The 57,671-nt window shown below is 39.8% G+C and carries 50 protein-coding genes and 1 pseudogene (1 of these 51 running past the window's edge); 18 read left to right on the forward strand and 33 right to left on the reverse strand.

Translation table 11 applies throughout. From position 1 onward, the window contains the following. Positions 1-31: 31 nt before the first annotated feature. The 4 genes from H5201_RS12075 to H5201_RS12090 form a co-directional block, all read right to left on the reverse strand. A complete protein-coding gene (locus tag H5201_RS12075) occupies positions 32-2,926 on the reverse strand; it encodes a ligand-binding sensor domain-containing diguanylate cyclase (RefSeq protein WP_182784646.1) in 2,895 nt (964 codons plus the stop codon). A 174-nt stretch (positions 2,927-3,100) separates the two neighbouring features. Further along, positions 3,101-3,736: a CatA-like O-acetyltransferase gene (locus H5201_RS12080; protein ID WP_182739940.1), complete on the reverse strand. Its 636-nt coding sequence runs from the start codon at positions 3,734-3,736 to the stop codon at positions 3,101-3,103. A 93-nt stretch (positions 3,737-3,829) separates the two neighbouring features. After that, entirely contained in the window at positions 3,830-4,870 is a 1,041-nt protein-coding gene (locus tag H5201_RS12085; protein WP_182718436.1) for a Glu/Leu/Phe/Val dehydrogenase, read from the reverse strand. 401 nt (positions 4,871-5,271) lie between these two features. Further along, positions 5,272-6,798, reverse strand: a complete 1,527-nt coding sequence (locus H5201_RS12090; RefSeq protein WP_145241038.1) for a fumarate hydratase — start codon at positions 6,796-6,798, stop codon at positions 5,272-5,274. Between the two features lie 165 nt (positions 6,799-6,963). On the opposite strand from H5201_RS12090, the gene pabB reads away from it, so the two are divergent. From pabB to H5201_RS12105, 3 genes are all read left to right on the forward strand, one after another. Next, the gene (pabB, locus tag H5201_RS12095; protein WP_182718437.1) at positions 6,964-8,310 is read left to right on the forward strand and encodes an aminodeoxychorismate synthase component I; all 1,347 of its coding nucleotides are present in this window, start codon (positions 6,964-6,966) and stop codon (positions 8,308-8,310) included. 5 nt (positions 8,311-8,315) lie between these two features. Beyond that, positions 8,316-8,909 (forward strand): CoA pyrophosphatase, encoded by a 594-nt coding sequence (locus H5201_RS12100; RefSeq protein ID WP_310736242.1) that lies wholly within the window; start codon positions 8,316-8,318, stop codon positions 8,907-8,909. A gap of 99 nt (positions 8,910-9,008) precedes the next feature. Next, positions 9,009-10,385, forward strand: a complete 1,377-nt coding sequence (locus H5201_RS12105) for an L-serine ammonia-lyase (protein ID WP_182767861.1) — start codon at positions 9,009-9,011, stop codon at positions 10,383-10,385. A gap of 59 nt (positions 10,386-10,444) precedes the next feature. On the opposite strand, the gene cysB is transcribed toward H5201_RS12105, so the two are convergent. Next, complete coding sequence (cysB, locus tag H5201_RS12110) at positions 10,445-11,422, reverse strand: HTH-type transcriptional regulator CysB (protein ID WP_145241047.1); 978 nt, start codon at positions 11,420-11,422, stop codon at positions 10,445-10,447. Positions 11,423-11,739: 317 nt separating this feature from the next. On the opposite strand from cysB, the gene H5201_RS12115 reads away from it, so the two are divergent. Further along, on the forward strand, positions 11,740-12,498 hold the full coding sequence (locus H5201_RS12115; protein ID WP_149982843.1) for a hypothetical protein: 759 nt from the start codon (positions 11,740-11,742) through the stop codon (positions 12,496-12,498). Between the two features lie 22 nt (positions 12,499-12,520). Here the strand turns inward: H5201_RS12115 and H5201_RS12120 are convergent, their stop codons facing one another. After that, positions 12,521-13,813, reverse strand: a complete 1,293-nt coding sequence (locus H5201_RS12120) for an NCS2 family permease (protein ID WP_182718438.1) — start codon at positions 13,811-13,813, stop codon at positions 12,521-12,523. Between the two features lie 127 nt (positions 13,814-13,940). On the opposite strand from H5201_RS12120, the gene H5201_RS12125 reads away from it, so the two are divergent. The 4 genes from H5201_RS12125 (at position 13,941) to H5201_RS12140 (ending at position 18,419) form a co-directional block, all read left to right on the forward strand. Beyond that, positions 13,941-14,396 carry a sel1 repeat family protein gene (locus H5201_RS12125; protein ID WP_149982845.1) on the forward strand — a complete coding sequence of 152 codons (456 nt, stop codon included), beginning with the start codon at positions 13,941-13,943 and terminating at the stop codon, positions 14,394-14,396. 223 nt (positions 14,397-14,619) lie between these two features. Further along, positions 14,620-15,054, forward strand: coding sequence for a SulA-like leucine-rich domain-containing protein (locus H5201_RS12130; protein WP_149982846.1), 435 nt, complete (start codon positions 14,620-14,622; stop codon positions 15,052-15,054). Between the two features lie 39 nt (positions 15,055-15,093). Continuing rightward, positions 15,094-15,573 (forward strand): YchJ family protein, encoded by a 480-nt coding sequence (locus H5201_RS12135; protein WP_182784670.1) that lies wholly within the window; start codon positions 15,094-15,096, stop codon positions 15,571-15,573. Between the two features lie 875 nt (positions 15,574-16,448). Beyond that, on the forward strand, positions 16,449-18,419 hold the full coding sequence (locus tag H5201_RS12140; protein WP_182784648.1) for an RICIN domain-containing protein: 1,971 nt from the start codon (positions 16,449-16,451) through the stop codon (positions 18,417-18,419). A gap of 40 nt (positions 18,420-18,459) precedes the next feature. Here H5201_RS12140 and H5201_RS12145 read toward each other — a convergent pair whose 3' ends face one another. The 6 genes from H5201_RS12145 to H5201_RS12170 form a co-directional block, all read right to left on the reverse strand. Beyond that, the gene (locus H5201_RS12145; RefSeq protein ID WP_182740806.1) at positions 18,460-18,981 is read right to left on the reverse strand and encodes a YgjV family protein; all 522 of its coding nucleotides are present in this window, start codon (positions 18,979-18,981) and stop codon (positions 18,460-18,462) included. Positions 18,982-19,055: 74 nt separating this feature from the next. Beyond that, complete coding sequence (locus H5201_RS12150; RefSeq protein ID WP_182718441.1) at positions 19,056-19,274, reverse strand: DUF6500 family protein; 219 nt, start codon at positions 19,272-19,274, stop codon at positions 19,056-19,058. 7 nt (positions 19,275-19,281) lie between these two features. Continuing rightward, the gene (locus H5201_RS12155) at positions 19,282-19,722 is read right to left on the reverse strand and encodes a GNAT family N-acetyltransferase (protein WP_182740807.1); all 441 of its coding nucleotides are present in this window, start codon (positions 19,720-19,722) and stop codon (positions 19,282-19,284) included. Positions 19,723-19,759: 37 nt separating this feature from the next. Beyond that, the gene (locus H5201_RS12160) at positions 19,760-20,176 is read right to left on the reverse strand and encodes a tetratricopeptide repeat protein (RefSeq protein WP_182734977.1); all 417 of its coding nucleotides are present in this window, start codon (positions 20,174-20,176) and stop codon (positions 19,760-19,762) included. 245 nt (positions 20,177-20,421) lie between these two features. Next, the gene (locus tag H5201_RS12165; RefSeq protein ID WP_145241067.1) at positions 20,422-20,883 is read right to left on the reverse strand and encodes a DMT family transporter; all 462 of its coding nucleotides are present in this window, start codon (positions 20,881-20,883) and stop codon (positions 20,422-20,424) included. Positions 20,884-20,892: 9 nt separating this feature from the next. Beyond that, a complete protein-coding gene (locus H5201_RS12170; RefSeq protein ID WP_145241069.1) occupies positions 20,893-21,327 on the reverse strand; it encodes a DMT family transporter in 435 nt (144 codons plus the stop codon). A gap of 94 nt (positions 21,328-21,421) precedes the next feature. Between H5201_RS12170 and H5201_RS12175 the strand changes: the two genes are divergently transcribed. After that, complete coding sequence (locus tag H5201_RS12175) at positions 21,422-22,357, forward strand: LysR family transcriptional regulator (protein ID WP_182732202.1); 936 nt, start codon at positions 21,422-21,424, stop codon at positions 22,355-22,357. Between the two features lie 198 nt (positions 22,358-22,555). Then, positions 22,556-23,392, forward strand: coding sequence for an AraC family transcriptional regulator (locus H5201_RS12180; RefSeq protein ID WP_182761290.1), 837 nt, complete (start codon positions 22,556-22,558; stop codon positions 23,390-23,392). A gap of 10 nt (positions 23,393-23,402) precedes the next feature. On the opposite strand, the gene H5201_RS12185 is transcribed toward H5201_RS12180, so the two are convergent. Then, positions 23,403-23,993: a LysE family translocator gene (locus H5201_RS12185; protein ID WP_145241075.1), complete on the reverse strand. Its 591-nt coding sequence runs from the start codon at positions 23,991-23,993 to the stop codon at positions 23,403-23,405. 183 nt (positions 23,994-24,176) lie between these two features. Between H5201_RS12185 and H5201_RS12190 the strand changes: the two genes are divergently transcribed. Together H5201_RS12190 and H5201_RS12195 are read left to right on the forward strand one after the other, a co-directional pair. After that, positions 24,177-24,581: a YkgJ family cysteine cluster protein gene (locus H5201_RS12190; protein WP_145241077.1), complete on the forward strand. Its 405-nt coding sequence runs from the start codon at positions 24,177-24,179 to the stop codon at positions 24,579-24,581. 330 nt (positions 24,582-24,911) lie between these two features. Further along, positions 24,912-26,429, forward strand: a complete 1,518-nt coding sequence (locus tag H5201_RS12195) for a DUF3360 family protein (RefSeq protein ID WP_145241079.1) — start codon at positions 24,912-24,914, stop codon at positions 26,427-26,429. A gap of 62 nt (positions 26,430-26,491) precedes the next feature. Here the strand turns inward: H5201_RS12195 and H5201_RS12200 are convergent, their stop codons facing one another. Both H5201_RS12200 and H5201_RS12205 read right to left on the reverse strand, forming a co-directional pair. Then, complete coding sequence (locus H5201_RS12200) at positions 26,492-27,364, reverse strand: MYG1 family protein (protein ID WP_145241081.1); 873 nt, start codon at positions 27,362-27,364, stop codon at positions 26,492-26,494. 334 nt (positions 27,365-27,698) lie between these two features. Then, positions 27,699-28,787 (reverse strand): mechanosensitive ion channel family protein, encoded by a 1,089-nt coding sequence (locus tag H5201_RS12205; RefSeq protein WP_182732206.1) that lies wholly within the window; start codon positions 28,785-28,787, stop codon positions 27,699-27,701. Positions 28,788-28,923: 136 nt separating this feature from the next. Here H5201_RS12205 and H5201_RS12210 point away from each other — a divergent pair, with 136 nt between their 5' ends. The 3 genes from H5201_RS12210 (at position 28,924) to H5201_RS12220 (ending at position 31,811) form a co-directional block, all read left to right on the forward strand. After that, positions 28,924-29,904 carry a YihY/virulence factor BrkB family protein gene (locus H5201_RS12210; RefSeq protein WP_182784650.1) on the forward strand — a complete coding sequence of 327 codons (981 nt, stop codon included), beginning with the start codon at positions 28,924-28,926 and terminating at the stop codon, positions 29,902-29,904. Positions 29,905-29,975: 71 nt separating this feature from the next. Further along, a complete protein-coding gene (locus H5201_RS12215; protein ID WP_182761291.1) occupies positions 29,976-30,818 on the forward strand; it encodes a pirin family protein in 843 nt (280 codons plus the stop codon). 21 nt (positions 30,819-30,839) lie between these two features. Next, positions 30,840-31,811, forward strand: coding sequence for a glutathione S-transferase family protein (locus tag H5201_RS12220; protein WP_182784652.1), 972 nt, complete (start codon positions 30,840-30,842; stop codon positions 31,809-31,811). Positions 31,812-31,901: 90 nt separating this feature from the next. On the opposite strand, the gene H5201_RS12225 is transcribed toward H5201_RS12220, so the two are convergent. The 10 genes from H5201_RS12225 to H5201_RS22975 form a co-directional block, all read right to left on the reverse strand. Continuing rightward, on the reverse strand, positions 31,902-32,477 hold the full coding sequence (locus H5201_RS12225) for a hypothetical protein (RefSeq protein WP_182784654.1): 576 nt from the start codon (positions 32,475-32,477) through the stop codon (positions 31,902-31,904). A 97-nt stretch (positions 32,478-32,574) separates the two neighbouring features. Next, a complete protein-coding gene (locus H5201_RS12230; RefSeq protein WP_182740493.1) occupies positions 32,575-33,366 on the reverse strand; it encodes a LytTR family DNA-binding domain-containing protein in 792 nt (263 codons plus the stop codon). Next, positions 33,363-34,418 (reverse strand): histidine kinase, encoded by a 1,056-nt coding sequence (locus H5201_RS12235; RefSeq protein WP_310736248.1) that lies wholly within the window; start codon positions 34,416-34,418, stop codon positions 33,363-33,365. The genes H5201_RS12230 and H5201_RS12235 overlap by 4 nt, the downstream gene beginning before the upstream one ends. A gap of 61 nt (positions 34,419-34,479) precedes the next feature. Next, a complete protein-coding gene (locus H5201_RS12240) occupies positions 34,480-37,002 on the reverse strand; it encodes a glycoside hydrolase family 3 protein (protein ID WP_182784656.1) in 2,523 nt (840 codons plus the stop codon). A gap of 49 nt (positions 37,003-37,051) precedes the next feature. Then, a complete protein-coding gene (locus H5201_RS12245) occupies positions 37,052-37,828 on the reverse strand; it encodes a family 16 glycosylhydrolase (protein ID WP_182740495.1) in 777 nt (258 codons plus the stop codon). 76 nt (positions 37,829-37,904) lie between these two features. Continuing rightward, positions 37,905-40,607 carry a TonB-dependent receptor gene (locus H5201_RS12250; RefSeq protein ID WP_182784658.1) on the reverse strand — a complete coding sequence of 901 codons (2,703 nt, stop codon included), beginning with the start codon at positions 40,605-40,607 and terminating at the stop codon, positions 37,905-37,907. A 697-nt stretch (positions 40,608-41,304) separates the two neighbouring features. Next, the gene (locus H5201_RS12255; RefSeq protein WP_182718953.1) at positions 41,305-41,592 is read right to left on the reverse strand and encodes a putative quinol monooxygenase; all 288 of its coding nucleotides are present in this window, start codon (positions 41,590-41,592) and stop codon (positions 41,305-41,307) included. Positions 41,593-41,647: 55 nt separating this feature from the next. After that, a complete protein-coding gene (gene dkgB, locus H5201_RS12260) occupies positions 41,648-42,475 on the reverse strand; it encodes a 2,5-didehydrogluconate reductase DkgB (protein ID WP_182718952.1) in 828 nt (275 codons plus the stop codon). A gap of 483 nt (positions 42,476-42,958) precedes the next feature. After that, complete coding sequence (locus tag H5201_RS12265; RefSeq protein ID WP_182784660.1) at positions 42,959-43,384, reverse strand: hypothetical protein; 426 nt, start codon at positions 43,382-43,384, stop codon at positions 42,959-42,961. Continuing rightward, positions 43,381-43,902 (reverse strand): BON domain-containing protein, encoded by a 522-nt coding sequence (locus tag H5201_RS22975; RefSeq protein WP_220497169.1) that lies wholly within the window; start codon positions 43,900-43,902, stop codon positions 43,381-43,383. The genes H5201_RS12265 and H5201_RS22975 overlap by 4 nt, the downstream gene beginning before the upstream one ends. Positions 43,903-44,071: 169 nt before the next feature. Between H5201_RS22975 and H5201_RS12275 the strand changes: the two genes are divergently transcribed. Beyond that, positions 44,072-44,893 (forward strand): PRC-barrel domain-containing protein, encoded by an 822-nt coding sequence (locus H5201_RS12275; protein WP_182784662.1) that lies wholly within the window; start codon positions 44,072-44,074, stop codon positions 44,891-44,893. Positions 44,894-45,002: 109 nt separating this feature from the next. Here the strand turns inward: H5201_RS12275 and ampC are convergent, their stop codons facing one another. Then, a complete protein-coding gene (gene ampC, locus H5201_RS12280; RefSeq protein ID WP_182784664.1) occupies positions 45,003-46,166 on the reverse strand; it encodes a class C beta-lactamase in 1,164 nt (387 codons plus the stop codon). A 662-nt stretch (positions 46,167-46,828) separates the two neighbouring features. Between ampC and H5201_RS12285 the strand changes: the two are divergent. After that, a pseudogene (locus H5201_RS12285) lies at positions 46,829-47,029 on the forward strand (transposase); the annotation flags it as partial. A 189-nt stretch (positions 47,030-47,218) separates the two neighbouring features. On the opposite strand, the gene H5201_RS23190 reads toward H5201_RS12285, so the two are convergent. Both H5201_RS23190 and H5201_RS12290 read right to left on the reverse strand, forming a co-directional pair. Next, a complete protein-coding gene (locus H5201_RS23190; protein WP_257326201.1) occupies positions 47,219-47,353 on the reverse strand; it encodes a hypothetical protein in 135 nt (44 codons plus the stop codon). Between the two features lie 256 nt (positions 47,354-47,609). Then, complete coding sequence (locus H5201_RS12290; RefSeq protein ID WP_182718947.1) at positions 47,610-49,130, reverse strand: EAL domain-containing protein; 1,521 nt, start codon at positions 49,128-49,130, stop codon at positions 47,610-47,612. Between the two features lie 575 nt (positions 49,131-49,705). On the opposite strand from H5201_RS12290, the gene H5201_RS12295 reads away from it, so the two are divergent. Then, positions 49,706-50,701: a LacI family DNA-binding transcriptional regulator gene (locus H5201_RS12295; protein ID WP_149982868.1), complete on the forward strand. Its 996-nt coding sequence runs from the start codon at positions 49,706-49,708 to the stop codon at positions 50,699-50,701. Here the strand turns inward: H5201_RS12295 and H5201_RS12300 are convergent. The 5 genes in view from H5201_RS12300 to H5201_RS12320 are tightly spaced (at most 60 nt apart) and all read right to left on the reverse strand, a layout consistent with a single transcriptional unit that may run on beyond the window. Continuing rightward, positions 50,673-51,887, reverse strand: coding sequence for an oligosaccharide MFS transporter (locus H5201_RS12300; protein ID WP_182784666.1), 1,215 nt, complete (start codon positions 51,885-51,887; stop codon positions 50,673-50,675). The two genes, H5201_RS12295 and H5201_RS12300, sit on opposite strands and share 29 nt — an antisense overlap. 60 nt (positions 51,888-51,947) lie before the next feature. After that, positions 51,948-53,960 carry a glycoside hydrolase family 32 protein gene (locus H5201_RS12305; protein ID WP_182784667.1) on the reverse strand — a complete coding sequence of 671 codons (2,013 nt, stop codon included), beginning with the start codon at positions 53,958-53,960 and terminating at the stop codon, positions 51,948-51,950. Next, positions 53,947-55,284: a sugar porter family MFS transporter gene (locus tag H5201_RS12310; RefSeq protein WP_182784668.1), complete on the reverse strand. Its 1,338-nt coding sequence runs from the start codon at positions 55,282-55,284 to the stop codon at positions 53,947-53,949. The genes H5201_RS12305 and H5201_RS12310 overlap by 14 nt, the downstream gene beginning before the upstream one ends. 50 nt (positions 55,285-55,334) lie before the next feature. Next, positions 55,335-57,044, reverse strand: coding sequence for a RagB/SusD family nutrient uptake outer membrane protein (locus tag H5201_RS12315; RefSeq protein WP_182784669.1), 1,710 nt, complete (start codon positions 57,042-57,044; stop codon positions 55,335-55,337). Positions 57,045-57,077: 33 nt separating this feature from the next. Continuing rightward, positions 57,078-57,671, reverse strand: partial view of a SusC/RagA family TonB-linked outer membrane protein gene (locus H5201_RS12320; RefSeq protein WP_182767972.1) — the final stretch only. The gene runs 2,346 nt beyond the window's last position; only the last 594 of its 2,940 coding nucleotides appear in the window; its start codon lies beyond the right edge, outside the window; its stop codon occupies positions 57,078-57,080.

Raw genomic sequence — 57,671 nt, forward strand, 5'->3', positions numbered from 1 at the left:
TTAATAACCTTTTCACTTCACATTTTAATCTTTATATTTTATTTATTTCGACTCGATTTCGCCCATTACTTTTTGCTTGATAAAGCGCTTGGTCAGCTTGCGCCAGTAACCTGTCATAGTCATTAACTGCCAATGAATCTGCGACTCCAAAACTAACCGTTACCGATAACCCGCTAGCTATGTTTGAAAAATCGTAGTTTGCAATTTGCACACGTAATTCTTCACATAATTGAGCGGCTTGTTGCGCGGTTTTATGAGGGAATAGTAATGTAAATTCTTCACCTCCCCAGCGAGCAACTTGACTATCATCACTCTCATTGAGCTCTCCTAGTATATGAGCAACTACGCAAATTACTCGGTCGCCAACAATATGTGACCACCCGTCATTAATTCGCTTAAAATGATCAATATCCATGATCGCAATAGCGAGAGGTGAATCATGTTGCTTAAAGTCAGCAAAATTATCCGCGAGCCAACAATCAAAGGCACGACGATTTGGCAAATCAGTTAGTTGATCATGGGTTGCTTGATGAGCAAAGGCATCTGTTTGTTGTTGTAGATCATTAGTTTGTTGCTCAACCCGCTTGATCAGCTCGATTTCTATTTTTTTATAATGATAAAGTCGGTATCTATAAAGCCCGTAGACCAATGCTAATAAACCGATAAAAACCATGATTTTAAAAGTATTTTTTTGCCAGAAATAAGACTGGATCACAAACGTTAAGGTTTTATCATTATCTTGCCATTGCCCATTAGGGTAGCCAGAACGTACTTTGAACGTGTACTTGCCCGGTGGTAAGTTAGTATATTCTGTAATACTGAGTTGATTACGGTTAACCCACACATTGTTATAGCCAGCCAATTGGGTCTGATAATTCAATCGATGGGGCATAATAAAACTTAAGCCCGCATAATGAAAAGAGAGCCGCGAAACACCCAGCGGTAAAATGATTTCTTCATCTTGCTGCACTAAGGGGGTCATTTTGCCATCTACATACATGGCCTCAATAATTGTCGGTAATGTCTTCTTAGTAGCTTGCTTTAATCGTTCAGGGACGATAGTACTTGCCCCTTGCGCTGTAGCAATCCAAATACTGCCATCTTTATGCAACACCGCAGCAGGATTAGACCCGCCATTAGCCTGGGCGCTAAGCATGCCGTCTCCTTCATCATATAGCTGATACTGGATTGGCAACGCATTATTTTGTGCTAACTGGGCGAGTCGCTGTTTGACTTGCTGTTGATTAACTTGGATCACACCGCGATTACTAGATAACCAAAACGAATCTCCCTGTGCCACAACTTGAAACAACTTATCAACTGGCAAGCCTTGTTCACGCCCAAGAATACTCATCTCTCCGGTTGGGATATGACACCGGACAAGACCACGGTCTGTCGCCATCCAGATATATTCAGACTCAGCATAAAAACCAAAAGCATATGCAGCATCAAAATGGGCTGGAAATACTTTAGCCGTAAACTTTTCTAAACTTGGGCTAAAAAAAGCCACCCCAACGCCAGTTCCAATCCATACATTGCCATAATTGTCTTCGCTAAGGGCTATAATAAAATCACCAGGTAAACCATCTACACTTGAAAACTGCTTCAGTGATCCATCCACATCTATTCGTGTCAATCCTGCTGCGGTTCCTACCCATAAGCGCCCTGCACTATCAAATAATAACGCCCTGACCTCATTGCTGGCTAAGCCATTTTTACGATCTAGAACAGGATAAGCTTTACCATTGATAATCCTCATCAAACCTGAGGTATAAGTCCCTAGCCAAATATGTCCTTGCGCATCCTCAGCTAAACTTAAAACCGATAACGAATCATTCCCATAAGCAGCAGGGAATGTGTTTACTTTATTATCTTCAATACGGTTTAAACCTAGGCTGCCGCCTACCCATAAGCTACCATCTGAATGGGACAGCACGGTGCGAACATAGTCCCCTGTTAAACCGCGTTTTGTGGTCCAAGTTGAAAAAGCAGCTTCACGCAATCGGTACAAACCGCCATTTGTGCCAACCCAAATACTATTTTCACGATCTTGTAATAGCGATAAAATCCGATTGGCTGGTAAACCAGCGTCAGCATCAAGTTGTTCAAGTCCTAACGGGCTTAATCGAAACACCCCTTTATTGATCGTACCAAACCAAAGATCATCATGATCATCTTGTAAAATACTTGAGATAGCCTCATCTTTAAGCTGAGCATGAATACTGACAAAACGGTTGTTCACCTGCTTCCATGCGCCTTGTTCACTGCCTACAATGAGTTCACCTTGGCGGGTCAAATACAAGGTGTATATTGGACTTTGTGGTAAACCTGAATCGGGAGTAATTAATCGCGCTGTTTTATTATTAATTTGATACAAGCCTTTGCTGGTTGCAGCCCAAATCATACCGGCTTTGTCTTCTATTAGGCGATAAGCACTGAAGTTTTCTAAAATCGCCGTGTCCGGCGCACTATCAAACTCTCGATATACAACACCTTGGCCCTCAAGAGCTAACCAAGTTTCATCGGAAGGTGTTTTTAATACATGATTTACCATCGCAGTGGCATTAGGCTTAGCGTGCCATTGCCCTTGATATAAATGACTGATCCCACCTCGGGCACCCACGATATATAAACCGCCATCAGCTTGTGGGGCTAAACTACGTAAACCAGAATCTGGTAAACCAGTTATTTCCGTGCGTGTAAATAGTTTAAACTCACGGCCATTAAATCGGGCTAATCCTTCCCATGTGGCAATCCATATATAGCCATCATTTGTTTGCACCACACTATTGATACTATTGTGAGGCAAACCAGAACGGGTATTCCAAGTTTCGGCAAAGTAGTCATTAAGAGGTAAACGGGTTTGCTCAGCAGCAAAGCTGCTAAAAACAACAAAAAAGAAAAAGCAAAGACCTAAACGAATCATTATACTAAACGCCTTCGTAATTATGGCGAGCTAACAACTTAGCATTAACGCAAATTAAATAGATAATGATTTACTAGTAGTTAATTATCATTATATTTTTTGTATAGGAATTATACTAACATAGTCTGAGTTTTATTTTCATTAACTAAATAACACAATTCGTTTACGACTACGCTAAGCACACAGAGCGTCTATGCTTTGCTGCAGCTGGTCAATAAACTTCGCTACATGTAAACCATCCATCAATGCATGGTGCACATCTATTGAGATAGGCAATGTCCCCTTTTGCGCATCAAACTGTCCAAACACTAATTTAGGAATGCCGAAATGATTACCTTGTGTATGTGCGTGAGAGAAGCTTGTAAAGTTCAACCACGGTAAAACCGAAATATGGATCAAATCAGTCTGACCTTCGGTTTGCGCAAAAGCAGTTGAGAATAATGGCTGTTGCTTTGCAGCTAAGCTAACTTTATTTGCATGCACTTGAAAGTCGTTAAACGTAGCTTGTTGTGAAAAATAGCTAAACCTAAAGGTATCATCATCAGCAAGCTCTACAACACTGGCACGTTGAGCAGCTAGTTGCCAAGGTACACCGTCAATGATCCTCAGTAACATTGGTTGATAAGCATTGCTTGCCTGCAATGTCGCATAGATATAGGCATGAAAAAAAGAGCATTGCTGTGATTTACAATACTGATACAGCGCCCCCATATCTAATTGTACACATACATTAAAATAAGGTTGCGTAAACTCTTTAAACAGTGAGAAATGTTGTTGGCGTGGCCATGTGGCTAAATCGATGGGCGTCATATCTTTAGAAAACTATACAAGTCAGGATGACCGTATCGTGAGGGATTTACTGAATAATGTAAAGGCGTGCAATTGCACGCCTAAACGCGTTTATTATAAACCGTTTTCGATTATCTCTTGTGCGAGTTCGTCTGCGATCAAATGCGTTGATTTTTGCTCTTTCTCACTTCGCGAAAAAATTTCAGTTAAGGTTTTGAAAATCCCCTCAACATGTTTATTTGATGCCTCAGCACTGTAACCTTCTGGCGCTGTTTCATAATAAACATTAATAATACCACCTGCGTTAATCACATAATCTGGTGCGTATAAAATACCTTTTTCACGAATGATCTCACCGTGGCGAGACTCGGCTAATTGGTTATTTGCACAACCAGCAATAATTGTCGCTTTAATGCGTGGAATAGTCGCATCATTTACTGTTGCACCAAGTGCACACGGTGCATATACATCGACATCAAGGTCGTATATTTCATCAATGCCTACAGCAGTCGCAGTAAAATCATTCACGACTCGATCAATTGCCACTTGGTTGATATCAGTTACAAACAAGGTCGCACCCGCGTCATGCAAATGTTTACATAAGCCATAAGCAACAGCGCCTAAGCCTTGTACTGCCACTTTAATGCCACTCAAGTCTTGGTGACCACGTTGATGTTGTAACGCCGCTTTAATTCCTAAAAATGTGCCATACGCTGTAAATGGTGATGGGTTACCACTTTTACCTTCAAGGCCTAATACATAGTTAGTTTCTTTATTCATAATAGCCACATCATCACAGGTGATGTTTACATCTTCAGCAGAATAGTAACTACCATTTAAGCGCTCTAATTGGCGACCAAATGCACGGAATAACTGTTCAGACTTAATTTCTTTGGCATTACCAATGATCACAGATTTACCACCACCAAATGGTAAACGTGCTACCGCATTTTTGTAGGTCATACCCTTTGATAAACGAAGCGCATCGACAACAGCGTCGTCATCACTTGCGTAATCCCACATTCTGCAACCACCAACAGCAGGACCTAAATTAGTATTATGAACGGCAATAATTGCACGAAGGCCTGATTCTTTATCTGAACAAAAAACCACTTGTTCGTGGTTATCAAAATCAACTCGATTGAACACAGCCACTTTATCTTACTCCGAAATTTGTAACCCGTGAGAGGGTATGCACGCTGAAATTGCCGAGACTCTACCACTTCATATTACAGCTTGCCACTATATGAGATGATAAAACCTATCAATATCAGGCGCTGTAATAAATAAGCTAATTTATCGCAATTTTAAACATTTTAAATTCAAAAAAAGTTACTTTTTAGAATAGCTAATTAACTTAACTAAAAATATAGCATGATAACGTTTACGTGAACGTCAATTTGAATATTATTGTAAAGTTTAAATTACAAGGCAATAAACAGCAACAAGAGAGTAATGATGGGTGTTTGCGGGAGATTAGGTGGTTTACATCCAACTGGTCAGAGCTGATAAGCGGTATCTGAGAAGACTCAAATACCGCATAATAAAGCGAATACTTATTTTAACTTAGCGTCTAACTCTGCAATTTTAGCTTTCCAAATTGCTGGGCCTTGGGTATGCGCATTTGCGCCTTCACTATCCACTGCGACAGTGACTGGCATATCTTCTACTTCAAATTCATAGATAGCTTCCATACCTAAATCTTCAAATGCCACTACACGGGCTTTTTTGATTGCTTTAGATACTAAGTAAGCTGCTCCACCTACGGCCATCAAATACACAGATTTATTGTTTTTGATAGACTCAACTGTTGCAGGGCCACGTTCCGCTTTACCAATCATGCCAATTATGCCAGTTTTTTCTAGCATCATGTCAGTGAATTTATCCATCCGAGTTGCTGTTGTAGGACCTGCAGGGCCCACTGCTTCATCACGTACCGCGTCAACTGGGCCAACGTAGTAAATAAACTTATTGTCAAAATCAACACCTGCTGGTAACCCTTCACCAGAATTGATCATATCTTGCAGACGTTTATGCGCTGCATCACGACCAGTTAATATAGTCCCTGACAGTAATACTGTTTCGCCCATTTTCCATTCATGCGTATCTTCTTTAGTTAGCGTATTTAAGTCAACACGACGCGTACCCTCACCCACTTCAAATGTGACTTCTGGCCAATCTTCAAGTTTTGGCGCTTTTAAGTTTGCAGGACCTGAACCATCTAATGTGAAATGTACATGGCGAGTCGCCGCACAATTTGGGATCATAACCACAGGTTTTGAGGCCGCATGAGTCGGTGCGGTTTTTATTTTCACATCAACCACTGTTGTTAAACCGCCAAGGCCTTGTGCGCCAATACCGAGCTTATTTGCGCGCTCAAATATTTCTAAACGAAGTTTCTCTTCGGTGGTTTCTGCGCCACGTTCCATAAGCTCATGGATATCAACTGGATCCATAAGTGATTCTTTTGCCATTACTGCGGCTTTTTCTGCCGTTCCACCAATACCTATACCTAGCATGCCTGGTGGACACCAACCAGCGCCCATGGTCGGCAAGGTCTTTTCGACCCATTCAGCCACATCATCAGATGGATTTAGCATCACCATTTTACTTTTATTTTCAGAGCCGCCGCCTTTTGCTGCCACCATAACTTCAACATTGCCGCCTGCCACTAAATCAATGTGCACGACCGAAGGCGTATTATCTTTGGTGTTTTTACGGCTACCTGCAGGATCTGCAACAATAGATGCACGCAATGGATTATCTGGATTCAAATAAGCACGACGCGTCCCTTCGTCAACCATTTGCTGTACGGTTAAATCTGTTTTGTCCCACTTAACATCCATACCTACTTTCACAAAACAGGTAATAATACCTGTGTCTTGGCACAAAGGACGTTTGCCTTCTGCCGACATCCGCGAGTTAATTAAAATCTGCGCAATGGCATCTTTTGCCGCTTTACTTTGTTCTTTGTTATAGGCTTTTTCGAGCGCTTGAACAAAATCAAGTGGATGATAAAACGAAATATACTGCAATGCATCTTCAATGCTATCAATAAAGTCTTGCTGACGAATTGTACTCATAGGGGTTCCTTAAATTACCTTTACGTGAGAACACGTAAACTAGGCCAAACCAGTGACGGTGGTTTGTACAGCGCTTAGGCAACGTCACTAAACGCTGCCAAAAAATTATAACTTATGATACCCTCCTAGCCCGTTTCGAGCCAGTTCTTCAGGGTAAAAAAATAGATGATAAAGCAACAAAAAACCTGTATTCAATTAGACATTTCGCTCAACTGCCTAGAGGTTTTCGCCTATTTTGCCCATTTACCTTATGCCGTGCTGCTGGATTCAGCCAACAGCGACCATATAAATAGTCGTTACGATCTGATTGCTATTGCACCAAAAATGCGCCTCGAAGTTAAAAATAACCACACGTTTATTGATGACAAGGCAACTGAACAAGATTGTTTTAGCATTATTAAAGCACAGCTAAATACTCTAGATAGCAGTAAAACTCAGCCTAACCTACCTTTTAGTGGCGGCTGGCTCGGGTATTTTGGTTACGACCTTGGCCGAGTCATTGAAAAACTTCCCAGCCAAGCTATCGATGATATCGATATGCCACAACTAGCTATTGGTCTCTATCTGGATGCACTTATCTATGATAAAAAGCTGCACAGTTGGTTTTATGTCGCACAGCCTGATGTTGATAGATCAGCAATGTATCTACAGGAGTTAGCTCACGCCTCTCCAATTACCTCGCCATTTGAAATCACCCGAGGCTGGTCATCAAATATGAGCCGCGCACAATACAGCGCTAAGTTTGCAAGAATTCAGGGGTATTTAAAAAGTGGCGATTGTTATCAAATTAACTTAGCACAGCGTTTTACAGCACAGTATCAAGGCTCACCGTGGCATGCTTATTGTACTTTGCGCGAAGCTAACAAAGCACCATTTTCAAGTTTTATTAATCATCCTGATGGCGCTATTTTATCTATTTCTCCTGAGCGCTTTATTGCCATTAATGATAATCAGGTTGAAACCAAGCCAATCAAAGGAACGCTGCCACGGTGTCTTGATAAAAAAGAAGATGCGTTACAAGCAACTCGATTACAAAATTCAGCGAAAGATCGCGCTGAGAATGTGATGATTGTTGATTTACTGCGCAACGACTTAGGTAAAGTTGCCAAACCTGGTACCGTGCAAGTCCCGTCACTCTTTGCGATTGAAAGTTTTCCTGCAGTACACCACTTAGTCAGTACCGTGACAGCAAAGTTAGCTGACGATAAAACTGCGGTTGATCAGTTGTATGCTGCTTTTCCGGGAGGGTCAATCACCGGTGCACCCAAAATTCGTGCGATGGAAATCATTGAAGAATTAGAACCGCATCGGCGCAGTATTTACTGTGGTTCAATCGGTTATTTGAGCGCTTGTGGCAATATGGATACCAGTATTACCATCCGAACTTTAGTGTGTCATAAACAGCATATTTATTGTTGGGCTGGCGGCGGCATTGTTGCTGATTCACAAGTGGATTTGGAATACCAAGAAACTTACGATAAAGTAAATAAAATCTTACCTTTATTGAAGTAACCTGTGTGAATAGCAAACAGCTTATGGCTCGTTTTCAGCTAACTGCGCCTGCCAATGAGTATATACAGCCAGCTGATAAGAGACATTTTAAACAACGTCCTCAACGAGCCAGTGCCGTTATGTTACCGCTGATTGATGTAGATAACAGCGCGCACATATTACTATGCAAACGCCCAATGTTCTTAAATCACCATCCTGGGGAAATTTGCTTACCAGGTGGTAAGCATGAGTTGAGCGATGCAAACTTACGCCATACTGCACTGCGTGAACTTAGTGAAGAGCTAAATATCGCCCCATCAAATGTCACTGTCATCGGTCAATTAGGCGATTACTCAACTCTTACCGGCTTTACGATTACACCGTTCGTTGGTGTATTAGCCCCAGATACACATTGGCATGCAGACCAAAATGAAGTGGCCGCCAGTTTTTTGCTGCCCGTCAGCGCACTCGCTGATGTAAACAATTGGCAACCCTTACCTTTTCATCGCTTTGGCAAAACTATTACTTTACAAGGTTTTTCAACTCCTTACGGACTACTTTGGGGAGCCACTGCTAGCATTATTAAAAACTTTACAAAACAGCTTGCCATACCAGTATAAATCTCAATTGCAAAGGGTTACAAGGGTACAATTACGCGTTATTATGTGCGACCGTTCAAAGGCAGCAATCGTGCTGAGTAAAAGTAGAGTAAAGTTATTATGATCAGTGCATTCGATATGTTTAGTATTGGCATTGGCCCGTCATCATCACACACCGTCGGCCCAATGCGCGCATCGCGTTTATTTGTTAACGAACTACAACAACAAAACTTGTTAACCGATGTCACCAGCATTAAAGTTGAGCTATATGGCTCATTGGGACAAACAGGTATCGGCCATGGTTCAGGCAAAGCAGTTATCCTCGGACTTGCGGGTTATGATCCGGAAACCATTGATGCCGATTTAGTAGACGATATTCTCACTAAAATTGAAAATGAACAAGTGATCCACTTAAATCAAGTGCATCAAGCAAAGTTTCCAAAACAAGGAGCGATTGTATTCCACCGTCGTAAAACTTTGCCAAAACACTCAAATGCAATGGAGATCATTGCTTTTAAAGGCGACGAAAAACTCCATAGTAAAGTTTACTATTCAATTGGTGGCGGTTTTATTGTTACCGATGAAGAATTTGAAAACGAAAAACAAGCTGCGCTCACTGTCCGTGAAGAAAATCCAGCCCCCTTTCCATTTGGCAGTGCCAAAGAATTATTAGAAATGTGTAAGGAGTCAGGCTATAGCGTATCAAGCTTGATGATGAAAAATGAAAAAACCTTACGCACAGAAGATGAAATAAAAGATGAACTATTCAATATTTGGCAAGTAATGAAAGCCTGTATTGAACGCGGTATGCGCACCGAAGGAATTTTACCTGGTGGTTTGAAAGTTAAACGTCGCGCCCCTAGCCTGTACTTAAAGCTCAATATTGAAGTCAGCAATGACCCCCTACGCGCAATGGACTGGGTGGATTTGTTTGCCCTTGCTGTTAATGAAGAAAACGCTGCAGGTGGCCGTGTAGTTACAGCCCCAACTAATGGCGCAGCAGGTATTTTACCTGCGGTATTAATGTACTACCACACATTCATTAAAGAAATAGACCGCGATATTGCAACTCGTTATTTATTAACTGCCGCTGCAATTGGCATCCTGTATAAAAAGAATGCCTCAATTTCAGGTGCTGAAGTTGGTTGCCAAGGCGAAGTTGGCGTCGCATGTTCAATGGCTGCTGGTGCACTGACTGAAATTGTCGGTGGCAGTGTATTACAAGTAGAAAATGCCGCTGAAATTGGCATGGAGCATAACTTAGGGTTAACCTGCGACCCTGTCGGTGGATTAGTACAAGTGCCGTGTATTGAACGTAATGCGATGGGAGCTATCAAAGCAATTAATGCATCGCGTTTGGCTATTCGTGGCAGTGGCGAGCAAAAAGTATCATTGGATAAAGTTATTAAAACCATGCTTGATACTGGTAACGATATGAAAACTAAATATAAAGAAACCGCTCGCGGTGGCTTAGCTGTAAATATAATTGAGTGTTAAGTTTTATAGTCATTAAAAAAGCCGCAATATGCGGCTTTTTTGTTTTCAAAAGATTAAAGTCACTTAACCGGTAACTCTATATCTTCAAACAGCTTATCTACGTCATCTTGATTACGTAGTAAACTCGCTCGCTCAACCCGCTCTTTGGTCAAATGTGGTGCAAAACGCTCTATAAAATCATACATATATGTACGTAAAAAGCTGCCTTTTCTAAAGCCAATTTTAGTGGTGCTGGCTTCAAATAAATGGCTTGCATCAATACACACTAAATCGGTATCTGCAATTTGATCAATCGCCATTGATGCTACAACACCCACACCTAAACCTAAGCGTACATAGGTTTTAATCACATCGGCGTCAGTTGCTGTAAATACAATGTGTGGTTCAAGTCCCTGCGCATTAAATGCTTTATCAAGTTCTGAACGGCCAGTAAAACCAAATACATAAGTAATAAGTGGATACTGGGCAATATCGGCAACGGTCAGCGACTCTGCTTTTTTAGCTAGTGGATGGTCTTTTGCCACCACAATACTGCGATTCCAGTGATAGCAAGGTAACATTACTAAATCAGAGTATAAATGCAGTGCTTCAGTGGCAATTGCAAAATCAGCATCGCCTCGAGCAGCAGCATCAGAAATTTGCTGCGGCGTACCTTGGTGCATGTGCAATGACACCGCAGGGTACTTTTTCATAAATCCTTGGATCACACTTGGCAGTGCATACCGTGCTTGGGTATGTGTGGTGGCAATATTCAACTTACCTTGATCAGGTAATGTATGCTCATTTGCAACCGCCTTAATACCCTCTACTTTAGAAAGGATCTCACGGGAAATATTAATTATTTCAGTGCCCGCGCTGGTAACGTGGGTTAAGTGTTTTCCACTTCGCCCAAAAATCTGCACGCCCAACTCATCTTCCAACATACGTACTTGCTTAGAAATACCTGGCTGTGAGGTAAACAAACTTTCAGCGGTTGCTGAAACATTAAGTTTATGATTTTGGACTTCGACGATGTATCTGAGTTGTTGTAATTTCATGGCTGCATTTTTTAGTGTAGTTATACTGCTTATTTATAAATGCTACATCGCGTCAAGCCAAGTTTTTTCTGATTAACAATAGAAAAAGGCTGTCTGGAATCGTATTTATAAGGTTATTTGCTTAGGCTAGCATAATCCCTCGTCTTGAGGTAGCCATCTTTTGAGCTGACGCGCAAAATGAAAAAATATCATACGCAGATAGTAATAAATGATGAGAAAGTGAATTCTTTTTTACATAAGCCGCGCAAAACTATCCCGTTAGCATATATTTAATGTAAGATTAAAATTATTAGCTTGTGAAATTTGAGACCTAAACCATGATCGTTTCTATTATTATTATGTTGATTGTTGCACTGATTGTCATTGCCCTCTGGGTCAGTGCGGTACAACAGCATAAAGAGAAACAAGAAACAGAACGCCGTAAAGACTTAACCAAACAAAAAAAAATCATTGAAGAATCAGAAGATGTTCTAGTAAATAGCGCCAACATACCTATGTCAGAACATATTTTACGTATTCTGCAACGGCGTATTCATGATGCGTTAGCAGCAATGGTGCAGCTATCTCCTAATTCAAAAGAGTTAAAGAATCGCTTAAAAGAAGCCAATGAACGTTTAGGGAACTCAATCGACACCGCTAACTCAGAAAACTTAGTGTTACCCGATAACGACAAGCAATTAATAGCACTTATTCAAGGTATCAAGAAAGTACGTGCAGTGCTTCGCTCAGAGCATGGTAAAGGAAAAGTAGACAGCCAAATTTTTATTGCTGAAGACAAGCGCTTAGAAAAGCTCCAATTACGAATTAATATTGAAAGCCAGATTAAACGAGGTATCTCAGCGCGCTCTGCGAATATGGTCGGTTCTGCACGCCAATACTTTGAAAAAGCGTACGCAACTGTATCAGCAGTAGCTTATAGCGACGATTATATAACTACAAAACGCCAAGAACTCGAAGGTTATTTAGAAGCAATAAGCACCGACCTTAAAGCCTCCAATGCAACTGCACTGAAGAAAAAAGCAGAGCAAGAACAAGATGATTTAGACGTGCTTTTTGCACCAAAGAAAAAGTGGTAAACCACTTTTTCTTTGTATTAACTTAGGATAAAAACGCAAATTTTATCACAAACATCGCTGTCAATATCCACACACTGATGCTTACTTGTTCTCGTTTACCACACAATACTTTAACAGCTGTATAAGAAATAAAGCCCAGTGCAATGCCATGAGCAATGGAGAATGTTAGCGGCGTCATCAGTAATACCACACTCACTGGAATGGCATCTGTCATATCATCCCAATTTACAAACTTGAGGTTTTGTAGCATTAGCACCGACACGTATAAAATAGCTCCCGCAGTTGCATAAGCTGGCACCATTTTCGCCAAAGGTGCAAAAAACATCATCAATAAAAAGCACATTCCTACAACCACAGCTGTAAGTCCTGTTCTGCCACCCACAGACACCCCTGCAACTGACTCTATATATGAGGTTGTGGTCGAAGTGCCCAATACTGAACCGGCAATGGTTGCGGCACTATCAGCACTTAATGCTCGTCCTAAACGTGGCATATTACCTTTTTCGTCCGCTAAGCCTGCTTTTTGAGTTACCGCAACTAAAGTGCCTGATGTATCAAATAAATCAACGAACAACAATGCAAAAATGACGCTAAGCATTGACAACTCAAATGCCGCTGAAAAATCAAGTTGCATAAAAGTAGGCGCAATTGAAGGTGGCATAGATATCACGCCTTGATACTCTACCAAACCCAGACTTAGCGCGATCACAGTTACTAATAAAATACTGATCAAAACACCGCTTTTAAAATCACGATAAAGTAGCGCTGCAATAACAAAAAAGCTAAAAATAGCCAACAATGGACCGGCAGCCGTTATATCACCCAGCTGCACTAATGTTGCAGGGCTGGCCACAATGATCCCGGCATTTTTAAGCGCAATTAACGCTAAGAACGCTCCAATTCCTGTTGCAATGGCTTGCTTTAACACCAATGGAATAGCATTAATTATCCACTCCCTGACTTTGAACAAACTCAGGAACAAGAAAATACAGCCCGACATAAACACAGCCCCTAATGCTGCTTGCCAGGTATAGCCCATACCTAATACAACACCATAAGTAAAGAAGGCATTAAGCCCCATACCAGGAGCCAAAGCTAACGGATAATTTGCCCAAAAGCCCATGATAAAGCAGCCAATAGCGGCAGCAATACAAGTTGCCACAAACGCAGCACCTTGATCCATACCAGCTTCAGCCAACATAGCAGGGTTGACAAACACAATATAAACCATAGTAATAAAGGTAGTGAGACCAGCAATACATTCGCGGCGCACAGTCGAGTTGTGGTCGCTAATTTTAAATAACGCGTCGAGCATAAGTGAGTTTCATTTTAGATGACAATAATTGCGTGATTTTATCATATATTTCAAGAATAACAGGACAATTAACCTGATATTAGACTAAACTGAGCAGGTAAATGACAACAATAATATGTGTGGCACTATGACAGATACCTCGCCAATTGGCTTAGATTTAGAACAACAGTTAGAAAACGTATTATCGTTTATCACCCAACCGAGCAAAGCCCCACACAGTGCGGTTAAAGCTGATACTCCTGATAACACTGTTAATAAAGCCCTGTATTATTTAAAAAATGATCAACCTCCTCTCGCAGCTAAATGGATGCGCTTAGCTGCAATGTCAGGTAATCAGCGAGCCCAATTTTATCTCGGATTATTTTTTATCAAAGGCCAAGGCGTACCTACTAGTGTTTTTCATGGCGCGGTATGGCTAAGTTTAGCCAGTAGCCAAGGCTATGAGCCTGCAGCAACTGCCTTAACTGATTTACGTAAACATCTAACCACCCGCCGCTTTAAAGATGCCCAGTGTTATGCAGCAACACTGTATGAGCAAATACACCAACAGCAGTTTGCTCACCTGATCCCCAACTCACCTTGAAAAGGGACTAATCTACCCTTTTCATTAAAATCAATTGCCACCTCAATGTAACTAAGTAATATATTGTTTTATAAAAATTATTTTATTTTATGCACATTTCCAAAGCTGATGGTATCAAATAAATATAAAAATCGTTCAAAAAGATAGCAAAAAACACTTGCACACAAACACTGTATAAACTACTGTATATGAGTACTGTATAAACAACCAGTGAGTGAAACTTATGTTACAGCCAATTACCGTCAGAACAGTTAAAAGCTATCAACAAGATAATTTAAGCGCATCAGTAAATTTGATTCAGATAGAAGATGAGATCTCTGCAACTTTTGAACTTCTAAAGGTGTTACACCATTACAATAATAAAAACGCATGGACGTTACTGATTGCACCGGATCACGTACCAAGTAAAGCTTTACTCGATTCATGTTCTATTGATACCAGTAAACTATTAGTGATCAGGCAAAAGCATCTGGTTAATTTAGAGTATGTACTAAATTCTGCACTACATAACGGTAACTTTGCAGCGGTGATCACCTGGACAGACATTGTGAGAGACAATCAAATAGCTAACCTGTCATTAAAGTTAGATCAAGCCAGTGCAAAACTATACTGTTTTACTAAAACCCAACAAGCTACAGAGATAGCATTAGCACAATAAGCTGTTAAAATGCCGTTTTTAATAAAGCGTATTTTAATTATGACCTCACTCACTGACAGTCTTTGCTTATGTGGCAGCGAACAAAGCTATAGCGATTGCTGTGAAAAATTGCATTTAGCCAATATACAAGCAACAAGCCCAGAGCAACTAATGCGCTCTCGCTTTGTTGCTTATGCCTTAAAAAATGCTAAGTATATTTACCAAACTTATGCACAAGAAAAACAAGCAGCAAACCCACTCAGAGAAATTGCCGATTTTGCTAATAGTTGCCGCTTTATAAAATTAGCCGTGATCAGTGCAGATCAGCAAGAGTACACTGGTTGTGTTGAATTTTGTGTTAGCTATTTTTATCAAAACTTGTTTTGCCAACTGCATGAAAAATCAAGCTTCATAAAAGAAGATGGCCAGTGGCGTTATCTCGATGGTGAGATCTTCCCTGTTGCAGATATAAAAATTAGCCGCAATGATGAATGCCCGTGTGGTAGTGGTAAAAAATATAAAAAATGCCACAGCGTGTAACACTTTCTTAGAGTATAGTTTTTACCGTAAGTATTTATAAATAATCATAAATTCAAAAAACTCGCAAGCCAATGTGGTCTGTCTAAGTGCGATTAACTCTTTGTTGCTTAACCTAAATTTTGGTTCATGTGTTTTCTAACGCATTGATTTAAAGCACTAATATTACTTTTACTCTCCAGCCAAAATTTTCAGGGAAAATAAGGCGAATTTACGCGTCAATAGCATGCCTATTACAAATAAATTCAACGCAGTTAACATTGAAAAATAGCCGCTGGAGATAGATTTATTATCCGAAGCTCAGATTACTTCCGCCAGTAGAATAACGCGGTAGCAGTAGCGAGCCCACTAGGTTAAAAACCTCTTGTCACGATTAAATCACTCCTAGATTAAACAAATTTTAATTCTGAAAGGTCAACATACTCTAGTACTTCACAACAACACCTATAAACAACTAACTCATCCATAAAGCATATCAATATTGCGTTAGAACCAGCCCCGTAACATGCAAATATCTAGTCATATCAAAAAACAATAAAGGAACAAATGTTAACTAAATTTCAAGTATCAAAAAACACTATAATAAAAACTAGAAAATAAATCGTTATTATTTTTATATTTTTTTAAATAATTAAAACAAAACCTAACCCATTAATTTTAATTAAATATATTTATTTAAAACGCATAAAAACAAAACTAAATGATGAAATTAAAACTAATCAATCAGTAATTAGCATTGCAGAAAGTCATTTTTAGCGCAATAATGCCACCGGTAGCACTGCAGTACAAGCATAAATAGGACTTGATTGTGTTAACATTTTCAACAATTAATTTATTTGATTGTTTTGATCTGAACATACAGTAATTAGGAACAACCAATGAATAAACGTACGTTATTTAAATATTCTTTGCATGCTTTGGCCATAACAACTGCTATATATGGAAACAGTGCACTTGCTAATGCGTCAGGCTTTGCCGCAACGAATGGTGGTACAACAGGTGGTGCTGGTGGCGATGTTGTTTATGCAACAACTGGAACCCAAATTCATCAGGCTTTATGTAACCGAGCATCAAGTGACACGCCAATTATCATCCACGTTGAAGGCACCATAAATCATGGCAACACCAGTAAAGTATCTGGAGATAGTTGCAATACTGGGCCAGATCTAATTGAACTAAAAGAAATTAGTAATGTTTCTATTATCGGTGTTGGTAGCGGTGCTCTTTTTGACCAATTAGGCATCCATATTCGTTCATCTTCAAATATCATTGTTCAAAATGTTCACGTTAGAAACGTCAAAAAATCAGGCTCCCCCACCTCCAACGGCGGTGATGCAATTGGCATGGAGTCAAACGTCAGAAATATTTGGGTCGATCACGTTACACTTGAGGCCAGTGGTGGCGAAAGTTCAGGATATGATGCTTTGTTCGATATGAAGAGTAATACCAAATACGTGACATTATCTTACAGTATTTTGCGCAACTCTGGACGCGGTGGTCTCGTTGGCTCAAGTGATAGTGACGATACTAACGGCCCTGTTACTTTTCATCACAATTACTATGAAAATATTAATTCTCGCACGCCTTTACTAAGACACGCGACAGCGCATGCTTACAACAACTACTACTATGGACTCGTGTCATCGGGCATGAATCCACGAATTGGCGGTAAAATGCGCGCCGAAAACAACTACTTTAAAAATTCCAAAGATCCACTCGGCACTTTTTATACAAATGACATGGGTTACTGGCAAGTCAGCGGCAACATTTGGGATAATATCGATTGGTCTGAACAAGAAAACAAGCTTCACCCAGCAGGCCCTAATCCAACCTCAACCACAACAATCAACATCCCTTATAACTATCAACTTGATAATGCACAGTGTATACCCAACATCATTGCAGCAACGGCTGGCGCGAACAAAGGCTTACAAACATCAAATGGTCAATGTGGAACAACCACACCCACCGATCCAACACCGGATCCAGATCCAACACCTGAGCCAACACCAGCAGGGGAAAATCTAGCTATTAGTGCCGGTGTTGATGGCAGTTCTAAAGCCAGTGGCTCGAGTTATGGCAATGTGAATGACGGCGATATGTCAACTTACTGGTCACCGTCAGCTATCACGGGCACGATCAATATTAAAAACCTTAACACCACCATTAATGCAGTTAAAATAATTGAAACCCCAGCTAGTAAAGGAAGCATTACAGCTTGGTCTTTAGTGAACTACGATACAGGTGTAACACTTTCGAACGGTGGTGCTGTGCCAAATGTAATCACTTTTTCTAACACTAACTTATCCAAAGTAAGTTTTGTAATTCATTCCGCCAATGGCGTAGCGCAAATTGCAGAGTTTGAAGTCTACAATGGTTATACCGACAGCAATAATGACAACCCAACCAATACACAAGTCAATGGTACTTACCGCATTACCCCAAAACACAGTGGTGCATCATTAGATATTGCTAACTGTCAAAGTGAAGATGGGGCAAATGTTAGGCAGTGGTCTTGGCTTAATAATGATTGCCAAAAATTTAATATTTCAACAGTCGATGGTGTGTGGCATCGTATTTCACCAGTCAATGCTCCTTCTAAAGGGTTAGAGGTCTATACGCATTCAACCACAGCGGGTGAAAATATCAATATCTGGACATACACAGGGAGCTATAACCAGCAGTTTCGTTTTCAAAGTGCCGGCTCTGGTAAGTGGCGTATCATCAACCGAAATAGTGAGTTGTGCTTAGACGTCGCAGACAGCAAAACTGCCGATGATGCTAATATTCTGCAATGGACATGTACCTCAGGAGCAGAAAATCAAATGTTTGAGTTAACCAGACAATAACTAACATTTACTGTGAAGGGCTTTGCTAAGCCCTTTATTATCAACCGTGTTCAGTCAGCGCCTCACAAGTAAAGCGTTGTTTATGTAGTCTATAAATAGTCGATAAATTAATAACAATAACAGTCGCTTCCAATAACACGCCGCCAATAGAGCCAACAATTATATTATTTGCCAACCATAAGCACGATCCTGCAAACAGCAAAACACGCATTTTGATGCCCGTTAAGCAAAATAGTGCAAAACAACCCAAACAGGCGGCAACAATCGCAAGGTAATCCGTCCATTGCTGGGCTGTTAGATAACCGATAACCACGGTTAAAATAATAAAAATGGCTGCTATCCACACCGATTTCACCCGCATTGATACGGCTGTACGCCCCGCTGAAAATAAACAGCACAATGATGAAGTGATAGCATTGAGTAAATAAAAGTGCAGTGCATGATTTAGATTCATCACCACCATCATTATTTTTAAACGACGATCATCCTTTTGATAAAAGCACACCAATGCTAAAACAAAGCTCAGTAAACCAAACCCTTGGGCAATCCAACTACCAACCACCAGCCCTATTCCCCACTAAAATAAATATCTCAACCGCTATTGTGGTTAATATACAATCAAATATCTACACGCTATTACAGATTATTTTCAATCATGGTTTTAATGATCTGCGCTTTAACAAAGTGATCTAATTGGTGGGTTTGTATCCACCATGTCGCAGCTTCCATAAGTAATTCTGGATCATCATTTTTGTTGGCAAAAAAAGCATAAAATGACAGCCCAACATTACCTCCCTTCGCCGCTATTTTTTTGTCACAAACTTGAATGATCTTAGTCCTTAATTCGTCGCGCATTACGGCGTTACCTCACTTCACTTTTTAAACTGCATTGCATTTCAATAAGTTGGTGTTCGCCAACTATTTCAACATCTTTAATATATTTAAAACCATAACTTTCGTAATAGCCTTGCAAATAGGCATGTGCATGAATTTCAATGATCTCAAGGCCAATTTTACCAGCATGTGATAACAAGGCATTAATAACCAATTTAGCAATGCCGGATCCTCGGTATTGCTTTAACACTGCAATCCTTGCCATAACGCCACACCGTGGGTTACGTTTCACTAACCGCGCAGTAGCGACTAAAGCACCGCCATCTGTTACCACCACATGCACAGCTCGTTCGTCGCAACCGTCTAAATCTAACTGCTTAGGAATACTTTGTTCGATCACAAATACCTGGTGGCGAATAGCATGCGCTTGCGCAATCAGTTCAGGGCTAGTGCCTAGCGTAACATCCATTTATTGTGACCTCTTAAACATAATCAACGAGCTAATTTTACTGTAATTGTTGTAGTAGCTGAGCTATTTCAGCCTTCAGCGCTTTATCAGGAATTTTATTTGCGCTAACCTGCGCAGCTTGTAAACTTACGATAGCAGCTTCGGTTTGCCCTAGTTCAACATGCATAGTTGCCATCGCATAACCAATTGACGACATATAATCTTTCGCATTGATGGCGTTAGCTTTAGCTAATGCTTTTTCATAGATCAACAACGCATCGGCAAACTCATCGGTAAAATCAGCGAGCGTTTCCCACTGTACAGGATGATCTTTCTCAGTATTTTCATGCTCAATACACAGTGCTTTTAGCTGCCCATAGAGTGAATCGAACGTAACTTGATCTTGCTGCTGTGCAGCATTCATTAGCTCACCGGCTAAGTTCAATACTGATTTATACAGTTTTGTATTCATTATTCTTTCATTACCTTTTGTTAGAAATTACAGCCAAATTAACTATCTTGCATGGCTAAGAACAACAACTCAAAGCGAAACGAAAGAAAATACAAGGCCGAGAGCGTACTATTCTAATACACTCGAGACTAAAATGATTCATTCTAAAGCGTATCAAGCCTAAGGCGGGGAAAAAATCTCAGCTCAAATCAGGTGATAACCCCCCTGTTACAAGTTATCACCTCAGCCAAATTTTTATTGTTTCAAGGCTAACTCTCAGTTTTTGCTGTATCTTTACCACTTGCATGAATAAAATACAGCGCAATACCCAAACATATTACAGCGCCAATACGACTTGGCGAAAAAGCAATCACATCGTTACCAAGCCAACCAAAATTATCAATTAACATACTCATAAATAATTGACCGAATATTACCGCAACCGTTGCGACTGCGGTGCCAATTCGCTGCACAGCAAACACCATTATCACGATATAGGGTACTCCACACATTGCCCCTAATAATTGCCACTTTGGCACATCCAACAGGGTTAGCGCATGCCTAGGTTCAAAATAAAAGATAAGTAACCCGGTGATCAACGCACCCACCGAAAAGGTTAAAAATGCGCAGCGAAAAACACCTACTTTACTTCCTAATTGGCCATTAATGGCAGCCTGAATACTCAAGGTTGCACCACCAATCACCGCCAGAATTATCATAATTATAGTCATTAGCGTCCCCTAACCTTGTGCCATCAGAATTAATGCAATGACAATAAAAAATAGTGCCATAAGCCGTTTACGGTCAATCTGGCGATGTTGACTACCAAATAAACCATAATGATCTATCAGCAAACTTTTCGCTATTTGTCCCATCAAGATACTGATCATCGTCATAGCAATACCTATCACAGGTGCTGTGAACGTCAATATAACGACATAAACAGGCCCCAACACGCCACCTAACAATGTCCATGATGGTTGTTTGAAAAAAGATGGGCTATTCCGAGGACTAAAAAATAGCATCAACATAAAGGTAAGAGCAGCACCAACACCAAACACACTAAATGTGGCCCATAATTCTCCAACCTCACCACCTAAAGGGCCCAATAAGCCTGCTTCTACAGACAGCCCCATTCCTCCCATAACGACAATTAAAATCAAAATAAACTGCATGCAAATCTCCTATTAATAAGGAATAAATAATAACCTAGAGCTTTAACGCGAAAAATGGGATTATATAAGAAATACTTTTGCAGGATTTGCACAAATGAATGATTTCAGTTCGATCAATATCAGAGCGTTAAAATTTTTTATCGCCGTGTATAAATGTAAAAGCTTTTCTGTTGTTGCTCGACATGAAAATGTATCGCCTTCTATGGTCTCTAGAGTAATTTTGCAACTTGAAGATGCCCTTGGTCAGCAACTTTTTTACCGTAACACAAGAGCAATAATGCCAACCGAAGCGGGCCGAATTTTTCATGATTATGCGCGCTCAATGACCGAGCAACTCAACGAAGTACGTAACGAGCTGCAAGATAGAGCAACTCAACCCAAAGGGTTAATAAGAATTAATGCGCCGGTTTTTTTCGGACAAAAACACATAGCGCCTTGGCTTGGTGAGTTTTTAAATCGCTATCCGAAAATTCAAGTAGAGTTGACTCAAACCGATGATTTTATCGATCCGCATATTGATGCCGCTGACGTGATTTTTCGTATCGGATCTCTTGCAGATTCATCGTTACATGCTAAAACATTAGGACTGCAAACTTATCATTTAGCCGCATCTCCTGCTTATCTGAAAAAATATGGCACACCAAAAGTGCCAGCTGATCTTAGTCAACATCAGGGCTTAATTTATCGCGGTTCATCGGGGCAAAATCGTTGGTTATTCAAAATTAATTCGTCATGGCAGCAGCAAAGTGTAATACCGACTTTAGTATCTAACAACGCTGAAACACTGTTTATCGGGGCTTTGAACGACATGGGAATTGTATTATTCCCTGATTGGTTAATTGGTGAAAGCTTAAAAACAGGCACTCTTGTTTCACTCTTAAGTGAATTTGCGCCAACAATCAAAACGGGACCACAAAACATTACTGCAATTTACCCTAATACACGACAGCCACCATTAAATGTTCGAGTATGTATTGATTACTTTAGTGAAGTTTATGGCAACCCGCCGTACTGGAAATACCAAAATTAAGTATCTGCGTTATGCTCTAACGGGTGCAAACAGACCAATAGTGATACCTAAAAAACACACCCGCTCAGCACACAATTGCATGTAGCTAAGTGACGCAGTTACTCACTGATTTTTTGGTGAATAATTTAGTCTGAGGGTAGATTTATACACTACAACTAGGGGTATACTGGAAATAGGTTTTCAATTGTGGAAAATAGTATGCTCCCAACAACACACCCTATTTTTTGGCGCGACCCCGAGTTACCATTTGTCGAGCTGCGCCAAGTATTAGATGGCCGCAAAGTCACTTATGCTCCCCACTCCCACCAGCAATGGTCAATTGGCGCAATTTTAGCGGGGCAAAGTGAATTCATTTGTGAAGATCGTCTACATCAAGTAACACATGGTAATTTAGTATTAATGAACCCTGATGAAGTCCACGCCTGTAATCCAAAGCAAAACTCAGTGTGGGCTTATTACATGATGCATATAGATAAAAATTGGTTAGCAGCGTTATTGTTCGAGTCTGGCGTCACAAAGCAACAAAACTGGCAAGGAAGTCGCTTGGATACAGTGCTACTACCACAGCTTTATCAGGACTTTGTTATCTTGTGCCAAAACCTAATGACAAATACGTTTACCGCAGCACAAAAGCGCACGTTGCTAAGTAGTTACTTCGTGCAATTATTTACGTACCTTGATTGCGTTGAGCCATTACACGAGCAAACGTTATTACCTGAAAATAAGCTATATCAAGTAGCGAACTACCTGAATGAGCACTGTTTTGAAGACCAATCAATTAACACAATCAGTAAACTTTTTGGCTTTAGCAGCAGTTATTTAGTGCGCGCTTTTAAACGTCATTTTAATATGACTCCGCACGCTTATCGGTTAAATCGTCGTATTCAATTAGGTCAGCAAGCACTAAAACAAGGCCAGCCAATAGCAAGTATCGCTCACAGTGCAGGTTTTAGTGATCAAGCGCATTTTCAGCGGGTCTTTAAACAACGCGTAGCGGCAACTCCCGAGCAATATCGCCGTACTTTATCACTGTAAATTAAAACCACTAAATCAATAATAAAAAGCAGCTGCCAGCCAGTAATAGTGCAAGAATTTTATTCATCACTCGCATTTTAGCTGGGCTTTGAAAATGCTGCCCGAGCCGTATACCTAGCCAAACCCAACAGCCAAGTGATAACCAACAAATAGGTAAATATAAACTTGCAAAAGTAACCAGTTCAAATCCTTGCGCCCCTGGACTATATGCTGCAATGCCTGATAAAGAAGCCAACCACGCTTTAGGGTTAAGCCATTGCATGATCACACCTGTCATAAAGGTAGGGGCATTTTGCTTAGCGTCAGCTGTGAGGCCGCCATCATCGATAAATAATTGATAACTGAGATAAAGTAAAAAAGCGATACCGAGCCATTGTAATACACCAGTGATCCAGGCTAATTGCGCAATGAGATAATGCAAACTAAAACCAATAAACAAAAATAATGCAATGAAACCAAAGGTAGCACCAGTCACAAATATTAAGCCTTTTTTTGCCCCATATCGCGCACTACTACTTAACGAAACAAGGTTAACTGGCCCGGGTGATATAGACGCCGCCAAGGCAAATAGTGCCATTGAGATGATCACTGATAAAGTCATAACGTATACTTAGGTTATTTAAAGTGGCGTTTATTATCTGTTGTTGCAATAAGCCATGTATTGAACAAAATTGACCTTGTTGTAAATAAAATAGCATCTGACAAATTACCCCTGCAAAAACACAGCTGCACTAAAAAAATCGGTGTTACACTAGAATTAGTCCATCTTACAAATTAGCGAACCATGAAAGAATGTAATCAATGTGGTAAATGCTGTATTAAATACGGTGGTGGCGATCTGAGCGCCACGCAAGAAGAGATTGATCTATGGGAGATATTTAACCCCGAAATCTTTGAGTTCGTTAAAAATAACCAAATATGGCACGACCCACAATCGGGAGTAAAACTAAGCCAATGCCCTTTTCTTGAAATAGCCCCAAAAATAAATCCCCTCGCCGCAAATAAATATACCTGCAGTATTTATTTAGACCGCCCTGAAGATTGCCGCCACTATCCTAGCCTTATCACCGAAATGGTAAGAGACGAATGCGAAATGATTGAAGTAATCGATTTAGATAACTATAAAAAAGCACAAAGAAAACTAGATCTATTAATGCAAGACAGTCGCCCTGGCGGCTATACAGAATAAAACAGAGCTTAGCTTTGAGTGAGCTCCTAGCCATTAGACTAAAGACTTAGCACCCAGTAATTCATTAATGCATGCCGTATAACTGGCTTTTTCAAAGCAATAAACAACAAATATGAAAATAAGGTATTGATTATTAACAATAGAAATTAACTTTTGAATATTTTCTTCTCTGCTGGCTATACCTGCGCCAAGCTACTTTAATCCGTCATGCTCGACCTTTGCCTAATCGTAATTGATAAACCTCTACTTTATTCTATCGATTCAATATTCATTGCTTTATACAAGCTGTTTTTTTTATTTTGAGTTAGCAACAATGTTGCAGGAGAATTCATGACAACCACGCCAAAAGATGACACGTCATCCCAAGCTGAGCAGGTAAGCGATACTCAAACCGTTTCCGATAGCTATAAAAATCTTCATAAACCAAGCTCTGAGTTTGCCAGTCGAGACGATTATCTCGAGCATGAACTGCAAATTATGCAGCCAAAGCGCTGGCGTCCTAACTTGCCTTTTCGGGATTACCGCTTCGAATTTGAAGACACGATTCCCGCTATGGCAGGGACAATTGGTAAAGTTGTTATGGTAGGCGCTATTGCCGCCACCTTTGCCGCACCGCTTGGTTTAAGTGACGCCTTTGTGTTAGAAAACGTACGCTATGAGTTACTCATAGTGGCTATTTTTATCATCTTGTTTTCAGGTTTTATTTTACCCACTGCTAACTTAGCGGGAACCCACGGACCACTCATTCCATTAATTCCCATTGTTGTTGCAGCAGGCGGACACCCAATGGCATTCGGGCTACTAATTGGCGCCTTAGGGTTACTGCTTGCCATCAGTAAAGGCGGCAGTTTGTTGGCACGACTAACCAGTAAAGGGGTGTGCGGCGGATTATTACTTTACTTAGGATTCATAGGCACTATATCGCAAGTAAAGAAACTGTTTGCATGGGCTGAACAAATTCAAATGACCCACATTGCCTTCATCGTTATTTTGGCCACTATTTTACTGTACGCGCTACTCGAACATTTTAAAAAACGTTGGTTAGCTGTGCCGCTCAGCTGCCTTATTGGTGGTTTAACGGCCTTTGCCTTAGGTGCGCCGTTTGAATTTAAAACCGCCCCTGGGTTACCAAATATGAACCCTATGTATTGGTGGGGTGAAAACACCGGTTGGATGTTAGGTTTGCCGACTCTTGAAAGCTTTGTAGTCGTATTGCCCTTTGCCATACTGGCAGTGGCCATGTGGTCGCCAGACTTTTTAGGCCATCAAGTATTCCAAAAGATCAGCTACCCAAAACGCACTGAAAAAGTGCAAATGAACATTGACGATACTATGCTCAGTGCATCAGTTAGGCAAACCTTTGGCTCTATTTTAGGTGGGTCTAACTTCACCTCATCATGGGGCACGTATATTGTGCCTGCCGCGATTGCTAAGCGCCCTATTCCAGCTGGTGCAATTTTAACCGCACTTTTTTGTGTAATTGCAGGTATATGGGGTTATCCAATGGATCTCGCCATTTGGCAACCGGTACTGTGTGTGGCGTTAATAGTGGGTGTATTTATCCCACTGCTTGAGGCAGGTATGGAAATGACTCGCGAAGGTAAAACCACGCAATCAGCAGCTATTGTGGTATTTGCTTCAACGTTAGTAAACCCAGCGTTTGGCTGGTCACTGACCATGCTGCTCGATAACTTAGGCTTAATTGGCTGTAAAGAGCGCAGCTCTGAGCTGACCCATATGAGTCGCTGGATCATTCCGCTGTTTATGTTTGTATTATTGACCAGTGTTATGGCCATGGTGGGCATGCTGCCAGGTATTCCAGCGTTGCTAGAAAACTTTAGGCACTAATACAAAAAGGGGGGAAGCCAGTACAGCGCTTACCCCCCCTTTTTAATAACCGTGACTTCGTTTTATTCGTCTTGCAACGCCATAGCAGCAAGTTTCATGGTACTTGCAAATGATTCTGCGCCAGCGATAAACAAGCCATTGTGGCAAAACATTGCGTCATCAATGCCCGTTTGCGCTTGAAATGCAGCATCTGATAAACCAGCCCATGCTTTTGGTAGTGACTTTCTGTCTTCAAATGAACCCGGTTCAACAGGCACCGTTTGCAAAATCCATTTGCCTGAATGCGATGGATAAACCATGTATAACGCTTCTTGCGATAAAGCATGCACGGTTTTTTTCCACGGCGTATATTGCTCTAATACAATCACTCTTGCATCATCTGCGTTATCAATCGCTTTAGCGACGATTGCTTTAGCATTAATGCCGCCACTGGCTGCTGCAATAAAACGTGTTAAAACACGCGATGCAAATTCAACCGCCTCATCAAAACAACGATCAAAGTCACTTTCCTCTTGCCATGTTGGGTTAAACATTGAAATTGTTTGGCTAAGACTGATCCCTTTCGATACACCTTCAACATGACCGCAATCAATCGCATCAATGGTCGATACCAAACCGGCATCAACTGCATGCGCAACATCTTGGTCACCCTGACACAGCTCTAAACCATATTTTTGCCAAATTAAACCAAATGATGAGTATGGGATGCCATTTTCACGCTCGCCGGCACCGCCACGTTGGTGATGATCAAAACGTCCAGCAGCTGGGTCATATTCGCCGCCAACATCAATCACTATGTCAGCTTGCGCGATTAATTCTAAATCACGGGTACGTATAAGTTTAAAAGTAGGAAGAATATGCCTAAGTGCGGCGATACTAAACACATCATCCGCATGAAAATTACCGTTATGAGTTGCTACTGTTATATCATTCATTTATTTAATATCATTTTAGAAAGGAGTAAGAAAACGGTGAAATTTAAACTGATCCGTTAGCACAAAATAGATAAGTCAAAATTACAAGCACAACAGTATACGCTATCGGCGAGCAGCCCACAAAAACAGTGAACCACTTTGTGGTAATTAATCGTCTAGAGGAAGATAAGCGACAGTAATAACAAAGCAACAGTAGATTGATGGTAAAAACATAACCAATCCATACATGAACTATCTTCAGTAAAACTTTCTCCTCGAGCGATACCTCAGTCTTTGCTAAATAAAATTGCCGAACCCACAGCCATTAAACTAAGTATATTATTTAAAGAGCAAGTTAAATAATATTGTTACCCTGCTCGGGATCGCGAGAGCGCTCAGCTTGTTCACGAATTTCATCAGCATCACTGCTCACATCATCAATACCAGCATCCAGATGCGCAATCGGTTTGACTTTTTGATCTTGCGTAGTGGGTTGTTCCGGAGTCTTTTGTGCTTGCTCACTTGGTGCATTTAAAATAATCCGTTCACGAGCATCATCAGGCATACTAATACCATGCGCGTTAAAGCTATTAACCATTTCACGCATCAATTGCGACGCTACCTTAACCGGGCTGTTTTGCTCACTATTAACCCAAAAGTAAATACTGAGATTGATAGTGGCTGAGCCTAATTCATCAAGTAACACCTGTGGAGCCGGATCTTTTAGCACAGCAGCTTGTTTATCCATTAAACTCAGCGCTAACTGCTGAGTGTTACGTATATCGTTATCGTAACCTATGCCTATTTTATAGTGACCGCGCATTTTCGGATTAGCAGTAAGATTTTTAATCACATTTTTATAAACAGTCGCATTAGGTATTTGAATATGATTACCATCAAAATCAACTAATGTGGTCGCCCGCGCAGTGACCTTTTTTACTACCCCTAAGCAGCCATCGACTTCAATAACATCATCAATACGAAAAGGACGTTGCACACTTAATAGCATGCTCGATATAAAGTTCTCTGCAATATCACGAAATGCAAAACCTAAGATTAGCCCAACTAATCCAGTACCGCTCATTATCGCCACGGCAAATTCACTTAAGCCTGCTAAGCGTAAAAATAAATAAACTCCAAACAAAATGATCACAGTACTAATAAAGCGACGAGCAACAACATGCAATAACCGCCTTTCACTTACATAGCCAATAGGTTTCACTAATAAATAAGACACAGGCTTTGCTAAAAAATAGCACACGATTATTGCTGCTATACCTAAAGTGAGAGCGGGTAACATTTGCCAAGCACTTTGTAAAAAATGCGCAATTTGTGAGTTTATACCTTGCCAAGATACTGGCGCTAAAGGATCCGCATTGGTACTCGTTGTTTGTATTTTTAATGCGCTAATAATTTGATTATTAATACTATTCATTATTTCCATATGTAACTCATGCGCTCTTTATTGATGAAACCATTAATTCTGTAGAAGCAAATTAAACGCCAACTTAAGCTGGCAAGCACCTTGCACCCTAACTTCTAATAAATAGTGACTAATAACCACCAGCAAGGAATAAAATATGGCACATAAACCACGTGGCTACACAGCAGATAAACCAACCGAGATCCCCTTGCTGGGCTGGTGGGATATCAGCAAGCGGGTATATCAAAGTATGTCGCAAGATAACTTATCCTTTGTTGCCGCTGGTGTCGCCTTTTACGCATTACTCGCTATTTTTCCAGCACTGGCAGCCTGTGTTTCGCTGTATGCTTATTTCGCCTCTACGGCGGATGTTAGTGAACAGATTAGTAAGTTTATTACTTTATTGCCACCAAGCAGCCGAGAAATCGTTCTACAACAGGTATCTGAAGTTACCCAACAATCACAAAAAGTGTTAAGTGTTAGTGCATTAAGCACGTTGTTATTAACCACATGGAGTAGCAGTAAGGGCTGCCAAGCACTGATCACAGCCTGCAATATTACCTACCATGAGCAAACCAAAAGGCAGTTTTTCAAAGCGCTTTTAGTGCGCTTTCTATTCTCTATTGGCGCTATATTGGTCGCCGTAATCGCATTATTAATCATTGGTATATTGCCTATCGCACTTAATATTGTTGGTCTAGAAAACAGTATCGATACGGTGATCAAATTACTCACTTGGCTGTTACTAGCAGCGACTTTTCATTTTGCTTTAGCTTTTGTATATCGTTATGCACCCCATAGAAAAGCGGCAAAGTGGCGTTGGGTTACAACTGGTTCAGTAATGGCTACTGGGCTTTGGATCATCGCATCATTAGGGTTTTCATATTATGTGTCACAGTTTGCTTCATACAATGAGACCTATGGTTCTTTAGCCGGGGTCGTGATCATGTTGATGTGGTTGTATATCAGCGCCTATATTATTATTTTTGGCGCTGCAATTAATGCCAGCACCGAACAGCAAACCATGGTTGATAGCACCGTGGGACCTGCACATCAGTCTGGCAATCGCGGGGCTTTTGTAGCGGATAACCTAACGAAAAAACAAAAATCAGAACGTTCTGTTAAAACGAATGAATAGTGCTATTTATACCCATGGTTGTTTAATTTTATTGTGTTTAAATAATACCATACAAGATTCGGAGCAAAGCAATGAAAGTAATAAAGCAACTCAATAGCCATGCAACCCAAGATGGTGATGGCGTAAATATTAGCCGGATACCAGGCTTTGATGGTAAGCATTTAGATCCTTTTTTAATGATCGACGAATTAAAATCCGACGATCACAGTGACTTTATGGGTGGGTTTCCTGCCCACCCGCATCGTGGTATCGAAACCTTTACCTACATTATTAAAGGCGGCTTTGAACACCAAGATCAAATGGGCAATAAAAAAGCTATTCGCGCAGGTGACGTGCAATGGATGAGTACCGGCTTTGGCGTTATCCATAGCGAAATGCCACTTGCCGATGCGATTGAGGGGATGCATGGCTTTCAAATTTGGCTCAATATGCCAAGCACTGAAAAGCTCAGAGCACCGAAATATCAAGATACTACTGAGCACCCTGCACCTGAACATAAAAATAGTCAAGGTGTTGAACTAAAAGCACTGGCTGGCAGTTGGCAATTTGACCAGCAAACTCAGGTTTCAAGCCTACAAGAACTAGCAGCCAATGGCATGCTAGCAGATGTAACATTACCTGTAGGCACTGAGTTTGCCCACCCACCTCTGATACAAAGCAAGGTGATGATTTATATTCATACCGGCTCTATCAACACCGAACAAGGTGGTCCAGTAATGGCTGGCAGCCTACTTATTTTAGAGTCCGGTAGTGATATTAAATTTAGCTCGCAAAGCGGCGCTGGGGTACTTATTTTAGCCGGTGATCCGCTTAATGAACCTATTGCTCACATGGGCCCGTTTGTGATGAATACGCAAGCTCAATTACGAGAAGCAATTAGTGATTACCAAAGCGGTAAATTTGGTAGCTTTTAAAACACGATATAGGAGTCAATTATGGGATTACTAGTCGACGGTAACTGGCAAGACAAGTGGTACGACACCGATAAAAGCGATGGTGAGTTTAAACGCGAGTCTGCACAATTACGTAACTGGATAACCAAAGATGGCAGCGCAGGCCCAACTGGTGAGGCGGGCTTTAAGGCACAGAAAGGCCGTTATCATTTATATGTTTCATTAGCCTGCCCATGGGCGCACCGCACCTTGATTTTTAGAAAATTAAAAGGCCTTGAAGACTATATTGATGTCTCTGTGGTTAGCCCAGATATGTTAGATAACGGTTGGACGTTTGATAAAAACAACCACAGCACTGGAGATGCACTTTTTGATAAGCAATTTATGCATCAAATATACACCGAAAATAAAGCAGATTATTCCGGAAGAGTAACTGTGCCTGTGCTTTGGGATAAACAGCAAAATAAAATAGTCAGTAATGAATCTGCTGAAATCATTCGCATGTTTAACAGCGCCTTCAATGATTTAACTGGCAATAAACTAGACTTTTACCCAAATAACTTGCACGCTGAAATCGATGCAATTAATGAGCTGGTGTACAACAACATTAATAATGGCGTGTATCGTACTGGGTTTGCGACCACTCAAAAAGCCTATGAAGAGGCATTTAATGACTTATTCACTGCATTAGACAAAGTCGAAAGTATTTTACTCAAGCAGCGCTATTTGGTGGGCAACACCCTAACCGAAGCAGATTGGCGATTATTCACCACGCTAATACGCTTTGACAGTGTGTATGTTGGGCATTTTAAATGTAATCTGCGTACTATCGAAAATTACCCGGCACTGAGTGAATACTTACGTGAGCTTTATCAAGTTGCTGGCGTTAAAGAAACCGTTGATTTTTATCATATCAAACGACATTATTATTTTAGTCATACCATGATCAACCCAACGCAAATCGTCCCTAAAGGGCCCAATATTGATTACGCTCGCGAGCATAATCGCGGTTAACCAATTTATACTACCCCTGCAAAATGGCAGGGGTAGTTTAGGCCTTTTTATAACCACCACAAATCACAATAATGCCTTTTAAAGCTTTGATCACCACTGTATTGTATTGATAATATAACCAAAATAACTTTTTTCACCGACCAGATTTACTCTTTTATTCTTGAGCGTTAATAATTCAGCTTTATCTAAATACCATCTTATTGAATGTGTTTCTTCACTTGCTAAATCGGAAAACTTTAATTCTACGCAGTGCGGCTCATAGTCACTACTACATGTTGTTGCCTCAACTAATAAATATTCTTGCGACCAATACTCAGCCAATTGATAATTTGCCCATAACTGTATTGGGATATTGATGAATGTCCAAAAGTAAAAGTAAATAAACACGGGACTAAAAAGCAGCGTAAAATACTTAACTAAACGTCCCTCAGCAATAAAATGCTTATCTAAGCTTTCCTTCACTTGAGCAAAATTCTTATACTGACTCAAAAGGTAACCAATCGTCAGCACTGTCAGAGAGGGTAAAACCCATCGTAAAATAAAATTGTAATTAGCATTAGGGATAAATGCGGGATCCACACTTTCATACCAGATGAAAAAACCGCAAGGCATAAAACAGGTAATCAATAATATTAAAATAATCCAAAAAAGCTGAGGTTTTGCCATAGAAATTTAAAGTCCTTATAATTTATGACCTGAGATAGCGTAACAAATGCCTATTATACAAACTGTTGCAGCTATAGTTTACTACTCTCAATATTTATTATTTGAACAAACTCTTTAAATTTTTACTATAGGTACGACTGACTTTAAGTGTTTTACCACTTTGTAATACAGCCGTGTATTCAGAGTTTCTAAGTGGATTAAGTTGCTTTATATGGCTTAAATTTACAATCGTTGATTTATGTATTCGCAGGAAATCTTCAGGCAAGGTGTTTTTTTCAAGCTCTTTTAAACGCGCACGCATTACGTGTGTTTCAGCAGGTGTGTGTACACACATATAATCCCCCGCCGCATCAATCCATAAAATATCTTTAAACGGAATAATTTGAATTGGGTTTTTAGCATCTTGAATAACTAAATTCTCGGCTTCAAACTTATAGTCAGAATTACCCGCCACTTCTAGTGGTTGGGATTCATTGATCACCAGCGATTGGTGCACTTCAATAAGTTCGGTTTTTCTGTTTAGCTTTTGGGTTTTAATAACTCTTTCAATGGCTTCTGCAAGGCGAGCTAACTTAACGGGCTTAAGTAAATAATCCAGCGCCCTCACCTCAAAAGCTTTAACAGCATGTTGATGAAATGCCGTAACAAAGATAACCGCAGGGCAGCTCTCTGGTTGAAAATGTTTAATTAATTCAAAACCTGACTTTGTTGGCATTTCTATATCTAGAAACACTAAATCTACATCATATTCGTTAAGTACTTTAATTGCTTCATCAACACTTTGTGCACTGCCAATCACTTCAATTTCAGCAAAGGCTTCTAAGCGAATACGCAAACCTTCAATAGCACTGTATTCGTCATCAACGAGTAACGTTTTTAATTGAATCATGATTGCAAACCATTAATTGGAAGAGAGATACAAAACCACGCACCACCGGTAGTCGCATTGCCTTTTTCAATTCGGTGACTATTACCATATATTAATTTTAAGCGTTGCTCACAATTAGCCAAGCCGATGCCTCTTTTGGTTTTTTTATTATCATCAAAGCCTTTACCAGTATCAGCAACTTTAATGAGCAATGCGGATTTTGTTTTTTCAACATTAATTGTGATCACCATTTTTTGATCTGCTCGCATACCATGTTTTAACGCGTTTTCTACCAATGGTTGAATTAATAAAGAAGGTATTAATAAATCGTTGCATGGTTCATCAACGCTAATATTAACCTCTAGCTTGTCAGCAAATCGGCATTGCTCTATATCTAAGTAGGTTCTTAACATTGCGATTTCTTCTTTGATAGCTACTTTTTCAAGTGGGTCGGTATATAAACTATGGCGCAATAAGTCACATAGTTTTTCAAGCATGTTTACTGCCTGCAAGCTTTCTTTTTTCAATATTAACGTGCAAATGGCGTTAATACTATTGAACATAAAATGCGGGTTAAGCTGATATCGAAGCATTTTTAGCTGTGACTCTTTCGCTAAATGGGTAGCTTCTGCGGCCTTTTGAGTTTGCTCAAGATTATCTAAATAAATTTTGATCCCGTAATAAAAGGCAGTCCATGTTGAAAGCATGGTTAACGAGGCTGACGTCCATGTACCAAAGTCAAACCATGACATTGAAAGCCACCAGTTACCATATAACCACTGCAAGGAAATCCATTTAATTTGCGTCCAGAGTAATGTTGCAATTAGAAGCAGCATAATACGTAACGCGACTTTAACTTTGAGCTCTTGCTGACTAAAAAAGTTGTAAAATCGTCTTAACGTTAAAGTGATCAAAAAGCCACACACTACATCAATAATTAAATGCGGTATATGTATTGTCCATGGCTCTTCGCTTGGTATTTTTATCATTAATTCGGTCAGCATTGCATAGACAATCCAACCACAACTTTGGAATAACCAGAACAACTGACTTCTAGGGTTATTACTATTCACATTATTAAATCCAATGTTATAGGCTGTTGATTAATAAACGTTAATCAACAGCCATAGGGTATTACTTTGCACACGTTAATGATAATGAGTCATTACTCGGTTTTATAGTCAACACCACATCAGCAATTGCTAAACTTAAATTTTGACTGGTAATGCGCAGCGCGTCTGTTATTTTTTGCTCAGCAAGTCCGCTATCACCACAGTGCAAAGGGATTGCTAGAGTATGCCAACTTTTGTCTGTCATTAATTGTGAAAACGATGAAAAATCAATATTCCTTAAGCAATGATTTTCGCTACACATGACTTGCAAGTTTGCTCCTTGTTCTGGAGCTTTATCTATGCGCATTTTTAATTCAAGGTAACCTGCACTAAATTTACTATCTAGCTGTTCAGGCTTTAAAAAACTCAAGCTAACAGCGGCTTGTGCGCGCCAATTAAAGCCACGGCCATCTTCTTGATAAGATAAATTGACTGATTGCATAAGTAAACTCTGTTTATCGCCACTGGTTGCAGATGCACCGCTGGCTAACACCTTTTCTGTGCTTGTATCTGCCAGTTGCCAAGTCATATTTTTGGCTAAGTTTCTTACAAACAGCGGATGTGAGTCACTATTAACAATTTTTTTAGGGCTGGTTTTCTCACTCAAAACAGGCACATTTATGTTGTCCTGATAAGTTAAGCCATAGCCATAAGCAAATAATGGGTCATAGTCAGCATCGTTTAAGTTTAACGTAAATTGGTCATCATATTTAGGCCATGAAAAACTCAACTTACCGCTGAAATCAAACTGGGCTTTACCTTCGCTATTAGTTAATAGTACATCTGCAACGCCCTCACCTTCAGAGCCTGGTAGCCAAGCAGCAACAAAGGCATCCGATGCATTGAGCTCTTTATTAACCCACAACGGGCGGCCGCTTAAAAATATCGTTACTACAGGAATATTATCAGCTTTAAGCTGCTTTAATAACGCAAGTGCATGTTTAGTTTCATGCTGAAACTCAAGCATCTCGATGTCACCAAACCATTCTGCATAAGGTTCTTCACCAATAACAACAATGGCTACATCTGGCTTGCTAGTATACTCACCAGACTCGCTCAAAGTGATCTCACCACCCGCTTTTGTTACTTGCGACTGTAAACCCGCATAAATAGAGGTCGCATTTGGAAAGTCACTATTGGTATTGTCTGTGCCCTGCCAAGAAACGCTCCAGCCACCCGCTTGCATATTAATTGCATTCGCGCCTTTGCCGGCAACTAAGATGCGGCTACTCGCTTTGATTGGCAGCACGTTTTCGTTGTTTTTTAACAGAACGAGTGACTTACGAACCGCTTCTCTTGCCAAAGTGCGATGCTCATTAGCACCTAACCACTGCGGGTGTTGTGATTCAGGTCGCGCTGATGGTTTGCTCTTCGAAAACACATTCCAGCGGATTTTAGCCCTTAAAAAGCGCCTAACGGCATCGTTAATTCTTGATTCTGCGATTACACCGTCTTTCACTTGCTTAACAGTATTATGATAAAACGCTTCAAAATGCTCTGGCACCATGATCACATCAACGCCCGCGTTAATTGCTTGCGCACATTGCTCTAAATCGCAGCCTTCTACAAACTTGTGAGCATTCCAATCACTGACTACAAACCCATCAAAACCAAGTTGGTTTTTAAGTACATCCGTTAATAAATGTTTATCGCCATGTACACGTTTGCCATTCCAACTATTAAATGATGCCATCACTGATTGCACACCTTCATTAATAGCCGAAAAATAACCTGCGCTGTGAATATCTCTTAATCCTTTTTCATCGATAAGCGTATTTCCGCGATCAACGCCTCGCTCTGTACCACCATCGCCCACAAAATGTTTTGCGGTTGCAATACGGTTACTGCCTTTTAAAAAGTCAGCGCCTATATCACCTTGAATACCTGTCACCATACTACCTGCATACAGCCTAACTAATTCAGGATCTTCTGAGTAACTTTCATAGGTTCTGCCCCAGCGATCATCTCTGACTACAGCGACAGTAGGAGCAAAACTCCATTCAATCCCAGTGGCTGAGACTTCTTTCGCTGTTGCTTGGCCTATGCGCTTAATTAAGTCGACATCATGGGCAGCTCCTAAGCCAATATTGTGCGGAAATAACGTAGCGCCATACACATTGCTATGTCCATGCATGGCATCAGTACCCCAAATAGTCGGTATTGCAATACCGTCTTTCGTTGAGTCTATTGATGCTAGGTACATTTCATCTGCGTATTTTAACCAAGTAGCTTGATCCGCTCGTTTATTTCCGTAAGGCGCAGTATTTCCGCCATTTAGGTATGAACCAAACCCATATTTGCGCATTTGTTCAACACTTAAATAACCAATTTCGGGCTGAATCATTTGCGCCACTTTTTGCTCTATGGTCATCTTTGCCAGTAGTTGTTCAATTTGCGCTTCTACAGCGGGATCGCGTTTAAGTTTAGTGTTTACATAAGGCCAGTTGACTTGCTCACGCTCTGCACTGAATGAATATTGACAAGTAAGCGCCCCAACTACGGGCAATAAGCAAAATAATAATTTAGAATATTTGATTTGAGACATTAAAAACCTTCGAGATTAAATTCTATTTATAGATACAAACTTCTTAATTTTATTGGGGAATGTACTCAATAAAATCATAGTACGCCCACGAAGGGCTGCCGTAGTATTGACCTGGGAAGTAATAGCCTTCGGTTGAGTTATCACCATTCCATTGGTTAATCATTATTTTTGTATTATCCATCGGCCATGCATACGCGGGAATTTCATTTTCAGCTAAATGACCATCGCCATTGTCTTTGTAGAGCACTCTTAATGTTTGCTCATTTCCTTGAGCGTCGTACAAGTACCAACGAATCGAGTTGCTAGACCAATCAAAGCCAATAGTTAATAAGTTTTCTCTGTAATCAAGCCCAAACTGACTTAAGTCGATGTCCTTTTCCCAGCTTTGATAAGTACCACCTTGCGGCTGATAAATCACATTGGTATGAACAACGTTCCCAAGGGAGGGTAAAAGCTCAATATCTATCTCTTGCCATGCTCTGCCGGGTGAATCCCACCACGATGTGTAAGTAAAAATGGAAGACACAGTGCCTTGCGTATTTCCTGACTTAACACTGCCTTGCACTTTGCCAAAGCCATAAAAATTATTACTTTGCAGCTCGGCACATGCGCCTTGCGATAATGAAAGCGTGATCCCCTGTTGGCTTGGGTTAATCATTGCAGGGGAAAATTCACAGCCAAAAGGCGAGCCATTGTCGCCACTTCGCGCATTCCAAATGGTATTATCGTAACCCCATGAAAAATTATCTTTAAAATAATTGGCATATGTAAAAGGTGAGATAAACACACAACCTGCAACTAACGAGCTAATAAGCTTAGTTTTCATTATTGATCCTTATTTAAATTGTACACCTCCCACAGTGGTATATTGACTGTGGGAAGTTTAATTGTGGTTAGGTTATCTAGAATGAAAAACCAGCTCTTACACCGTAATACCTTGGCATGCCAAAGCTGCCTTTTGGAATTCCTTTGCTAGTATTATTCCAATATTGAATAGTTTCATCAGAGGCATTATTAACGAATACTTCTGCGTACCAGCTTTGTCCTTGCGGCTCATATTTAATTGACGCGTTATAGACTGCAAATGCATCTCGGCTATCGTCAATGTATTTTGTCGCCTCGTCCGACACGCTAAAGTCCATATCATCTAAGTGTTTATCAACATTCCATACTGTTGAGTACGATTCATCTTTCCAGCTCGCATTAAGCCAACTATGAATAAAACCATATTCACCTAAATCAAATGTATGTGTGTAGCTGATGTTTGCCGTGAACTTAGGCGTCATCGCTAGGTTATTACCTTTAAGGTTGGTTGATAGCAGTGTATTTTCAGGATTTTTTGATTCCTCATAAGAAATATCAAAAAGATACTCAGCATCGTAATCCCATTTAGTATTCCAATCGTCCGTCACTTTGGCATCGGTCCAGGTTACATAACCGGTGATACGCCCGCTTGGGTATGGCTTCCAATCAAACTCAAGCTCAATACCTTTGATTGTTGAACTAGGAACATTTTGTGTGTAATAAGCAATCACAGGCTTGTTTTGAAAATCAAGTACCGGCTCGCCATTGCTATCTAAAACGGGAGAGCCATCTTCATCTTCTACCACAGATAAACGTTCTACATTACCGATTGAGCCCACTGATGCGTATTGCATGTCGGTGTAATCTGTGTAGAAAAATGCGGCTTTCAAGTTTAATGAATTATCAAAAAAGCTCGATTTAGCGCCAAGCTCCCATGTAAGTACTTCTTCTGGATCGAACTTAGTTTCAAAGCGTGTTACGTCACCGGTTCTATCATTTACGACTTCATATACATCACCAATTCCACCAGCTTTAAAACCACTGGCAAGGTAGGTATAAACCATCGTTTCAGGTGAAATGTCGTAGTCTAAACCAACACGAAAGTCATGATGCTGCCAACTTCCTTTATTATCGTTTGCAAAGTATGACGCATAAATTGAAGGATCTTGGTAGTAATCAACTGGTAAGTTATTTAGATCCGTTCTATTTAACCAACCTACGGCGCAGCCATCGGCATTAGAGCAGCGATATGTTTTACCCCCTTTATCTTCTTTCGTTTCATCACTAAAACGATAACCAAGTGTTAGATGTAATTTTTCAGTTAAATCGTATGTACCTTGGCCAAACAAAGCGAATGCGTCTGTAGAGCGATCAGGTTGATCCCAAAAGGCTTTATCGTCCATTGGGTTATCGTAATAACCTAAGGTCGTGGTTTTTTCGTGGAAATAGTTAGCACCAACAATCCAAATAAAATCGCCGTATTCGTCAGATTGTAATTGCACTTCTGTAGAAAAAGATTCAGCACCAGTGCCATCTAAAAAGTACGTTGCCCCATCCCAAGGATCGAGGCCGACTTCGCTATCTTGTGCTGAAGAGCGTTCCATATCCTCATAGCCAAGTAGCCACACAAGCGAATATTCATCATTTATATCGTAGTTAAGGGTATTTCTAAGATAGGTGATATCTAAATTAAGCTTACCAGGCACATTCACAACAGCTTGATATGTATTATCACTGGGTAAAAAGTTTGTGCAATCGCCGCCCAGCTCTTCACTTCTACCACGAATTTTATCGCAGTTAACTAAATCGAGATTGTTATTGCTGTTATTAACGTACTTTTGAAAAACGGTATGATTTGAAAAGCCACCATCTAACGGCTCCCAAAGCGTACTAATTCTAAAAGAGTATTCATTAGCATTGTTATAAAAGTCGTCTTTTTCTGCGGGGGTTAATTGGCGAACTTTTTGCGCCTCTGGATCAGTGCCTGCACCATCTATCCACCAGTTTTCTCTCTGCGTGACTGTTTGACCAATACCTTGATAAGAATCCTCTGAGATAACAGGAGCATTGAGTATATCGTCGCTTAATCGTCTTGAGTCGTATTGGTTAGGATCGTAGTAACCCTCAAGGTAAGAATCTCGTTTTAATCCTTTGCCAGAAAACCGTACTGCAAATTCGTCATTAATTGGAATATTAATTACGCCATCAATATTTTTGCTGTTGTATTTTCCTGCTTCAACGTTCACATAGCCATATAAATGAGTAAATTCAGGCTTTGCTGAAATAACATTAATGCTACCAACTGTAGAGTTTCGACCAAATAATGTGCCTTGTGGCCCCCTTAATGCTTCAACACGATCAATGTCGTACATTAAAGCAAGTGCGCCTTGCATTCTTGGCGAGTAAATACCATCAAGATGCACACCAACAGCAGGATCGCCAAGCTCAGTAATATTAGTTGAGCGTACGCCTCGCATCGAGATAACAGGTGCTGATTGATCCGTCGCTGTGGAGATATCTAACCCTGGTACTAGGTTGGCAATATCTTTAACACTATTTACGCCATTTTGCCTGAGATCCGCTTCTGATAGTGCAGTAATGGCAACAGGGGTTTCCATTAACTTTGTTTTACGTTTGGTTGCTGTTACAGAGATAATCTCTAAGGAAGTACTTTGTTCTTGCGCAGTGTTGTTTTCATTCGTATTTGTTGGATTATTCGTAGCAGCTTGTTGGGCATGTAACGGGAATGCGCAAGCCAATGCTACCGCAATTGATAATGCTTTTTTATTTATTGTGTGCATATTCGACCTTTTGATGTGTGTGTAAAACGTTAAGCTTTGTTACTTTTATTTAACAGTCTCACAGTATCCATAGGGTCTTTTTTGATTACTAGTCAAATACGTTAAGGCGAGTTAGATATAATACAAGCCGAAATTAAATCTTGGACAATAAATAAACTGACTCCTTGATTTAGTATCAACAGTCAAAAAACTTAAAAATTTATTACATGAAAGTAAAACTGACCACCGATGCCATAAACACAAAGAAAGCGGATATAACCAGTGAGCGATGAAAAATACCATGGCATAACTTTATATACCCAAAAACGCAGGTCAGTACATTAGGTAAGTTATCAAGACTCACTCATTGTCACCTGCTAAGGCGTGATTAAAGCCATGCTTAACATGCTAAGCTCGATATAAAATACGTGGCTTTAAACACTGCCCCTATATACCCAAACCACCTCAAGATGCGAGTTTCAGTTGGAATTAAAAGCGATTTAGGCAAGGCATTGATTGCAAATAATAGTGGTTCTATTGTTAAAATCAATAACGCAGTATAAATCGCTTTTAAAACAACCCTTCGGGCGTTTCACAGGCACTTACTCTCAGCGTTGTTACTTCTTAAAAGGGACGGCCATTCTTGCAAAGTAACGCCTTGATATTAAGCACCTGTGAAACGCTGAATTCTGCATCTTGAGGTGGTTTGGGTATATTATTAACCAATCGTTTTATACACATCAATATTACTGTGAATAAGTAGATCACCAGCCTGCTCACCAAACATTTTAAAATGCGGCGCTAACTTATGCTCTTCAAAGTGCTCATTTGTAGCCCATTGTTCAGTTACAATGTAATCTGTTTGCGTGTCATTATTTTTCACAGCCAGCTCGTAGCGCAAACACCCTACTTCTTTGCGCGATAACTTTTGTAAGTTATCAAGTGCACTAAGTAACGTAGCTGCATCAGCGTTTTTACATGACAGCATTGCTATAACGGTTAACATAGTTATTCCTTTGCATTAAAAAGTGCAGACTCACTGCACTTTATATTGAACACGCTTAAAACGTGTCTTGATCCCACTGCGGTGCAAAACTTGGGGTTGCTTGACGGTCGCCGCAATCGAGAGCATCAATACGCGCAATGTCTTCTTCATCAAGTTTTACGGCTTTATCATTAAAGTTATCTTCAAGATTTTTACGCTTAGTTGATGACGGAATGGTCGTCATACCCTTGGCGTTTACCCATGCAATAACTACTTGTGCAGGGCTTGCATCATGCTTCTTAGCAATATCAATAATGGTATGATCGTTTAACACTTTACCTACCACAAATGGCATATAGGCGGTGATATGAATGTCATGCTGCTGACAAAAAGCACGTAACTTGGTATTGGTTAAATAAGGGTGTACTTCTATTTGGTTGGTGAATATTTCACGTGAGTCCAGTGTTTGCATGGCTTCTTTTAAATTCGCAATAGTGAAGTTCGATACACCAATATGCTTAGTTAATCCTAGCTGCTTTGCCGTTAATAACTCAGTTAAATACTCGCTCATTGGCTCATCGTTTGATGGCGCAGGCCAATGGATCAACAATAAATCGACTGAATCGAGTTGCAGTTTGTTAAGAGACTCTTTTACACTGGCGATAAAATCGCTTTTATTCAGTTTGTTATTCCACACTTTGGTGGTAATAAATAGCTCGTCTCTAGGGATATTGCTGTCTTTTATCGCTTGGCCAACTTGCTCTTCATTGCCATAAATCTGTGCGGTATCAATATGGCGAAAGCCAACTTCTAATGCCATTTTTACAGATTCATAAGCTGTTTTTCCTTCTAAGCGGAATGTCCCCATGCCTAAGTCTGGCATTTCAATTACACGTTGTGTCATAACTTTATCCTTATAAAAATAATCGGTTTAAATACAAACTTATTAGATTTCTAACCTAAGTTTTTCGAAATACACCTGTTACTTTGTTCATTTAAAATTTTTGACCTCGTAAAAGGTATGAGGCCATTAACTTTAGTTTCAAGGGCTAGAGCCTGTTTATCTTTCACAGTTACTTTTACATCCGTATGTTTGGTTTTTAGATAAGGCAGTATTAATGTAGGTAAAGAGCCAGAATAAAGTGCGGAAGTTTTACTTAATTTTTTACTTAACCCACCAGATTACAAACCTAGCGCCGTGATCAAACAGCTTATAAATTGAACAGCTTTTAATCCTGAGAAGTTAACCGGCCCTAGAACCTAATAATTATATTTATAAATGACTGCTTTATACAAAATTGAAAGTACATTTCTCAAGGCCGCTATTTTCAACACTGTTAGCGCTGAAAGTAGTGGCTCAACGTCGATTTATTCTACTGCGCTTTAGTTACTTATCTCTATGTTTTTGTGTAATTTTCATTTCACTGTAGCTGCTGTGTTCCATCATTTGATCCATCATCACTTGCATCATTCTCAGCTGACCTTCCATTTTATTGATACGTTCATCGCCCTCAGTTTCTGACTCTGAATCATCACCACTTTCATTTAGGTCGTTTATCATGCGCATATTTGCACGCATTGAGTTCATATGTTGTTCCATTAGCTGCTCACGCTTTTGTGGATTATTTTCATTTTCGATCTGTTGCATTAGCGAAAACATTTGCCGCATTTTTGGTTCCATATGCGATGTTTTTTTATCATGCATCATCTTGCCCATCATCATATGATGTTCGCCTTCGCGTTCATCTTCTTGGGCAACTGCTGTAACAGCAAAAACAGCGGTTATAAACCCCACGATTAGATATCCTTTCATAACGAACTCCTTTTCACAGTCAGTTCATCATGAATAGCATGCGTACCTTCAGCACCTTTGGCGATTAACATTGCTGAGTCAATTTGGCTTTGGCTATCAACAATACCAATTAAACGCACATCGCCTTTATTCGTAATGACTTCGATATTAAGTGCTCTGAGAATAGGATCATTCATTAAAGCCATTTTAACGTTTGCAGTTACATCGATATCTAAAACATTGTTAGCCACCGTACTTTTTGGCGGCTTTTCCGCAGCAATTTCTGGGGATTTATAGCAACCAGTTAATTGTGAAACCATCAGTATTGCAATAACACATAGTATTTTTGAAAAGTATTTATCCATTAGGATATCCTCAGTATTAAGTGGAGCGATCACCATCGGCGGTAAAGTGTATTCTTCACTACCTACCATCACTTTATTATGTAAGAGGCTAACGTTCTGTTCGTTATCGAACTCAAAACAACTGTGTGTCAATAATAAAAAGCAGCGATTCATACTGGTCATTACTGCATTCATGTAATTAACTCGCTAATTTGGCTGTGTACTGCAGCGCACAGACAACCGCGGCAAATAAGCTAAAACTAAAGCGGTTCATTCAAATCATCGCCTAGTTGGCAACCTCAATATCAGCTCTAAAACACGCCAACACTTTATACTGTCGACCCCATTAAAAAGGATAACTACTATGTTACGTAGCATGAAAGATCTTGAAAATTGCGCTATCGCTGCTACCGATGGTGTGATCGGTAAAGAAAAATATTTTCTATTCGATGATTTAGCATGGTTGATCCGCTATTTTGTTGTTGAAACAGGTTCTTGGCTATCCAGCCGTCAGGTTTTGATCTCACCAATTGCGGTTCAAAAACCAAACTGGATAGAAAAAATTCTGCCTGTGTTGATCAGTAAAGAACAAGTTAAAAACAGCCCAACTATCGATAACGATAAACCCGTGTCACGGCAAAATGAGGCCAGCTTACTCGATTATTATGGCTACCCTTATTATTGGGTAGGCGAAGGATTTTGGGGAGGCGGTATTTACCCTTATTTATTGTACCGTGACCACCAACACCTCCCACATACAGAAGCAGGTGCACGCAGCGCACAACTAACTCACCATAATGTTAAAAGTGAAGATAATAAAAAAGCCGATCCAAATTTACGAAGTTGCAAAGAGGTTATTGGCTATCATATTAATGCAAATGATGGTGATATTGGTCATGTATCTGGATTATTAGTAGAAGAAACAACGTGGGCGGTGCGTTATCTGATCATCGATACCAGTAATTGGTGGGGTGGACATAAAGTGCTCGTGCCACCAGAGTGGATCAGCGAAGTATGCTGGCTCGACAAAACCATCAGTGTTGATCTCAACCGCCAAGTAATAAAAGATGCGCCAGAGTATGATTATAACTTGCAAATAACTCCCGAGTTTGAAACAGATATATATCAACATTACGAACTAGCGGGTTACTGGGACAAACTAGCAAAAGCGAAAAAGGATTGCTGAAATGATCGGCTTTCAAGTAATGCCTAGCGAAAAAAATTTGGCAAAAAGTCATATTCAATAAATAAAAAAACACCACTCACTAAACTAATGAGTGGCTTTTTATTCTTCGTTATCTGCTGATAACTGAATCTAAAATCGCATAGGCGGCTTTGACCCGTTCTACGTTGGGGTAATATTTGTTTGCTAACATAACAATTCCAGCATTTTTTGCCGGAATAAATACAATATATGCGCCAAACCCATTTGTTGAACCTGTTTTATTGATCCAGCCATTATGCAAAGCTACTTGAGGAGAATTATTAATATCGATTGGTTGAGGTTGTGTAATGGTTTCAACTGAATTTCCAGCTAACAGAGCAGCCAAGTTAGTTGGTAAAGGATACATTTCCCACGCTAGTCCTTGCGTGAAAGTGCTCGCTTGATAATAGCCCTTCCTAGTACTTTTCAAGGCCGTATTGATTTTATCATCGAGAGAGACTAACCCTAAATTCGCTTTAATAAATTGCACCATATCTGCACTAGTAGACTTAATGCCATATGCTTGTGCATCCAGCATACCGGGATTTACTCTCACAGCATCGCCTGAAGCATTATATCCAAATGCATAATCATTCATTTTATTTGCTGGGACATTAACAAACGTATTTGACATGCCTAACGACGGAAATATTTTAATTTCCAGAAACTGTGCATAATCAACTTTCATACTTAATGCAGAAACATAGCCAAATAAACCTATACTTGGATTTGAATAGAGTCGTTGTGAATTTTCAGCAAAGGTTGGCTGCCAAGATTTATAATATTGCATCATATCATCGTCAGTCTTAACATTATCAGGGAACTGTAAAGGCAGACCACCTGCTGTATAGGTAGCTAACTGTGTAAGTTTTGTGCTGCCAATAACGCTATTTTTCAACTCAGGTAGATATTTATCAACAGTGTCATCAAATGATAAAGTACCATTGCCTTGAGCATAACTCGCAAAGGTTGCAGCAAAGGTTTTACTGACCGATCCTAATTCAAACAGTGTATTCTGTGTTACTGCTTGGTTCTTTTCTTTATTCGCAACACCATAATTATAAAACTGTGACTTACCATCAACAATTATACCCACCGCTAAACCAGGAATTTGGTACTGCTGCATTAAGCGCTCGGCTTGCTTATCGACTGCTTTTCTCAACATTTGATTATTATTTTCAGCCCGAGCATCATTAGACATCACTATAGTTGCAGCTAAAGTAGTAATAACAAGCTTGTTTAAAATTATTTTCATTGTATCTCTCGTTAATGAATAAAATAGCCACGCCAGTGCAACCATATTGCAATAAAAACTCAACTCTCGGATTGAATTCTGGCGCCTGAGTTCATTCAAATATTGTAAATGGAGTATATTGATATTTAGCTTAACCTCGTTTTGAAAATGGTAGAGATGAGCATATTCAAGATCTACTCGTTCTAAATGCAAAAGTCAGCAAAGCCGCCGCTATTTTGTGAGTACGACTATTAATTTTTACTGAATTAAAATACGGTGTTGGTATTAAATTCTACGTTCATAGAAAATGAAATGCACAAATCGTCTTGATTTGAGCTTACTACTCCCAAAGCTCAAATAATTAAAGACGAAGAATATGGGTATGTTTTGCTGAATGATTTATATAAATGTGAAATTAATACAGCCAATGTTGTATGCAGCATAAATTAACAAACTAATACTTAGGTTATAGCAGAGGATTGCCTATTCTCTATGAATTATCGTGCGGAAATACACATGGTATAGTTCACACAGAGTCACTCGTAGCAAATTGTTCAACAAATAAAGTCGTTGTTGCTAACAAAGGCTACGATTGTAAAAAACTGAGAAAGTTGGTTCGTGATAACAACACGACACCCGTTATTCTACGCAAGGATAACAGTTTAATAGGTAATGAAGATATTGACTGATGCATGTACAAATATCGGCACTTGGTTGAGAATACATTTGGCCATATTAAGCAATATAGAAAGATAGCCACACGGTATGAAAAGCTTGCACGAAATTATCATTCAATGCTCGCTTTAGCATTTACGATGATGTGGCTACCAATGCGGGCTGATCAATATATGTACCACAAAGATCAACAGCCCCTAATGACGTAGCGCTCTCAGTAGCCTTAAACAACAAGAATATGATCCCTCACCAACGAGTGAAGAACCACAAATAGTAGAGAACATCTATTATCTAGCTCCTTGCATATTTATCGAATATACCTGTCGATAATGCCACTCAACCCTTAATTAAGCTCAAATAATGCTTTGCGAAAACTGGTTAGATAATTAACGACTCTATTATTTTTGCTGGGGTTTTCTGTATGATTTTTTCGTGTCAGGTTCTAAAGCTGCGCGCTTGCTTGCCGCTTCTTTTTTTAGTGTTTCAGCAGATTTTTTATCATCTACTTTTTTATCATGAGTTGGATTTTGCATAGTTGCCTCAGAGTTCTCGCCCCTCACGTTAATGTAAAAGGCCGAGATTTAAAGCCTAGTTTATAAAGCTCCCCAGCTCTGTGCGCTACAACACTTAAATACTATATTTGGTTTGATTATGGTTACGGTTTAAATTTGAAGCACCAGCTTTAGCTAAAAACCAGCACTATTTAAAAAGCATATTATTTGAGTCAGACATAAGTGTTCTAACTCAAGTAAGGCCTGGTGAATGATCGGTTCCGCAAAACCGCTTTATTTAAACTATTAATTCTTTCAACGCATCTAAAGGCAGCGCTTTATAAAAATACCAACCTTGAACCTGGTAGCATTTATTATACTTTTCAATGAATTCACACTGTTCTTTCGTTTCAACCCCTTCAAAAATAACAATACGATTAAGGTTAGTGAATAGTGCCATTATTGCCAGTAGCATATCTTTTTTCAAAGGATCAGTAATCGATTGGGTAAAAATGCGGTCTATTTTTATGATATCGAAGTTAATTTCAGTTAACCAAACTAAATTTGAAACACCTGTGCCAAAATCGTCCAAGGCAACAGTAAACCCATAACGTTTAGCCTGCAAAGCAAAATGTGACAACTCATTTAGTGGCAGTCCAATACGCTCAGTGATCTCAATTTTTATTTGTTTTTGGCTTATTTTATATAATTCGCATTGCTCATTTAAAAACGGTAAATACTCCGAACTTTGAATTTCAAAGGAGTTAACATTAATCGCAATACTAAAGTCATCTTTTTCTATAACAAAAGGCGACAACTCTTTAAATGCTCGCTGTACAGATGAAAATGCCATCGACGGATATAAATTTAACTGCTCAGCAATACTTAAAAATAACTCAGGTGAGACTTGCCCATGTACCGCATCTTTCCATCTAATTAAACATTCTACACCAATAATCTGCTTACTCTGGACCTCTAAAATTGGCTGATATTCTAAATAAATACTTTCATCTGCGATTGCATTACGTAATCGAAATTCAATCGAATTTGTTCTTTCTATGTATGAGATAAAAGAATAAATAATTAAAAAACTAATAACGCAAAGTAGTAAAAGTACTGCAGTCAGAGTCAAAGTGGAAAAAAATAGTAACCCAGGGCGATTATTAAGCACGCTAGCGCAATAGCCAAACTTTGTACTACAGCTTTTAACTTCTTGTGATAGTAAGTTAAATTCATTATCAAACTGAAATTCGGAGTCAAATTGATGGAAAACGTACAAACCATCAATAGAGGTTATGTTAAACGAAAAATCCTTATTTGCTTGATCAAAATATTTAAAAGGATCTTGAATTGTAAATGCAACGATACCGTTACGTTTTGCAATATCATATTTGGCATCAATAGGAAAAATCCCCTCAACTTTTTGCGCAAAATAAAAACCTGTATTGCCCTTAAAAAAATCAACATTAAGTTCAACAGGCTCTTTTAAAATGCCCCAATTTGCCGAACATATAATTCTATTTTGTTTAACTAAACCAACATCATGCGTGTAGTGGTAGTTAGTTAAAAGGATACGTAATTTATTTACAGTTTCTTCATCACAGCGTCGAGGGTTAATGGCTTCTGTCTGATAAATGGATTGGCTTATATCACTGGAGATTTCTTCGGCTTTACTAATAAGAGATTGCGTAAACTTTTTCTGATAAAGCATTTGTACATAGTTTGCGCCAAAATGGGATATACAAATTAAAAGCAGTAGCAAAAGCGGTAAAAAGAAAATTATTGCACTTGGTTTTTCTTTAAAAGCTCTCAATGACATAGATTTTCCCTTGCAGTTAGCACATTAATTATCATTTAATACCATTAAATTGTAACGTACGCTAGCAGCAAGCCCCTACTATTAAATGTTATTTAACAGCTGGCAGCTTGTTTGCGTATGAAAAGCTGAAATTATTGAGGTATCCAAAACATAGGACTTAGCCATATTAAAAAGGCTGCCACCTACTTCGCGAAGAATCAAAAATAAAGCGGTTCAAATTCGGTGAGCTGGTAAGTCAGCGAGTTTCTTCCACTCATTGAAAGTCGAAGCGATCCATGGCGAGCCAATTAGAGATAGTAATATATCAAACTCGATTCACTGTGACTGCTCACTCTATAATCTGATGAGCTAATGTTTTAAGCTATTATATCAACGCTTGGTATTACCTTTTCGGCTTACTAGGTTTAGCCAATGTAATTACATCATGAGTATAATTCGCCTCAATAACTTAAAAGTAAGCCTCTGAATAAGTTTATCTTTAGATAACAACGACAACTCAAACCTTAACAAAAACATATAAATAAAGTGCAATCTGCTGTTATACTGTTTTTAATCACAGAGGGTCTTATTCTAGTATGGTTACAATTAAGCAAGTCGCTGTCCACGCAGGTGTTTCATTTAAAACTGTATCGCGAGTGGTCAATAATGATCCAACAGTCAAAGATATTAACCGCGAGAAAGTTCTTAAAGCGATAAAAGAATTAGGTTATCGTCCTAATCGTGCGGCAAGTTTAACGCGACGTAAAAACTCAAACATTTACGCAATTATTGCTGATGAACTGCTTAGTGTTCCTTATACTTTTGATATTATTCGTGGTGCCCAAGAAATTGCGTGGCAGAAAAATAAAGAACTGTTGATCCTCAATGTTAACGAAACCCAAGCGAGTATAGACAGAGCTATAGAAAGCCTTTTAGAGTATCGCGTAGAGGGCGTTATATATTCAGCAATGTATCATCGCCAAGTTGTGGTAGCTGATGAACTAAAAAAAATACCAACAATTTTAGCTAACTGTTTTCCTGCTTTGAATAATTTCCCTTGTGTAGTACCTGATGAACAGCAAGCCGGTGAAGATATTACTGACGCGTTAATCCGTAAAGGCTATCGACGAATTGCTTTCTTAAACTTAAATGAGCATATAGTTGCTGCCAAAGGCCGTAAACAAGGCGTTATAAATTCATTTAAAAAGCACGGCTTACCACTCGATGATTTACTCATTGAATCGGTGATTATTGGTCAAGCCGATGGTAGTGAGATTTCTACTTCGAGAGAGTCTGCAGCGCGAGTAATTGACGAGTTTAAACCTGATGCAATTATTTGTGGTCAAGACCCCATGGCGCTAGAAATTTACTTTGTTGTGCATGATAAAGGAATGATCGTTGGTAAAGATATTGGTATAGCTAGTTTTGATGATTGGGGCAGTATTCCACAATTATTACAACCGAATTTAACTACTATGGCATTACCACACCATGCTATGGGACGTTGGGCAATGGAATACCTCATAGAGCAGCGCACTGATATTGTTCACCACCACTTACCATTTAAACTAATTGCTCGTGATTCGTTTTAATTGCATCTGCCTTTAATGCAAAAAGCGATAATACAATAAACACACACACAACCAAACCCAAATATTGGTAGGCTAACGCAAAGCCTACATTATCATATACTACACCTACAGCGACGGCTAACATTGACGCCACCAATTGCGTAGTAAATTGAAAGCCAATGATATAGATCATGGCTGAATAACGAGCTTCAAAGTGCATGTTTATATATTTAAACAATGCAATTAACATCAGCGGTAACTCAATTGCATGTAACAATTTTAATACACTAATGCTGATAGAGTCATTAACAATCCCCGAGCAATATATTCGTATCGCCATCAATACACCACTTAACAGCAACGAGTTTTTAACGCCCAAATAATTCACCCATTTTACAGCTAAATACAAAGCAGCAGCCTCAAGGATAACTTGCGCTGAAGTTAAATAGCCAAAAAACTCTCGACCTTGCTCTGGGGTGTCAAAAAAAGAGGTGTAATAAATAGCAAATTGCTGATCAAATACCGCATAAATACAACTAACACCGATCACAAATACACTTAAACGCCACAATCCTGCGATTTTAAAAAATGCTGTAAGCTGTTTTACAGGAGAAAAAGTTCGAGAAGGCGCTATTTCGGGCTGATTTTTTGCGACCTTAACAAAGGCTAATAACCCCATTAAGCAAACCGCCGCAATGCTTGATAACCAATAATTTAAACTAGGGGATAAATTAAAGGATAAACCGGCAAAGTAGCTTGCCATGGCCCAACCTAGTGACCCCCACATTCGAGCTTTTCCAAATTCAAAATTCGTCGAGCGACTTTGTTTATCAATATAACTTTCAAGTGTCCCGACTCCAGCCAAAAATGCACATGAAAAAACAGCACCTCCTAAAATAGCAGCCAGATAAAACTGTGTTTGTAGTAAGGGTGCGTATACATAACTGACAAATGGACCAATCAACATTATAAAAAATGCAATGAAGTAAAGCAGTGTTTTTTGTAAACCGAGTTTATCTTGCAAAATGCCATAGCAAGGCATCACGAGTAAAGCCATGATGGAATTGATACTAAAGATGACCCCTACTTTAGCACTGTTGAGGCCTACTTCTTGACTAAGCCAAATAGGAAAAAATGAAAATGAAAAAGACCATGCCATAAAATAAATAAAGAAAATGGCGCTTAATAGCCGATAATTACTACTCATATATCGCATAGCCTTATAAAAAGTAAGCGACTCTATATTACTATAGAGTCGCTTCAAATGTTATTTTTCTATTGCTATATTGTTTAACTTTACGTCACTAAGCGACAAAGGCTGCTCAGCACTCACTTGTATTTTATTATAAGGAGAGGTTGGAAAAACAATCGAGGTCATAGAGCTAACCCCTTCATTTACAAATACTTCTACCGACGCTTTATCTACCCATATATCAACATCGTAATATTCAAGTCCTTTTTGTAATGGCGCAGTTTGTAAAGATGCAAAACCATCTTCAAAGTCTTTTAAACCCGACTGCCTGCGGTCAAGTATTAGTTGCCCTTGAGCTGGGTTTAGCTGCAGCTTAGTGTATTCGCCCGTATCAGAGCTAAGCACGATATCAGTAACTTGTTCAGAGTTCGCTATACTAAAGCTCACCTTAAATTGCCCGGGCTCAATTGTAAAAAGCTCATCTAACTGATAGCTATTTGCGCCAGTTAAGGTTGCCTTTTGTTGTGAGTTACTCAATAAACTATCTAACTCTTTAACCGGTTGAGATGCCAAACGCACGCCTGTTGGCGTTTGCAATAACTTTAATTCTCTGGGAATTGTCATTGCACTGCGCCATACCTCAGTGGGTACTTGATTTGCGTATTGCCAGTTACTCATCCACCCCATAAATAAGTGTCTACCGTCTTGAACATCAGAGAAAGTTACACCAGCATAATTATCTGTACCGTAGTCTAGCCATATTGAAGGTTCATACTTTTCTTTTGCTGCTTTATCAGAAAATACAATATCAGCGATTTTAATATGCCCCCAATCACCTCGTTCATTGTCTACCACTTTAATATAAGCTTGCTGACCTTTTAATTGACTCACGTTCCAAGAACGCTCAGTCAGTGTACCTGTATTATTTCCACTTGCGGTTTTAACTATCTCGCCATTAACTAACAACTGTATTGCGGTACTATTGTGAGGCTTTCCGCCTGCAATCTTGAAGTTAATGAAATCATGATCGATTTCAAATGATTTTGAGGTTAAGGTGCCAATTGCCTCATCCGAACCTTTAAAAGAACTGGCAATGGTATTTGCTGGTTGATCATTTACTATATGAAATGCTTCACCCGATACTTGCCAATTCTTTAAACCACTCTTAAAATTAGAGAAATCAAGTCCTTGAGGGAAAACGGCGGGTGTTGATGTAAGCATTTTTTGATAATCGCTATCAAGTACAAATTTTTCACCGTCAAAATCGCCAACAAAATATTGTGTACCAGAGCCGCCATTTGGCGCGCCAGGATTGATACTCACTAATAGAACATATTTATATTCGTCGGTGCCTTCAATACGCACGCGAATAAGATCTGGACACTCCCATACACCTGCGTGACTGCCCCAATCAGCGCCAAAGTTACTTTCAAATTGCCATGTTTTTAAATCTTTTGAGCTGTAAAAGCCAATATGATCATCTTGAGCCAATACCATAACCCATTGCTCGGTATCTTCATGCCAGCTTACTTTAGGGTCGCGGAAGTCGCGGATCCCAGGGTTTTTTAATACCGGATTATTAGCGTATTTTTTCCAAGTGCGGCCTTTATCGGTGCTATATGCTATGCCTTGCGTTTGAAAATCAATCGCTCCCTGTGCCGCCTTTTTATCATCGTGATAGGTAAATATAGCCACTAATGGTGGGTTTTCTTTACTGCCAAAGCCGCTGCTATTTTGCCAATCAACCACCGCACTGCCAGAGAAGATAGTACCGTGCTCATCAGGAAACAACTTAATTTCTTGATGCTGCCAATTAACCATATCTTTACTAATTGCATGTCCCCAATGCATTGGCCCCCATACCGATGAATCAGGATTATGCTGGTAAAACAGATGATATTCGCCTTGGTAGTAAACCATACCATTAGGATCATTCATCCAATGCTTTTTAGGGGTAAAATGAAAAGCAGGTCTAAACGCCTCTTTGCTCGGTTTATCTGCACCCTTAAGGGCTGTTTGTTCAGTTTGGTTTGTCATGCTACATGCTGCCAAAAATGATGAAATTAAAACTAAATTAACGGTTCGCATCTAATGCTCCATGCTTATTATTGGTATCTAATGAAATTGCTTCTAAAGAACGTCCTTTTGTTTCTGGCATAAACCACGCAACAAAAATCAATTGCCCTAACATCATTAAAGTAAAGAAAGTGAATACTTCAGTGGCACTAAAACGTTCTAAGAAAAATGGCATAAGTAAAGTGATTGCTGCGGCAAAAAACCAATGCGTACCGGAGCCTAAAGACTGCCCTTTTGAACGTACTTTGTTCGGGAATATTTCTGCAATGAAGACCCAAATAACGGTACCTTGGCCAATGGCATGAGCGGCAATAAACACAAATACAAACGCTACAACCGTTAAGCCTCCAGAGTCAGTACTAAACGCCCACGCCACTACAGAGAGGGAAATAACGTAGCCAATTGAGCCGATATACATCAGCGAACGTCGGCCAAATTTATCAATCAACGATAAACCAAGCATGGTAAAACATAAGTTAACCACGCCAATTCCAGCGCCAGAAAGTAATGACTGATTTACATCCAACCCTGCAAGTTCAAATACGCGCGGTGCATAATAAATGATAAAGTTAATGCCAGATAATTGATTAAATGCGGCAAATAAAAATGCAAATAAAGCCGCCTTATTGTAACTACCACCAAATAGCTTTGATTGACTGTTTTGTAACTTGTCGCGTTCAATGTCATTTAATACTTGGTCTGGGTTTTGTTCACCTAAAGTCACTAAGATTGAACGCGCTTTAGTTTTCTCATTTTTCTTTTGCACTAACCAACGTGGGCTTTCAGGTGCCTTAATGATCATTAATAAATAAGCCAGAGCAGGTATTGCCTCCACACCTAACATTAAACGCCAGTCAATTGCAGATGTTCCTGCAATTAAAAAATTAGAAACAAACGCAACTAAGATACCAAATACAATTTGAAACTGATAAAGCGCAACCAAACGCCCACGGTACTTAGCAGGTGCAATCTCAGAAATATAAGCAGGTACAACAATTGAAGAAATGCCCACTCCCACGCCACCAATAAACCGTAATAAGGCGAAGCTATATGCGTCAGGTGCCATGGCGGAGCCAAGTGCCGAAATTAAAAACAACACCCCAACTAAAACTAATGTGGGTTTTCTACCCCACTTATCGCATGGGTAATTACCGGTTAAGGCACCCAGTAGTGTTCCCCATAAAGCTGAAGACATAATTAATAAGCCATGAAATAACGAGCTCGTATTCCATAACGCTTGAATAGGTTTATCCGCACCGGATATAACTGCTGTATCAAAGCCGAATAAAAAACCAGCAACGGCAACGGTGACTGACCAATAAATAATTTTTTTCATAATCACTCTTAAAACTTAACGATTAAAAGGTGGGCCGAAACCCACCACTATTAATAACCTGGGTTCTGTGTGTACGACCCACCACTTAAAATCATCTGCTGGTTCGGAATAGGTAAATACTCATGTTTACCTTTAGTGAAAATAGCATCGACCAAATAAGGTTTACGTACAGCTTCAATAGCTAAGTAACTATCAATCGTTTCTTTCGCTATTCCCCATCGAACTAAGTCAAAAAAGCGATGTCCTTCAAGCCCTAATTCTAAACGTCGCTCAAAGCGTAGTGCCGCTCTTGCCTGTTCTTTAGAATCAAAACTTGTATATAAGCCCATGTTATAAATACTCGCGTTGTGTAATTTACCGGTACTATTTTTAGCACGCTCACGAATACGGTTAATAATTGGCAATGCTTCGTCATACCTATCTAACTCAATTAATGCTTCAGCTTTCCAAAGCAATACATCAGCGTAACGAATGAGCGGTGTATTTAATGAAAAGATAGGAAAAGGGCCATTCTCACCACGACAACTACAGTCAGGGTGTTCAAGATCTTTCATTGCCGTAAAGTTGCCATAAATACCAGGGGCACGTGCCCAGCTATCACCGCCATGAATTAAGTTTTCGTCATACTTAAATGGTTTACCTTCCATTGCCACAGTGTGATCTAGGCGAGGGTCAACTGAGTCTGTCGTCATGTCGTAGTTAAAGTCGTTAAAAGAGTCGAATAACGGCAAACCTTGTTGGTCTGTTTTAAACGCATTAACGAAATTTTCTGTTGGTACATGAAAACCACAACAGCCAAAACCACCAGCCATTGGCGCATTTAATGCACTAGGCCAGCTACCACGTCCATCTGGAGAGCCGTCATTTAGAGAGCGCTGAATAGCAAAAACTGACTCTTTACCATTCTCACTTTCAAACAAAAAGTTATTCGCGTAATCATCAAATAAACCATAGACGCCCGCTTCTTCAATTTCATCAACCAGAGCCACCACTTTTACAAGTTTATCTTTATTAATATTAATAACTTGATGTAGCTCATTCTGCTCATACGCTTGGTAGAGTAGTGTTTTAGCTAGATATGCCTTAGCTGATAACGCTGAAGCGCGTCCAACATCTTTTTGGGTTTGTGGTAGATTGTTTGCAGCAAACTCAAAATCTGCAGCAATTTTATCCCATAACTCTTGATCGCTTAGCTCACGATTAGTAGCGCTAAGAATTTGATCTTGAGTCATTGTTTCATCAATCCACGGGATATGCTTATGATGTATTTTTAAATCAAAGTAGAAAATACTGCGAATGAACCGCAGTTCGGATTGTTTTGCAGCACTGTTTTCAATGGCATCTGGCGCATTTGCGATTACCGCTAATGCTGAGTTTGCTCTTGAAATACCGGTGTAATTACGTACCCATTTTTTGTTGTTCAAATCAATTAAATCTGGCGGGAAAGACTCCATATCAGGCACTATTGGTTGATATAAAGACAAAGCATGATAAGCAAAGATATCACCAGGTCCATTACCGCCTTTATGGGCGTCTCCAGCGCGTAAGTTTCCTGTCGGCCATAAAAAGTTAGGTGCGGTATAATGATCGTTTCCTAGATATGAGTAGGCAGCAATAATCAACGCATCTACATTTTCACTGTTAGAAACTTGCTCTTCGGTTAATACCCCAGAAGGTGCAACATCAAGATCAGAACCACCACACGATGATAAAGAAAGCGCGAGTGTAGCTGCTGTAAATAGTGTTTTAATTTTATTCATAATATGTGCTCGTATCGTTGTCGTTTTAATAAATCAAAAAGAAAGGTTCACGCCTAACGTAATACGTTTTGGAATTGGGAAGTTGCCGTTTGGAGTTTCTGGATCCTGGCTTAGCGTCCCTGACGGAGTAATGGTCAATAAGTTACTTCCCTGCAAATAAATTCGTGCAGAACTTATACCGTATTGACTTAACCACTGTTCATCAGGTGTATAACCGATAGATAAGTTACGAAGCTTTATGTAGCTGCCATCTTCCCAAAACAAACTTGATTGACGGCCTTCACCATTGTTATCGATTAAAGTTAATGCCGGTACATTGCTGTCAGTATTGTTAACTGACCATGCATCAAGAACGCGATCACCGTAGTTAGAGCCTATATTTAATGATGTGAAGTCAGTAAATCCACGCCAGCTATTACGTATCTCACCTCCTTGAACACCTTGCCAGAACATATTGAAATCCCAATTTTTGTATTTGAAATTCATGTTCAATCCATACATAAAGTCAGGATCAGTATCGGTGAAAAAGCTTTGATCGTTTTCATCAATCACGCCATTGCCGTCTAAATCTTTCCAGCGAACTCGGCCTAAACCAGCCCCAGATTGCGCTGCGTGAGCATCTATCTC

The organism is Pseudoalteromonas sp. SG43-6 (genome assembly GCF_014164365.1).
Classification (GTDB): Bacteria; Pseudomonadota; Gammaproteobacteria; order Enterobacterales; family Alteromonadaceae; genus Pseudoalteromonas; species Pseudoalteromonas rhizosphaerae.

What these genes read in the sequence shown, in the direction of transcription:
- H5201_RS12315 (WP_182784669.1), bottom strand. Translation starts at nt 57,044, where the DNA reads ATGAATAAAATTAAAACACTATTTACAGCAGCTACACTCGCGCTTTCT.
- H5201_RS12090 (WP_145241038.1), bottom strand. Translation starts at nt 6,798, where the DNA reads ATGAGTACAATTCGTCAGCAAGACTTTATTGATAGCATTGAAGATGCA.
- H5201_RS12200 (WP_145241081.1), bottom strand. Translation starts at nt 27,364, where the DNA reads ATGAATGATATAACAGTAGCAACTCATAACGGTAATTTTCATGCGGAT.
- H5201_RS12295 (WP_149982868.1), top strand. Translation starts at nt 49,706, where the DNA reads ATGGTTACAATTAAGCAAGTCGCTGTCCACGCAGGTGTTTCATTTAAA.
- H5201_RS12300 (WP_182784666.1), bottom strand. Translation starts at nt 51,887, where the DNA reads ATGAGTAGTAATTATCGGCTATTAAGCGCCATTTTCTTTATTTATTTT.
- ampC (WP_182784664.1), bottom strand. Translation starts at nt 46,166, where the DNA reads ATGAAAATAATTTTAAACAAGCTTGTTATTACTACTTTAGCTGCAACT.
- H5201_RS12175 (WP_182732202.1), top strand. Translation starts at nt 21,422, where the DNA reads ATGAATGATTTCAGTTCGATCAATATCAGAGCGTTAAAATTTTTTATC.
- H5201_RS12140 (WP_182784648.1), top strand. Translation starts at nt 16,449, where the DNA reads ATGAATAAACGTACGTTATTTAAATATTCTTTGCATGCTTTGGCCATA.
- H5201_RS23190 (WP_257326201.1), bottom strand. Translation starts at nt 47,353, where the DNA reads ATGCAAAATCCAACTCATGATAAAAAAGTAGATGATAAAAAATCTGCT.
- H5201_RS12075 (WP_182784646.1), bottom strand. Translation starts at nt 2,926, where the DNA reads ATGATTCGTTTAGGTCTTTGCTTTTTCTTTTTTGTTGTTTTTAGCAGC.
- H5201_RS12305 (WP_182784667.1), bottom strand. Translation starts at nt 53,960, where the DNA reads ATGCGAACCGTTAATTTAGTTTTAATTTCATCATTTTTGGCAGCATGT.
- H5201_RS22975 (WP_220497169.1), bottom strand. Translation starts at nt 43,902, where the DNA reads ATGAATGCAGTAATGACCAGTATGAATCGCTGCTTTTTATTATTGACA.
- H5201_RS12120 (WP_182718438.1), bottom strand. Translation starts at nt 13,813, where the DNA reads ATGCTCGACGCGTTATTTAAAATTAGCGACCACAACTCGACTGTGCGC.
- H5201_RS12245 (WP_182740495.1), bottom strand. Translation starts at nt 37,828, where the DNA reads ATGAAAACTAAGCTTATTAGCTCGTTAGTTGCAGGTTGTGTGTTTATC.
- H5201_RS12215 (WP_182761291.1), top strand. Translation starts at nt 29,976, where the DNA reads ATGAAAGTAATAAAGCAACTCAATAGCCATGCAACCCAAGATGGTGAT.
- H5201_RS12275 (WP_182784662.1), top strand. Translation starts at nt 44,072, where the DNA reads ATGTTACGTAGCATGAAAGATCTTGAAAATTGCGCTATCGCTGCTACC.
- H5201_RS12250 (WP_182784658.1), bottom strand. Translation starts at nt 40,607, where the DNA reads ATGCACACAATAAATAAAAAAGCATTATCAATTGCGGTAGCATTGGCT.
- H5201_RS12125 (WP_149982845.1), top strand. Translation starts at nt 13,941, where the DNA reads ATGACAGATACCTCGCCAATTGGCTTAGATTTAGAACAACAGTTAGAA.
- H5201_RS12155 (WP_182740807.1), bottom strand. Translation starts at nt 19,722, where the DNA reads ATGGATGTTACGCTAGGCACTAGCCCTGAACTGATTGCGCAAGCGCAT.
- H5201_RS12310 (WP_182784668.1), bottom strand. Translation starts at nt 55,284, where the DNA reads ATGAAAAAAATTATTTATTGGTCAGTCACCGTTGCCGTTGCTGGTTTT.
- H5201_RS12170 (WP_145241069.1), bottom strand. Translation starts at nt 21,327, where the DNA reads ATGCAGTTTATTTTGATTTTAATTGTCGTTATGGGAGGAATGGGGCTG.
- H5201_RS12190 (WP_145241077.1), top strand. Translation starts at nt 24,177, where the DNA reads ATGAAAGAATGTAATCAATGTGGTAAATGCTGTATTAAATACGGTGGT.
- H5201_RS12115 (WP_149982843.1), top strand. Translation starts at nt 11,740, where the DNA reads ATGATCGTTTCTATTATTATTATGTTGATTGTTGCACTGATTGTCATT.
- H5201_RS12205 (WP_182732206.1), bottom strand. Translation starts at nt 28,787, where the DNA reads ATGGAAATAATGAATAGTATTAATAATCAAATTATTAGCGCATTAAAA.
- H5201_RS12195 (WP_145241079.1), top strand. Translation starts at nt 24,912, where the DNA reads ATGACAACCACGCCAAAAGATGACACGTCATCCCAAGCTGAGCAGGTA.
- H5201_RS12185 (WP_145241075.1), bottom strand. Translation starts at nt 23,993, where the DNA reads ATGACTTTATCAGTGATCATCTCAATGGCACTATTTGCCTTGGCGGCG.
- H5201_RS12165 (WP_145241067.1), bottom strand. Translation starts at nt 20,883, where the DNA reads ATGACTATAATTATGATAATTCTGGCGGTGATTGGTGGTGCAACCTTG.
- pabB (WP_182718437.1), top strand. Translation starts at nt 6,964, where the DNA reads ATGATAAAGCAACAAAAAACCTGTATTCAATTAGACATTTCGCTCAAC.
- H5201_RS12290 (WP_182718947.1), bottom strand. Translation starts at nt 49,130, where the DNA reads ATGTCATTGAGAGCTTTTAAAGAAAAACCAAGTGCAATAATTTTCTTT.
- H5201_RS12210 (WP_182784650.1), top strand. Translation starts at nt 28,924, where the DNA reads ATGGCACATAAACCACGTGGCTACACAGCAGATAAACCAACCGAGATC.
- cysB (WP_145241047.1), bottom strand. Translation starts at nt 11,422, where the DNA reads ATGAAATTACAACAACTCAGATACATCGTCGAAGTCCAAAATCATAAA.
- H5201_RS12265 (WP_182784660.1), bottom strand. Translation starts at nt 43,384, where the DNA reads ATGAAAGGATATCTAATCGTGGGGTTTATAACCGCTGTTTTTGCTGTT.
- H5201_RS12080 (WP_182739940.1), bottom strand. Translation starts at nt 3,736, where the DNA reads ATGACGCCCATCGATTTAGCCACATGGCCACGCCAACAACATTTCTCA.
- H5201_RS12220 (WP_182784652.1), top strand. Translation starts at nt 30,840, where the DNA reads ATGGGATTACTAGTCGACGGTAACTGGCAAGACAAGTGGTACGACACC.
- H5201_RS12240 (WP_182784656.1), bottom strand. Translation starts at nt 37,002, where the DNA reads ATGTCTCAAATCAAATATTCTAAATTATTATTTTGCTTATTGCCCGTA.
- H5201_RS12130 (WP_149982846.1), top strand. Translation starts at nt 14,620, where the DNA reads ATGTTACAGCCAATTACCGTCAGAACAGTTAAAAGCTATCAACAAGAT.
- H5201_RS12225 (WP_182784654.1), bottom strand. Translation starts at nt 32,477, where the DNA reads ATGGCAAAACCTCAGCTTTTTTGGATTATTTTAATATTATTGATTACC.
- H5201_RS12105 (WP_182767861.1), top strand. Translation starts at nt 9,009, where the DNA reads ATGATCAGTGCATTCGATATGTTTAGTATTGGCATTGGCCCGTCATCA.
- H5201_RS12180 (WP_182761290.1), top strand. Translation starts at nt 22,556, where the DNA reads ATGCTCCCAACAACACACCCTATTTTTTGGCGCGACCCCGAGTTACCA.
- H5201_RS12230 (WP_182740493.1), bottom strand. Translation starts at nt 33,366, where the DNA reads ATGATTCAATTAAAAACGTTACTCGTTGATGACGAATACAGTGCTATT.
- dkgB (WP_182718952.1), bottom strand. Translation starts at nt 42,475, where the DNA reads ATGACACAACGTGTAATTGAAATGCCAGACTTAGGCATGGGGACATTC.
- H5201_RS12135 (WP_182784670.1), top strand. Translation starts at nt 15,094, where the DNA reads ATGACCTCACTCACTGACAGTCTTTGCTTATGTGGCAGCGAACAAAGC.
- H5201_RS12150 (WP_182718441.1), bottom strand. Translation starts at nt 19,274, where the DNA reads ATGCGCGACGAATTAAGGACTAAGATCATTCAAGTTTGTGACAAAAAA.
- H5201_RS12255 (WP_182718953.1), bottom strand. Translation starts at nt 41,592, where the DNA reads ATGTTAACCGTTATAGCAATGCTGTCATGTAAAAACGCTGATGCAGCT.